Origin of the sequence: Pseudoalteromonas sp. 5Ae-yellow, from assembly GCF_014077565.1 — a bacterium.
GTDB lineage: Bacteria > Pseudomonadota > Gammaproteobacteria > Enterobacterales > Alteromonadaceae > Pseudoalteromonas.
In genome coordinates this window covers 1-57671 of record NZ_JACGWD010000003.1, presented here as the reverse complement: position 1 = coordinate 57671, position 57671 = coordinate 1, and the positions used below count along the sequence as shown (strand labels likewise).

Annotated in this window: 53 protein-coding genes (1 of these 53 running past the window's edge); 31 read left to right on the top strand and 22 right to left on the bottom strand. The window is 40.0% G+C overall.

What is annotated here, in order from left to right; genetic code table 11:
* From lpdA to pdhR, 4 genes are all read right to left on the bottom strand, one after another.
* A protein-coding gene (gene lpdA / locus H4J63_RS01405) for a dihydrolipoyl dehydrogenase (protein WP_182193963.1) crosses the window boundary here: on the bottom strand, positions 1–1192 show its 5' portion. It extends 233 nt beyond the left edge of the window; 1192 of the gene's 1425 nt are visible here — the first part of the coding sequence; the start codon lies at positions 1190–1192; the stop codon falls past the left edge of the window.
* 205 nt (positions 1193–1397) lie between these two features.
* On the bottom strand, positions 1398–3317 hold the full coding sequence (aceF, locus tag H4J63_RS01400; RefSeq protein WP_182193960.1) for a pyruvate dehydrogenase complex dihydrolipoyllysine-residue acetyltransferase: 1920 nt from the start codon (positions 3315–3317) through the stop codon (positions 1398–1400).
* A 10-nt stretch (positions 3318–3327) separates the two neighbouring features.
* On the bottom strand, positions 3328–5994 hold the full coding sequence (aceE, locus tag H4J63_RS01395) for a pyruvate dehydrogenase (acetyl-transferring), homodimeric type (protein ID WP_024600130.1): 2667 nt from the start codon (positions 5992–5994) through the stop codon (positions 3328–3330).
* A 90-nt stretch (positions 5995–6084) separates the two neighbouring features.
* Complete coding sequence (gene pdhR, locus H4J63_RS01390) at positions 6085–6834, bottom strand: pyruvate dehydrogenase complex transcriptional repressor PdhR (protein ID WP_008170672.1); 750 nt, start codon at positions 6832–6834, stop codon at positions 6085–6087.
* Between the two features lie 771 nt (positions 6835–7605).
* Here pdhR and H4J63_RS01385 point away from each other — a divergent pair.
* The gene (locus H4J63_RS01385; RefSeq protein ID WP_182193957.1) at positions 7606–8058 is read left to right on the top strand and encodes an REP-associated tyrosine transposase; all 453 of its coding nucleotides are present in this window, start codon (positions 7606–7608) and stop codon (positions 8056–8058) included.
* 253 nt (positions 8059–8311) lie between these two features.
* Here the strand turns inward: H4J63_RS01385 and ampE are convergent, their stop codons facing one another.
* Positions 8312–9163 (bottom strand): beta-lactamase regulator AmpE, encoded by an 852-nt coding sequence (gene ampE, locus H4J63_RS01380; RefSeq protein WP_182193954.1) that lies wholly within the window; start codon positions 9161–9163, stop codon positions 8312–8314.
* 13 nt (positions 9164–9176) lie between these two features.
* A complete protein-coding gene (gene ampD, locus H4J63_RS01375; RefSeq protein WP_182193952.1) occupies positions 9177–9731 on the bottom strand; it encodes a 1,6-anhydro-N-acetylmuramyl-L-alanine amidase AmpD in 555 nt (184 codons plus the stop codon).
* A gap of 326 nt (positions 9732–10057) precedes the next feature.
* Here ampD and nadC point away from each other — a divergent pair, with 326 nt between their 5' ends.
* The 7 genes from nadC (at position 10058) to yacG (ending at position 17118) form a co-directional block, all read left to right on the top strand.
* A complete protein-coding gene (gene nadC, locus H4J63_RS01370; protein ID WP_182193949.1) occupies positions 10058–10909 on the top strand; it encodes a carboxylating nicotinate-nucleotide diphosphorylase in 852 nt (283 codons plus the stop codon).
* A 483-nt stretch (positions 10910–11392) separates the two neighbouring features.
* Positions 11393–11821 carry a pilin gene (locus H4J63_RS01365; RefSeq protein WP_220467108.1) on the top strand — a complete coding sequence of 143 codons (429 nt, stop codon included), beginning with the start codon at positions 11393–11395 and terminating at the stop codon, positions 11819–11821.
* A gap of 74 nt (positions 11822–11895) precedes the next feature.
* Positions 11896–13125, top strand: coding sequence for a type II secretion system F family protein (locus H4J63_RS01360; RefSeq protein ID WP_182193947.1), 1230 nt, complete (start codon positions 11896–11898; stop codon positions 13123–13125).
* 308 nt (positions 13126–13433) lie between these two features.
* Entirely contained in the window at positions 13434–14327 is an 894-nt protein-coding gene (locus H4J63_RS01355; RefSeq protein ID WP_182193944.1) for an A24 family peptidase, read from the top strand.
* 1 nt (position 14328) lies between these two features.
* Positions 14329–14970, top strand: coding sequence for a dephospho-CoA kinase (gene coaE / locus H4J63_RS01350; RefSeq protein ID WP_182193941.1), 642 nt, complete (start codon positions 14329–14331; stop codon positions 14968–14970).
* A 126-nt stretch (positions 14971–15096) separates the two neighbouring features.
* Positions 15097–16773, top strand: coding sequence for a type IV-A pilus assembly ATPase PilB (pilB, locus tag H4J63_RS01345; protein WP_182193939.1), 1677 nt, complete (start codon positions 15097–15099; stop codon positions 16771–16773).
* A gap of 114 nt (positions 16774–16887) precedes the next feature.
* Positions 16888–17118, top strand: coding sequence for a DNA gyrase inhibitor YacG (gene yacG, locus H4J63_RS01340; RefSeq protein WP_182193936.1), 231 nt, complete (start codon positions 16888–16890; stop codon positions 17116–17118).
* A 74-nt stretch (positions 17119–17192) separates the two neighbouring features.
* Here yacG and H4J63_RS01335 read toward each other — a convergent pair whose 3' ends face one another.
* Positions 17193–17681, bottom strand: a complete 489-nt coding sequence (locus H4J63_RS01335; protein ID WP_182193933.1) for a periplasmic heavy metal sensor — start codon at positions 17679–17681, stop codon at positions 17193–17195.
* A 428-nt stretch (positions 17682–18109) separates the two neighbouring features.
* Between H4J63_RS01335 and H4J63_RS01330 the strand changes: the two genes are divergently transcribed.
* From H4J63_RS01330 to H4J63_RS01320, 3 genes are read left to right on the top strand one after another with little or no spacing between them, the layout of a single operon-like run.
* On the top strand, positions 18110–18799 hold the full coding sequence (locus tag H4J63_RS01330; protein ID WP_002957776.1) for a response regulator: 690 nt from the start codon (positions 18110–18112) through the stop codon (positions 18797–18799).
* A complete protein-coding gene (locus H4J63_RS01325) occupies positions 18777–20192 on the top strand; it encodes an ATP-binding protein (protein WP_182193930.1) in 1416 nt (471 codons plus the stop codon). Before H4J63_RS01330 ends, H4J63_RS01325 begins: the two co-directional genes overlap by 23 nt.
* A gap of 3 nt (positions 20193–20195) precedes the next feature.
* On the top strand, positions 20196–21143 hold the full coding sequence (locus H4J63_RS01320) for an alpha/beta fold hydrolase (protein ID WP_182193927.1): 948 nt from the start codon (positions 20196–20198) through the stop codon (positions 21141–21143).
* Here the strand turns inward: H4J63_RS01320 and H4J63_RS01315 are convergent.
* Positions 21106–21969 carry a cation diffusion facilitator family transporter gene (locus H4J63_RS01315; RefSeq protein WP_182194048.1) on the bottom strand — a complete coding sequence of 288 codons (864 nt, stop codon included), beginning with the start codon at positions 21967–21969 and terminating at the stop codon, positions 21106–21108. The genes H4J63_RS01320 and H4J63_RS01315 overlap by 38 nt on opposite strands.
* 160 nt (positions 21970–22129) lie before the next feature.
* Between H4J63_RS01315 and trmL the strand changes: the two genes are divergently transcribed.
* Entirely contained in the window at positions 22130–22594 is a 465-nt protein-coding gene (trmL, locus tag H4J63_RS01310; protein WP_101217074.1) for a tRNA (uridine(34)/cytosine(34)/5-carboxymethylaminomethyluridine(34)-2'-O)-methyltransferase TrmL, read from the top strand.
* Between the two features lie 68 nt (positions 22595–22662).
* Here trmL and gpsA read toward each other — a convergent pair whose 3' ends face one another.
* The 4 genes from gpsA to H4J63_RS01290 are packed head-to-tail and all read right to left on the bottom strand — an operon-like array spanning position 22663 to position 24914.
* Positions 22663–23670, bottom strand: coding sequence for an NAD(P)H-dependent glycerol-3-phosphate dehydrogenase (gpsA, locus tag H4J63_RS01305; RefSeq protein WP_182193925.1), 1008 nt, complete (start codon positions 23668–23670; stop codon positions 22663–22665).
* A gap of 3 nt (positions 23671–23673) precedes the next feature.
* Positions 23674–24159: a protein-export chaperone SecB gene (gene secB / locus H4J63_RS01300; protein ID WP_182193923.1), complete on the bottom strand. Its 486-nt coding sequence runs from the start codon at positions 24157–24159 to the stop codon at positions 23674–23676.
* A gap of 34 nt (positions 24160–24193) precedes the next feature.
* Positions 24194–24451: a glutaredoxin 3 gene (gene grxC / locus H4J63_RS01295; RefSeq protein ID WP_002957783.1), complete on the bottom strand. Its 258-nt coding sequence runs from the start codon at positions 24449–24451 to the stop codon at positions 24194–24196.
* Between the two features lie 31 nt (positions 24452–24482).
* Positions 24483–24914: a rhodanese-like domain-containing protein gene (locus H4J63_RS01290; protein WP_002957784.1), complete on the bottom strand. Its 432-nt coding sequence runs from the start codon at positions 24912–24914 to the stop codon at positions 24483–24485.
* Positions 24915–25562: 648 nt separating this feature from the next.
* On the opposite strand from H4J63_RS01290, the gene gpmM reads away from it, so the two are divergent.
* The 4 genes from gpmM to H4J63_RS01270 are packed head-to-tail and all read left to right on the top strand — an operon-like array spanning position 25563 to position 30361.
* Positions 25563–27107 (top strand): 2,3-bisphosphoglycerate-independent phosphoglycerate mutase, encoded by a 1545-nt coding sequence (gene gpmM, locus H4J63_RS01285; protein ID WP_002957786.1) that lies wholly within the window; start codon positions 25563–25565, stop codon positions 27105–27107.
* A 3-nt stretch (positions 27108–27110) separates the two neighbouring features.
* Positions 27111–28250, top strand: coding sequence for a murein hydrolase activator EnvC (locus H4J63_RS01280; protein ID WP_182193920.1), 1140 nt, complete (start codon positions 27111–27113; stop codon positions 28248–28250).
* A 34-nt stretch (positions 28251–28284) separates the two neighbouring features.
* Positions 28285–29550: a S41 family peptidase gene (locus tag H4J63_RS01275; protein ID WP_182193918.1), complete on the top strand. Its 1266-nt coding sequence runs from the start codon at positions 28285–28287 to the stop codon at positions 29548–29550.
* A gap of 49 nt (positions 29551–29599) precedes the next feature.
* The gene (locus H4J63_RS01270; protein WP_024603729.1) at positions 29600–30361 is read left to right on the top strand and encodes a divergent polysaccharide deacetylase family protein; all 762 of its coding nucleotides are present in this window, start codon (positions 29600–29602) and stop codon (positions 30359–30361) included.
* A 343-nt stretch (positions 30362–30704) separates the two neighbouring features.
* Here the strand turns inward: H4J63_RS01270 and rpoH are convergent, their stop codons facing one another.
* The 4 genes from rpoH to ftsY all read right to left on the bottom strand — a co-directional run bounded on the left by rpoH (position 30705) and on the right by ftsY (position 35790).
* On the bottom strand, positions 30705–31568 hold the full coding sequence (rpoH, locus tag H4J63_RS01265) for an RNA polymerase sigma factor RpoH (protein WP_002957791.1): 864 nt from the start codon (positions 31566–31568) through the stop codon (positions 30705–30707).
* Positions 31569–31882: 314 nt separating this feature from the next.
* Entirely contained in the window at positions 31883–32869 is a 987-nt protein-coding gene (gene ftsX / locus H4J63_RS01260; protein WP_002957792.1) for a permease-like cell division protein FtsX, read from the bottom strand.
* Positions 32866–33543 (bottom strand): cell division ATP-binding protein FtsE, encoded by a 678-nt coding sequence (gene ftsE, locus H4J63_RS01255; protein ID WP_002957793.1) that lies wholly within the window; start codon positions 33541–33543, stop codon positions 32866–32868. Before ftsE ends, ftsX begins: the two co-directional genes overlap by 4 nt.
* Positions 33544–33630: 87 nt before the next feature.
* A complete protein-coding gene (ftsY, locus tag H4J63_RS01250) occupies positions 33631–35790 on the bottom strand; it encodes a signal recognition particle-docking protein FtsY (protein ID WP_182193915.1) in 2160 nt (719 codons plus the stop codon).
* A gap of 207 nt (positions 35791–35997) precedes the next feature.
* On the opposite strand from ftsY, the gene rsmD reads away from it, so the two are divergent.
* The 14 genes from rsmD to H4J63_RS01180 all read left to right on the top strand — a co-directional run bounded on the left by rsmD (position 35998) and on the right by H4J63_RS01180 (position 51967).
* Positions 35998–36603: a 16S rRNA (guanine(966)-N(2))-methyltransferase RsmD gene (rsmD, locus tag H4J63_RS01245; protein WP_182193912.1), complete on the top strand. Its 606-nt coding sequence runs from the start codon at positions 35998–36000 to the stop codon at positions 36601–36603.
* A gap of 145 nt (positions 36604–36748) precedes the next feature.
* Positions 36749–36964: a 30S ribosomal protein S21 gene (gene rpsU, locus H4J63_RS01240; RefSeq protein WP_002957797.1), complete on the top strand. Its 216-nt coding sequence runs from the start codon at positions 36749–36751 to the stop codon at positions 36962–36964.
* A gap of 19 nt (positions 36965–36983) precedes the next feature.
* Positions 36984–37430: a GatB/YqeY domain-containing protein gene (locus tag H4J63_RS01235; protein WP_182193910.1), complete on the top strand. Its 447-nt coding sequence runs from the start codon at positions 36984–36986 to the stop codon at positions 37428–37430.
* Between the two features lie 244 nt (positions 37431–37674).
* A complete protein-coding gene (dnaG, locus tag H4J63_RS01230; RefSeq protein ID WP_182193908.1) occupies positions 37675–39426 on the top strand; it encodes a DNA primase in 1752 nt (583 codons plus the stop codon).
* Between the two features lie 390 nt (positions 39427–39816).
* The gene (gene rpoD, locus H4J63_RS01225) at positions 39817–41664 is read left to right on the top strand and encodes an RNA polymerase sigma factor RpoD (RefSeq protein WP_007586533.1); all 1848 of its coding nucleotides are present in this window, start codon (positions 39817–39819) and stop codon (positions 41662–41664) included.
* A 68-nt stretch (positions 41665–41732) separates the two neighbouring features.
* Positions 41733–42614: a 50S ribosomal protein L11 methyltransferase gene (prmA, locus tag H4J63_RS01220; protein WP_182193906.1), complete on the top strand. Its 882-nt coding sequence runs from the start codon at positions 41733–41735 to the stop codon at positions 42612–42614.
* Positions 42615–42895: 281 nt separating this feature from the next.
* On the top strand, positions 42896–43867 hold the full coding sequence (gene dusB, locus H4J63_RS01215; protein WP_010553368.1) for a tRNA dihydrouridine synthase DusB: 972 nt from the start codon (positions 42896–42898) through the stop codon (positions 43865–43867).
* Positions 43868–43886: 19 nt separating this feature from the next.
* Entirely contained in the window at positions 43887–44177 is a 291-nt protein-coding gene (gene fis / locus H4J63_RS01210; RefSeq protein ID WP_002957804.1) for a DNA-binding transcriptional regulator Fis, read from the top strand.
* Between the two features lie 191 nt (positions 44178–44368).
* Positions 44369–45955 (top strand): bifunctional phosphoribosylaminoimidazolecarboxamide formyltransferase/IMP cyclohydrolase, encoded by a 1587-nt coding sequence (purH, locus tag H4J63_RS01205; RefSeq protein ID WP_182193904.1) that lies wholly within the window; start codon positions 44369–44371, stop codon positions 45953–45955.
* Between the two features lie 106 nt (positions 45956–46061).
* Positions 46062–46883 carry a class I SAM-dependent methyltransferase gene (locus tag H4J63_RS01200; RefSeq protein WP_024600158.1) on the top strand — a complete coding sequence of 274 codons (822 nt, stop codon included), beginning with the start codon at positions 46062–46064 and terminating at the stop codon, positions 46881–46883.
* 15 nt (positions 46884–46898) lie between these two features.
* Positions 46899–48182 carry a phosphoribosylamine--glycine ligase gene (gene purD, locus H4J63_RS01195; protein WP_182193902.1) on the top strand — a complete coding sequence of 428 codons (1284 nt, stop codon included), beginning with the start codon at positions 46899–46901 and terminating at the stop codon, positions 48180–48182.
* Between the two features lie 112 nt (positions 48183–48294).
* Positions 48295–50835 (top strand): EAL domain-containing protein, encoded by a 2541-nt coding sequence (locus H4J63_RS01190; RefSeq protein ID WP_182193900.1) that lies wholly within the window; start codon positions 48295–48297, stop codon positions 50833–50835.
* Between the two features lie 22 nt (positions 50836–50857).
* Positions 50858–51667: a DUF2797 domain-containing protein gene (locus H4J63_RS01185; protein WP_182193898.1), complete on the top strand. Its 810-nt coding sequence runs from the start codon at positions 50858–50860 to the stop codon at positions 51665–51667.
* A 6-nt stretch (positions 51668–51673) separates the two neighbouring features.
* On the top strand, positions 51674–51967 hold the full coding sequence (locus H4J63_RS01180) for a hypothetical protein (RefSeq protein ID WP_024600161.1): 294 nt from the start codon (positions 51674–51676) through the stop codon (positions 51965–51967).
* Between the two features lie 13 nt (positions 51968–51980).
* On the opposite strand, the gene H4J63_RS01175 is transcribed toward H4J63_RS01180, so the two are convergent.
* From H4J63_RS01175 to H4J63_RS01150, 6 genes are all read right to left on the bottom strand, one after another.
* Positions 51981–52898: a histone deacetylase family protein gene (locus H4J63_RS01175; protein WP_024600162.1), complete on the bottom strand. Its 918-nt coding sequence runs from the start codon at positions 52896–52898 to the stop codon at positions 51981–51983.
* Between the two features lie 103 nt (positions 52899–53001).
* Entirely contained in the window at positions 53002–54543 is a 1542-nt protein-coding gene (locus H4J63_RS01170; RefSeq protein WP_121953768.1) for a serine hydrolase, read from the bottom strand.
* Between the two features lie 7 nt (positions 54544–54550).
* Positions 54551–55054 (bottom strand): gamma-glutamylcyclotransferase family protein, encoded by a 504-nt coding sequence (locus H4J63_RS01165; RefSeq protein ID WP_121953767.1) that lies wholly within the window; start codon positions 55052–55054, stop codon positions 54551–54553.
* Positions 55055–55080: 26 nt separating this feature from the next.
* Positions 55081–55707, bottom strand: a complete 627-nt coding sequence (locus H4J63_RS01160; RefSeq protein ID WP_182193896.1) for a LysE family translocator — start codon at positions 55705–55707, stop codon at positions 55081–55083.
* 11 nt (positions 55708–55718) lie between these two features.
* On the bottom strand, positions 55719–56492 hold the full coding sequence (locus tag H4J63_RS01155; protein WP_007586497.1) for a hypothetical protein: 774 nt from the start codon (positions 56490–56492) through the stop codon (positions 55719–55721).
* 35 nt (positions 56493–56527) lie between these two features.
* Positions 56528–57013, bottom strand: a complete 486-nt coding sequence (locus tag H4J63_RS01150) for a CreA family protein (RefSeq protein WP_076925008.1) — start codon at positions 57011–57013, stop codon at positions 56528–56530.
* 207 nt (positions 57014–57220) lie between these two features.
* Between H4J63_RS01150 and H4J63_RS01145 the strand changes: the two genes are divergently transcribed.
* A complete protein-coding gene (locus tag H4J63_RS01145; RefSeq protein ID WP_024590599.1) occupies positions 57221–57550 on the top strand; it encodes a 5-carboxymethyl-2-hydroxymuconate Delta-isomerase in 330 nt (109 codons plus the stop codon).
* Positions 57551–57671 lie beyond the last annotated feature (121 nt).

The window sequence follows — 57671 nt, the reverse complement described above, 5'->3', positions numbered from 1 at the left end:
GTTTAGTAGAACCTTCAGTACGAGCAGATGCAATTGCACGACCAGATGCTGCCCACGGGAATACCGCAGTTTCAACTTTTAAGCCTTGCTCTTTTGCTTCTTTCTCAGTAACACCTACCCAAGCGATTTCTGGGTCTGTGTACGCTATTGAAGGAATACATTTAGGGTCGAAGAAATGCTTCTGACCAGAAATAACTTCTGCAGCAACATGACCTTCATGAACCGCTTTATGCGCAAGCATAGGCTGTCCAACTAAGTCACCAATTGCAAAAATATGGCTTACGTTAGTACGTAATTGCTTATCAACATTAATAAAGCCACGCTCATCAACGTTTACGCCCGCTTTTTCAGCATCAAGTAAGTTACCGTTTGGAGTACGGCCAACTGCAACAAGTACTTTGTCGTAACGTACTGGTTCTGCTGGTGCGTTTTTACCTTCAAACGTTACGTATAAGCCATCTTTTTTAGCTTCAACACCAACAACTTTAGTTGAAAGCATTACGTTGAATTTTTTGCTTACGTATTTTTGGTAAATTTTGATAATGTCTTTATCAGCTGCTGGTACTAATTGATCAGCAAATTCTACAACATCAATTGCAGAACCTAGCGCACGGTAAACCGTACCCATTTCAAGACCGATAATACCACCACCAAGTACAAGTAGCTTTTCTGGTACGTCTTTAAGTTCTAGTGCGCCAGTTGAATCAATTACACGGTCATCTTCTGGGATGAAAGGTAAGTTAACTGGTTTAGAACCTGCTGCAATAATCGCGTTATCAAACGTGATAGTTGTAGCGCCGTCTGCGCCTTCAACTACTAAAGTATTGCTGCCAGTGAATTTGCCGTATCCAGATACAACTTTCACTTTACGCATTTTGGCCATGCCTTCTAGTCCACCAGTTAACTGGCCAACTACAGAATCTTTCCAAGTACGAACTTGGTCAAGATCGATTTTTGGTGCGCCAAAAGTAACACCGTGAGATGACATTTCTGCTGCGTCATCAATCACTTTAGCTACGTGTAAAAGTGCTTTAGAAGGAATACAACCAACATTAAGACATACGCCACCTAATGTTTCGCGAGATTCTACTAATGTAACTTCTAAGCCCAAGTCAGCAGCACGGAAAGCCGCAGAATAACCACCAGGACCACCGCCTAGTACAACAACTTGAGTTTTTAATTCGTTGCTCATGCTTTTACCTTAATTGTTTGAACGGGACACTGCCCTAAAATTTAACTGCCATGTTTCTGCAAGGCAGAAAGAGTGAGCAGCGCACAAAGTGATGCAATTCGTACAAAGATTGTATCATTGCAAATGGTAAAAATCCCAGCTAAAAACAACTGGCTGGGATTTGATTCTATTTATTTTATTGCGTATACCAATTTTACTAAACTGGTTACATCACCAACTGGCGAATATCGCTCATGTAACTTGCAAGAGTCACAGTAAAGCGTGCAGCTAAGGCTCCGTCAATAACCCTATGGTCGTATGACATAGACAGCGGAACCATTAGTTTTGGTTCAAACTCTTTGCCATTCCATTTAGGTTTCATTTCAGATTTAGACACACCTAAAATAGCCACTTCTGGTGCATTAACAATCGGCGTAAATGCCGTACCGCCAATACCGCCAAGGCTAGAAATAGTAAAACAACCACCTTGCATATCAGACGATGTAAGCTTGCCGTCACGTGCTTTAACAGATACTTCCATTAATTCGCGTGATAGTTCAATAATGCCTTTTTTATCAACATCTTTAAACACTGGTACAACTAAACCGTTTGGCGTATCAACTGCAACACCAATGTTAATGTACTTTTTAAGGATTAAGCTTTCGCCGTCTGCAGAAAGCGATGAGTTGAATTTTGGAAATTCAGCAAGTGCTTTTGCAGCTGCTTTCATTACAAACACAAGTGGCGTAATTTTAACACCCAGCTTTTTCTTCTCGCTAAGCACATTTTGCTCTTTGCGGAATACTTCAAGGCTTGTGATATCAGCTTCGTCAAACTGTGTAACATGTGGGATTTGCACCCAGTTACGGTGTAAGTTTTTGCCTGATAGCTTTTGAATACGAGACAGCTTTTGCTCTTCAATTTCGCCAAACTTAGCAAAATCTACTTTAGGCCATGGAATAAGACCAAGCTCGCTGCCACCAGCATTACTACCTGCTGACAATTGACCCGACTCAACTTGCTTAACTAAGTTTTTAACATAGTTTTGCACGTCTTCTTTAACTATACGGGCTTTGCGACCAGTGCCTTTAACATTAGCTAGGTTAATACCAAACTCACGCGCTAAACGGCGAACAACAGGTGATGCATGAGCATACGCGCTGTTTTCTGTGAAGCTTTCATTACTTGCTTTTGCTGGTGCCGCTTGAGCCGGTGCCGACTCAGTTTTAGCCGCAGCTGCAGGTGCTGATTTTTCAGCTGGTGCAGGTGCTGCTACTGGCGCGCTGCCTGCAACTTCAAATACAAAAATTAATGAGCCTGTCGATACTTTATCGCCAGCGGCTACTTTAATTTCTTTAACTGTACCTGCAAATGGAGCTGGTACTTCCATTGCAGCTTTGTCGCCTTCAACGTTTAAGATTGATTGATCTTCTTCAACCGTATCGCCAACTGCAACCATAATTTCAGTTACTTCAACTTCATCGCCACCAATATCAGGTACATTCACTTCTTTAGTACTTGGTGCTGCGTTTGCTGTTGAGCTAGCTGCTGGCGCTTCTACAGGAGCCGACTCTTTAGCCGGTGCTGCAGATTCACTTCCTGCTACTTCAAAAACAAACACTAATGAGCCAGTTTTAACTGTATCGCCAGCGGCTACTTTAATTTCTTTAACTGTACCGGCAAATGGAGCAGGTACTTCCATTGCAGCTTTGTCGCCTTCAACGTTTAAGATAGATTGCTCTTCTTCAACGGTGTCGCCAACAGCAACCATGATTTCAGTTACTTCAACTTCATCATCGCCAATATCTGGTACGGTTACTTCTTTAGTTGAAGAACCTGTAGAAGCAGCAGGTGCTGCCTCTTCAGATTTAGCTGGAGCAGCGGCTGATGTATCTTCTTCATCAGTGCTTTCACTCTCGCCTTCAAACAAAAATACTAAAGAGCCTGTTGTAACGGTGTCGCCAACGTTTACTTTAATCTCTTTCACTGTACCCGCTTGCGAAGCAGGTATTTCCATTGATGCTTTGTCGCCTTCAACATTTAATAATGATTGATCAACATCTACTTTGTCGCCAACGCTTACTAATATTTCGGTTACTTCTACTTCGTCGTCACCAATATCAGGTACTTTAATTTCAATACTCATTGCAAACCTCTTATGCGTACAGTGGGTTAAGTTTGTTAGTGTCGATGTTGAACTTTTTAAGTGCTTCAACAACTACTGACTTCTCAACTTCACCGCGTTTAGCAAGTTCAGATAACGTAGCAACAACAACGTAGCCCGCGTTAACTTCAAAGTGACGACGTAGGTTTTCACGGCTATCAGAACGGCCGTAACCATCTGTGCCTAACACTTTGTAGTTGCTGCTTGGAATGAATGAACGCGCTTGTTCTGCGTAGTTTTTCATGTAATCCGTTGCTGCAACAGTCACAGAGTCGTTTAACACGCTTGTGATGAATGCTGTTTTTTGCTCGCCTTCAGGGTTAAGCATGTTGAAACGTTCAACATCTTGACCTTCACGCGTTAATTCGTTGAAAGACGTTACAGAGAACACGTCAGACGCAATGCCATACTCTTCACTTAGAATCGCAGCTGCTTTACGTACTTCAGTCATAATAGTACCTGAGCTTAATAGCTGTACGTTGGCTTTTTTACCTTCGTAACTTTCAAGCTTGTAAATACCTTTACGAATACCTTCTTCAGCGCCTTCTGGCATAGCTGGCTGATGGTAGTTCTCGTTCATAAGCGTTAGGTAGTAGTAAATATTTTCTTGGTCATCACCGTACATACGACGAATACCGTCTTGTACAATAACCGCTACTTCAAACGCGTAAGTTGGGTCATATGAAATACAGTTAGGAACGGTATTAGCAAGAATATGACTGTGACCATCTTCATGTTGTAAGCCTTCACCATTTAGCGTTGTACGACCCGCAGTAGCACCTAATAAGAAACCACGTGCTTGTTGATCGCCCGCCATCCATGCCATGTCACCAACGCGTTGGAAACCAAACATAGAGTAGTAAATGTAGAATGGGATCATTGGTAAATCGTTAGTGCTGTATGAAGTTGCAGCAGCAACCCAAGACGACATTGCACCTAACTCATTAATACCTTCTTGGAGCACTTGCCCTGATACAGTTTCTTTATAGTAAGAAACAATATCACGATCCTGTGGCGTATAGTTTTGGCCATGCGGATTGTAAATACCGATTTGACGGAATAAACCTTCCATACCAAATGTACGCGCTTCATCGGCAATAATTGGTACGATGTTTTTACCAATGCCTTTATCTTTTAATAAGATATTAAGTGCACGAACAAAGCCCATAGTGGTAGAAATATCACGTTTTTGCTCTTCAAGTAGCGGCTTAAATGCCTCTACTTCTGGCAACGCTAATTTTTCACTAAAACGTGGTATACGCTTAGGTGTATAACCTTTAAGTTCATCACGACGAGCATGTAGGTATTTATACTCAGGTGAACCTTCTTCAAGCTCTAGGTAAGGAAGTTCTTTTAACTGTTCTTCAGATACTAAATCGTCAAGACCAAGGCGTGAACGTAAATGTGCAACATGCGACATGTCCATTTTTTTCACTTGGTGCGCAATATTTTTACCTTCAGCTGCTTCACCCATGCCGTAACCTTTTACAGTTTTAGCTAGAATTACAGTTGGACGGCCTTTAGTGTCTTCTGCTTTTTTAAATGCAGCAAATAGTTTTGATGACTCATGACCACCACGCTTAAGCGCGAAAATTTCATCATCTGTCATGTCAGCAACAAGTGCTGCTGTTTCAGGGTAACGACCAAAGAAGTTTTCACGTACGTACGCGCCATCTTTAGCTTTATATGTTTGGTAATCGCCATCAACAGTTTCGTTCATTAACTGTAGTAACTTACCCGTTGTGTCTTTAGCTAGAAGAATATCCCAACCGCTGCCCCACACTAGTTTAATTACGTTCCAGCCAGCGCCTTTAAACAAGCCTTCTAGCTCTTGAATAATTTTACCGTTACCCATAACTGGGCCGTCTAAACGCTGTAAGTTACAGTTAACTAAGTAACAAAGGTTATCTAGTTTTTCACGTGCAGCAAAAGAGATTGCACCACGTGATTCTGGCTCATCCATTTCACCGTCACCTAAAAACGCATATACACGTTGGTTTTTAGTGTCTTTTAAGCCACGACCATCTAAGTATTTTAAGAAGCGTGCTTGATAAATTGATGAAATAGGACCTAAGCCCATTGATACCGTAGGGAACTGCCAAAATTCAGGCATTAACTTAGGATGTGGGTACGATGGTAAGCCTTCACCATCAACTTCTTGGCGGAAGTTATCTAGCTGTGCAGCCGATAAACGACCTTCAACAAACGCACGTGCATAAATACCAGGAGAAATATGACCTTGGTAATAAACTAAGTCACCACCGTCTACATCATTTGGCGCTTTAAAGAAGTGGTTAAAACACACTTCATAAAATGCAGCAGATGATTGGTAAGACGCCATATGGCCGCCTAAGTCGAGATCTTTTTTAGATGCACGTAGAACGATCATAATCGCGTTCCAACGTATAATTGAACGAATACGACGCTCAAGATTTACATCACCCGGGTAAGCAGGTTCTTGATCTACAGGAATAGTATTAACGTAGTTCGTGGTAATACCCGTTGGCATATCAACGCCATCTAAACGGGCTTGCTCTAATACTTGCTCAAGTAAAAACTGAGCTCGTTCAACACCTTCTTCGCGCACAACTGATTCAAGAGCTTGTAACCACTCTTGTGTTTCTAGCGCGTCTACGTCAATTTTATTGACTTCAGACATATGGAGGTTTCCTTATGTTTAAAATACGAATATTGTTAATTTAATATCACAGCTACTTAATTTGTGTGTTCAAAGTAGTTATGTACTAACTTAATTTTGTTTAGTGCGTCTTAAACTACGTTCAATTCGCGAATGTTCTTTGCCTGCTTCAAGTAGTGCTTCTTCAATAAACGCTAAGTGCGCATTACTTGCTAAACGGGCTTGTTCTGGATTACCGTCAATAACGGCATCCATTAATAAACGCCTGTGCTCGGCTAACTGACTGCTAATATCTGACTTTTTTAATAAAACAGTTAAATTTTGCAATACATTTTGCTCAAGCAGCGCTTTCATGCCTCTTACTAAATGCAGTAAAACCACATTATGCGAGGCTTCTGCCACGCTAAAGTGAAATGCATTAATTGCTTTTGCTTTTTGCTGTAAATCATCATTAACGAGGGCAATTTTATCAAAGCTTTCTTTCACTTTACTAAAATCGTTGCTGGTTCCGCGTAGTGCCGCGTAGTAAGCAGCAATCCCTTCTAATGCATGACGAAATTCAAGTAAATCAAACTGCGACTCAGGGTGTTTACTAATCAAATCAAAAAGTGGATCAGTAAGCCCTTCTTCGAGCTGATTTTTTACAAACGTGCCGCCACCTTGGCGACGCGTAACTAAACCTTTCGCTTCTAATTTTTGAATTGCCTCACGCAGTGACGGGCGAGACACTTCAAATTGCTTTGCTAGTTCACGCTCTGGTGGCAACTTTTCACCTGGTGCTAACGAGCCTTCAAGAATCATATTCTCGAGTTGCTGTAAAATAACATCAGATAACTTTGCTGCTTTGATCTTTAAAGACATGAATCAACGTCCGCGTTGTATAAATACCAAGAGCCCATAAAGCGGGGCTTTGAGTAGTATGATTTACCCAAAAGGTAAATTGGTCATACCAAAAATTTTCAATACGGTATCAAAAACCTTATTAGCTGTCAATTTACAGGTAATTTGAGCAATTAAAGTAGCGTAACGCATTTTGAACGAAGATTAAACAATGCGCAATTTACAAAAACTGTTATAACGTTAATAGGATGAAAACAATTGGTCTGACCAGAAAAATAGAGTGTTAACTCTAGTTGAATTTATTAAAAAAATTAACAACAGGATAAAAGTAAACCACAATGCGCGATATAAAACTGCGACTACGCAATATCGTAGCAGCGGGTTTACCCCGCGACCATTAGCCTAGCAATCAACTAAACGTAAAACACAATGCGCGATGTAAAATCGCGACTACGCAATATCGTAGCAGCGGGTTTACACCGCGACTATTGTGCAAGCAATTACCTAAACGTAAAACACAATGCGCGATGTAAAATCGCGACTACGCAATATCGTAGCAGCGGGTTTGCCCCGCGACATTTAGCAACTAATCTCCCAACCGAGAAACACAATGCGCCATATAAAATCGCGACTACACAATATCGTAGCAGCGGGTTTATCCCGCGACATTTAGCAACTAATCTCCCAACCGAGAAACACAATGCGCCATATAAAATCGCGACTACGCAAATTTATAAAAATTGCATATGCTTTAAATTCGTGGGTCTGTGATTGCTAAAATACAGGTATGTTATGCATCGTTCATATTTATTACGAAAGGGAAGAGTATCAAAAGCAAACCACTATTATGCTATAACACTGGTTTGTCATGAGCGAAATAACCTACTAACAAGCTTAATAATTAATAGAGCTATTATCAATGAAATGAGGAAATTAGAAAGAGAGCAACAGATTAAATCAAATACTTTCGTGATAATGCCAAACCATATTCATTGGTTACTACAATTATCCGATAGCGCAACATTAAGCGAGGTAATTAGAAGCTTCAAAGGACGCTCAGCCACGGTGTATAGACAATTTGGCAGACAAAAGCTTTGGCAAAAAGGGTTTTATGATCACTTAATAAGAAATACCGAAGACTTAAATAGATGCGCTAGATACATAGTCGCAAACCCTTTGCGTGCAAATTTAATAGAAAATATTGCAGACTACCCATATTGGGATAGTATTTATCTAAACTCGTAGCAGCGGGTTTATCCCGCGACATTTAGCAACTAATCTCCTAACTAAAAAAAACACAATGCGCGATGTAAAATCGCGACTACACAATATCGTAGCAGCGGGTTTACCCCGCGACATTTGGCAACTAATCTCCTAACCAAAAAACACGATGCGCGATATAAAATCGCGACTACGCAATCGTAGCAATGGGTTTACCCCGCGACATTTGGCAACTAATCGCCCAACCGAAAACACAATGCGCGATATAAAATCGCGACTACGATAGTCCGCCAAATAATGTAAGTAGCGCTATAAGTACTAAATAAAATAATACATTGCGCTTAACAAGCTTAATCATACAAGTGGCTTCGTAGGTACAGCCGTAATAACGCTTTTCAACTTGCTCTGCAGCCAGCGCAGTACATGTTACTACTTCTCGGTTTGGAGATTTAAAGTTAAGTACGTAACGTAACCAACAGCTCGTGCCTTTATTAAAGTTACCTATTACTAAATAACCAAAGCTTGTAATACGTGCAGGTAACCAGTCGAGCCAAAACAATAGTTTATGTATAAGTTTAAAACGCTTAGCAAATATTACTTTATGATCTTCTCGTACTAAATCAGCTAAAGTACGTACCAGTGCATATAAAACCGCACCTGGAGCACCTAAAACAACAAACCAAAAAATAACCGCACAGTAAAATCTAAAGTTAACCCAAGCCAATGTTTGCCCAAAGGTTTCACCACCATCGATGTCATCAGTACGCTTTTGACCTATTTGCAACGCATATAAAGATGCAGCAGTACCGTCATCTCGCGTTAACGCATTTAAGTACGACTTATATAAAGCACGCTGCTTAGCACAACCAAAGCAAACCAAAAGCACCGCGATATTAATGCCCAGCTGCCACAATACAAAATCTGACAAACAATAAATTAGTGCCACCGCAATCACTGGGAGTAAAAGCCAAATTAAAAAGCCCGGTGCTGAGCTAAATAAGCCCTTATCACCAAGTAATTTATTAGAGCGATTTAAATAACCATTTGTGTAATAGCTTATCTGCCAGTAATTAGACCGAGCCCCTAAACGCTCCAGAATTAATGCAATTATTATAGAAACTAAAATCATGGGAATAACTCTCTTAACTTAGTTGTTCAAGCATATTAAAAAACAATGGCCAATTAAAGCTACTGCCAGGATCGGTTTTACGTCCCGGGGCAATATCGCAATGCCCAACAATACGCGAAGGGGTAATTTTTGGATAGCGTTGTATTATAGATTTACTAAGTGTAGCTAATACTTCGTATTGCGCTAAAGAGTATGGCGTGGTGTCGGTACCTTCAAGCTCAATGCCAATGCTAAAGTTATTACAAGCAGATACGCCCTCAAACTCAGATTGCCCGGCATGCCAAGCACGTTTTTCAAAAGGCACGTATTGTATAACCTCACCGGTGCGCTTTATAAAGCAATGGGCCGACACACGTAAATTTTTTAAGTCACTAAAACTCGAGTGAGCATTGCAGTCAATGCTACCCATAAATAACTCATCAACGAAAGGTGTACCAAACTGCCCTGCTGGCAATGATATATTGTGAATCACCAATAAAGAAATATCAGCCTCATCAGGGCGCTCATCAAAATGCGAACAAGGCCGCTGCGCTACCGTACTTAAAACACCGTTTAAATCTATTTTCATGATACGTTTATTATATAAATATCAAGATATACATAGCACTGATGCTAAAGGATTTATTAAAACAATGATAGTGACAAACAGGTATAAAACCCTACCTGCAAATAATTCAAACCCACACGTAGGTACTAATTTACGTCTGCTCATGTAACGTAAATTTTGAAATTAAAAGCGAGGTATAAAACCTCATCTACAGATAATACAAATCCACACGTAGATACGAATTTACTTCAAGCGCTTATCTTTATATTGGCGAAAAGGCAATCGCTTCTCTTTCTTTTATAAACATAGTAAAATTTGCTTAATTTATTAACGCTTATGAGCATTCCATGTCTATTTCGCACACTCTTATTACTCAGCTTGTTACTCTTGCACTTGACGAAGATTTAAATTATCAAACAGCACAAGAAGGCGATATTACCGCGCAATTGATCCCTCAAAATGAGCAAGCAAACGCCAAAGTAATCACCCGCGAAGACTGTATTTTTTGCGGAAAAGACATCATCCTTGAAGTATTTAAACAAGTAGACCCAAGCGTTAAGGTTAATGTACTTATTAATGATGGCGACGCAGTTAAAGCAAACAGCACATTATTTACAGCCACTGGTTCAGCGCGTTCAATATTAACTGCCGAGCGTACTGCACTTAACTTTGTACAAACGTTATCGGGTACAGCCACTACTACAGCACATTATGTAAAAGAACTAAGCGGCACAACAACGCAACTACTCGATACACGCAAAACCATACCAGGCCTTAGAGCACTTCAAAAATACGCAGTAAAATGTGGCGGCGGTGCAAATCATCGTATTGGTTTATTTGACGCATTTTTAATTAAAGAAAATCATATAGCGGCTTGTGGCACAATAAACAAAGCCGTTGCTCAAGCTAAACAAAATCACCCAAACAAACCTGTCGAAGTAGAAGTAGAGTCCCTCCCAGAACTTAAGCAAGCAATTGAAGCTGGCGCCGACATAATTATGCTAGACAACTTTAGCGTAGAGCAAATTAAGCAAGCTGTAATTTTAACCAATAAGCGCGCAAAACTAGAGGTTTCAGGCAATATGACCCTAGAAACGCTCAAAACTTATTCACAAGCAGGTGTCGATTTTATATCAAGCGGGGCATTAACAAAAAACTTACAATCAATCGATTTATCGATGCGTTTTGAACAATTTTAAAGCAATAATGGGTAATTAATACCGCTAATTAATTGACAAGTTAAGTAAAAAAGCATTAAATAGCCCAAAAGGCTTACTTTGTAACAAATTGTTAAATAAAATCGCTTTTTTATAAGAAGATACGTGCTAAATACTAAAATAAAATGGTAGACTAATTCTGTTGTACTATTTTATTTAAAAAGGTAGTCATAAATAACTAGTACCTTTAGTTTTTAAAGACATAATTAAAAACTAAAGCAACTAAACTACTTACTTTATGCCTATACTATTTGTTGCTACAACATGTAGTGCATTTAGTAAACTTTTATAATTAGTACTAAACATAATGAATTCACATTCGGCTTTTGTGTTTCATACTCTAAAGCTAAAGTGTAATAAAATTAATTTTAAGTAAAACTGTAAAGTAAATCAGTTAAATTAAGTGAGGCATTTTGCCGCTTAAGTGATTTAAGTTACAAAAATCTATCCTTTAGGAGAGGAAACATGAAAACAATGACTCAAAAACAACAGGGTTTCACCCTAATCGAATTAATGATTGTTGTAGCAATCATCGGTATTCTTGCAGCGGTAGCATTGCCTGCTTACCAAGATTACACGAAACGCGCACATGTGAGTGAAGGCATGAGCTTAGCCGCAGGAGCTAAAGCAGCAGTAACTGAGACTTACGCTTCAACAGGAACGTTTCCAGCTGATAACGCAGCTGCAGGAATTGATGCTGCTACTAGTATAAAAGGTAATGCTGTAGACTCGGTTACGATTGCTGCAGGTGTAATTACAGTTGATTTTGATGATATAAAGGTCGGCGCTGGTACTCTTATATTAACACCAAAAGATGCTGGTGGTTCAGTAACATGGGCATGTACTGGTGGTGCAAGCATAGAAGCTAAGCTTTTACCTGCCAACTGCAGATAATCAATTGCTAAAATACTAAAGGCTAAGTAGTTTTTACTTGGCCTTTTACTTATTATCAGCTACGAGCTTACTCAATGGAACATAAAAAAAATGAAAAAGGATTAGATACGTTTATATGGGTTGGAGTTAGCGCTAGGGGAAAACGCTTAGAAGGCGAATTAACCGGCTCGAGTATTGCTTTAGTTAAAGCTCAACTTAGAAAACAAGGTATTACCCCTTCTAAAGTGAAACGTAAGCCAAAACCTCTATTTGGTATTCAAAACGTTCAAAAAATTACCCCCAAAGATATCGCTTTAGTCACAAGACAAATAGCGACCATGCTTATGGCGGGTGTGCCACTTATTCAAGCGATCGAAATGATTGGCTCAGGCTCCACCAACAAAAGTGTTGCTAAGCTAATGGGGGATATTGGCGATGAAGTTAAAGCAGGTCAGCCGCTTAACCAAGCACTAAGAAAACACCCTCGTTATTTTGATGATTTGTATTGTGATTTAGTGGCATCGGGTGAGCAGTCGGGTGCGCTTGATAAAATTTTCGACCGTGTTGCCCTTTATAAAGAAAAGTCTGAAGCCTTAAAAGCAAAAATTAAAAAAGCCATGTTTTACCCTATCGCGGTTTTAGTTGTGGCTCTTATAGTTACCTCAATATTGTTAATATTTGTGGTGCCACAGTTTCAAGATATTTTTAATGGCTTTGGTGCACAACTACCTGCCTTTACCTTATTTGTTATTGGTATATCTGAATTTATGCAAGAATATTGGTGGGTGATTTTAATAGCCATTGTCGGTTTTGGTTATGCTTTTAAAGAAGCCAAACTCAGAAGTTTAAAGCTCAGAGATGCAACAGATAGAGCCACATTAAAACTTCCTGTAATTGGAATGATTTTAAATAAAGCTGCTGTTGCACGATATGCTCGTACGCTTTCGACCACTTTTGCTGCTGGTGTGCCGCTGGTTGATGCGCTTGACTCTGCCGCTGGGGCTTCAGGTAATGCTGTTTATCGTTATGCCATTTTAGACATAAAAGCCGAGGTTAGCTCTGGTAATCAGATGAACTGGGCAATGCGTAACTCAAAAATATTCCCTGATATGGTAATACAAATGGTCGCTATTGGTGAAGAATCTGGCTCACTAGACGGCATGCTCGCAAAAGTAGCGACTATTTACGAGCAAGAAGTTGATGATGCTGTTGATGGCCTTTCAAGCCTACTTGAGCCACTTATTATGGCCGTACTAGGTGTACTTGTTGGTGGCTTGATTGTTGCGATGTACTTACCTATTTTCCAATTGGGTTCAGTTATTTAATACCTTTAAAAATATAAACACCTATTTAAAAACACACGTAGTCGCGATTTTACATCGCGCAATAATTGTAACAATCACGCAGTAATAGCAACCGTCGCGGGGTAAACACGCGGCTAAGCTACCTTGGTATAAACCGCGTAGTCGCGATTTTATATCGCGTTTTTAATTACGATTTTACATCGCGCAATAATGGTAACAGTCGCGGGGTAAACCCGCTGCTACGGTGCCGTGGTATAAACCGCGTAGTCGCGATTTTACATCGCGCTGTTAATTGGTATTATTAAAAAATTTTAGTTTTAGGTAAACAAATGCAAAGTATTATTGAAGTAATGCAAAGCCAATTGTGGTTTTATTTAACCACTATTGGCTTAATTAGTTTATGTATTGGTAGTTTTTTAAATGTGGTTATTTATCGCTTACCACTGATGATGCAACGTGAGTGGCAAAGCGAATGCCGTATATTGCTAGATGATGAGCTTACAGCCAATAAATCTAAACAAGCCAATATCAACGAGCCTTTTAACTTAGTAAAACCCAATTCTACCTGCCCTAAATGTAAAACAGCCATAAAGCCTTGGCAGAATATCCCTATAATTAGTTGGTTAATACTTAAAGGTAAATGCGCGAGTTGCAGTAACCCTATTTCTGCTCGCTACCCTGCTGTAGAGCTAATTACTGCCCTATTAAGTTTAATTGTTGCCTATAGCTTTGGTGCGACCGAGCAAGCCCTTTTATATATTTTTGTAACGTGGATTTTAGTCGCACTGACCTTTATTGATATTGACCATATGTTACTGCCAGATCAACTTACACTTCCGCTTGTATGGCTTGCACTTATTGCCTCGGTAATGGGTTACACAATTACACCAACCGATGCCATTATTGGCGCAGCTTGCGGTTATTTAAGCTTATGGAGTGTGTTTTGGTTATTTAAGTTACTAACCGGAAAAGAAGGCATGGGCTATGGCGATTTTAAATTGCTCGCTGTATTTGGTGCTTTGCTTGGCTGGCAGTCATTACTTACAATTATTCTGCTTTCGAGCGTAGTAGGTGCCATAATAGGTATTGCACTGTTGAGTATTCAAGGTAAAGACAAAGCGACTCCTATCCCTTTTGGGCCTTATTTAGCGATAGCTGGCTGGATTGCAATGCTTTGGGGCAACCAAATTCAAGGCACTTATTTTAATTTAATTGGTTATTAAAATGAGTGAGCAAATTACTAAAGTAAACAGCTGGGTATTAGGTTTAACAGGCGGTATTGGCTGTGGTAAAACGGCCATCAGTAACATGTTTGAAGAGCTTGGTATTACAATAGTTGATGCCGATATAATTGCGCGTGAAGTAGTACTCCCAAATAGCAAAGGGCTAAAAGCGATTACAGCCCACTTTGGCAAAGATATTTTATTGCCTGATGGCACATTAAATAGAACAGAGCTTCGCGCAAAAATATTTACTAACAACAATGACAAAGAATGGCTTAATGCGTTGCTGCACCCTCTTATTCGGATAAAAATACTAAACGATTTAAATAGTGCAACTAGCCCTTATGTTGTTTTAGTAGCGCCTTTATTATTTGAAAACAACCTTGATAAATATTGCGACCATACCTTACTTATTGACGTACCAAGCTGTGTACAAATAGCGCGTACAGCAAAACGTGACAACACAAGTCGTGAGCAAGTTAAAAGTATTATTGCCTCGCAAATGTCACGTGCCGATAAACAGCAAAAAGCAGATGATATTTTAAATAACGACCGAAGTTTAAACCTAGTGCATATAGAACTTGTTTATCTTCATAAAAAGTACCTACAATATGCATTACAGAACAAAACTAACTCACATTAACACTGTCCTAACTCACACAAACTCGTATTTTAGTTAGTAAAATCACAACAAAGAATGAAAGGTGATGTAATCACCTTCTTTTTTCTGATAAATTGCTTACTATTGAAGGAATAAAACAGGTGCGCAATGAATATTAACTCACCGTTATTGAGAAAATTTATAACCCTTGGCCGCATTGATGCCGACACGGTTAAAAACAAACAAAATGAATTTGCCTCAACAGCTGAGCTTATTTCTAAATGTGGAAAAATCGATAGTAAAGATTTAGCTGAACAATGTATTGATTTGTTTCGCGTACCTTATTTTGATTTAAAAGATTTTGATCCTACAAAAATCCCGGCCGATCTTGTAAAAGAAAAGCTTATTCGCAAGCATCACATTTTGCCGCTTGTTCAAAAAGATCGAAAAGTTTATATAGCAGCATCAGACCCAACAGATTATGGCGCATTCGAAAACTTTGAGTTTAGTACCGGTCTTTCATGCGAAATTGTTGTTGTTGATTATATTCAACTCGATGCCAAAATCGAGCAATTACTAGATGCCACTGGCAGCCTAAATTTAACCGATGACGAGTTTCAGAAATTTGCTGATTTAGACTCAGAAAGCCAAAGAGATACAGCACCACAAGATGACGATAAAGATGATGCGCCTATCATCGTTTACATTAATAAAATTTTAATGGATGCCATTAAAAAAGGCGCCTCTGATTTACACTTTGAACCGTATGAACACAAGTACCGTATTCGCTTTCGTATTGATGGCATTTTGCATGAAGTGGCAAGTCCACCTAATACATTAGCAACCAAGCTTTCTGCGCGTATTAAGGTTATGTCGCGACTCGATATTGCCGAAAAACGCAAACCACAAGATGGTCGTATAAAACTAAAAATTACTGAACGCAAAAGTATCGACTTTCGTGTAAGTACCATGCCTACCTTGTGGGGCGAAAAAATAGTAATGCGTATCCTTGATTCATCAAGCGCTATGTTAGGTATTGATGTATTAGGCTATGAGCCTGAGCAGAAAAAGCTCTATATGGATGCACTTGCCCAGCCTCAAGGGATGATATTGGTAACAGGGCCAACGGGTTCTGGTAAAACCGTATCGCTATACACAGGTTTAAATATATTAAACCAGCCAGAGCGTAATATTAGTACTGCGGAAGATCCGGTTGAGATTAACCTTGAAGGTGTAAACCAGGTACAAATTAATATTAAAGCCGATATGACTTTTGCCAACGCACTGCGTGCATTTTTACGTCAAGATCCTGATGTAGTTATGGTAGGTGAAATACGTGACCTTGAGACTGCTGAAATATCAATAAAAGCAGCGCAAACAGGTCACTTAGTTTTATCAACACTCCATACAAACTCAGCGCCGGAAACAATCACCCGTTTATTAAATATGGGTGTGCCAGCTTATAACGTAGCAAGTTCGATCAGCTTAATTATAGCCCAGCGTTTAGCACGTCGTTTGTGCCCCAAGTGTAAAACGCCGGAACAACTTCCGAGTGAAGAACTGACTCGCCAGGGGTTTAGTGCCGATCAAATTGAAGAAATGACATTATATACGCCTAAAGGGTGTGATAGCTGTACCGATGGTTATAAAGGCCGAGTGGGTATTTACGAAGTAATGCAAATTACTCCTGAAATAGCCCAAATTATTATGCGCGGTGGTAACTCGCTTGAAATAGCTGACGTTTCACTTAAAGCCGGATTTAATAATTTACGTTTATCGGGTTTACGCAAAGCAGCCGATGGTCTTACATCCCTTGGTGAAATTAACCGCGTGACTAATTTTTAAAGGTCCATAGTAAAAGTGACAAGGTTCTGAACACTAAATTCAGAGCCTTACTTATACCTAGAGACTCATATCTAAGTAATGTAAAATGCAGAAAAAGATTGTAAAGAGTAAATTATGCCTACTATTGTAAACTGCCCAACCTGTAAAACTAAAGTTGAATGGTCAGAGCAAAGCCCATTTCGTCCTTTTTGCTCAAAACGCTGTCAGCTAATTGATTTAGGTGAATGGTCGTTTGAAAATAATAAAATTTCTGCACCAATCACGTCCGCAGAAGAGTTTAGCCAAGACATGATTGAAGATATTGAAGCTATGCTGGCTAAAAATGAAGATGACTTTTTTAAGTAAACGCTGAATTTTTCATTTAAAAGCACAAAAGCCAGCGCGATGCTGGCTTTTTAGTGTTCAATATAATTGAACGATTAGTCTTTTTGCTTACGATGCTTTTTATTCATACGCTTTTGCATTTTAGCAAACTTCTCTTTTTGCTCAGCGTTAAGAACTTGCATTACTTGGTGCTGCGTTTTTAGTTTAATTAAACCAAATTGCTCACCTTTTTCGCGGCGTTCGTTTAATAGCTCTTTAGCTGCATTTTCGTCAAATGTTGCCGCCGAAAGTAACGCATCCATTTTTGTTTTGTGCGCTTCACGCATTGCTTTACGGGCTTCTTTATCGTCGCCACGCAGTGCTTTCATTTGTGTTTTTTGCGCTTCAAAAATAGCCTTTAGCTTAGTTTGCTGCTCATCTGTTAGGTTTAATTTTTCAACGCCGCGCTCAGAAAGTAAAAAACGAGCTTGAGAATGGCCTTGCTTATGTCCGTCGCCTTTAGCTAACACGCTACCAGCACCAAGCGTTGCTGTTGCTAAGCCACAGATAAGTACTAATTTTGAAAGTGTGTTTACTTTAGTCATAATCATTACCTTAATATTGGGTTGGTTGTGGCTAACATACCCAATCAACCGCAAGAAACGAGTTTCAGTTGGAATTAAAAACTATTTAGGCAAGGCATTGATTGTAACCAATGGTTGCTCCCTTGTTAAAATCTATAACGCAGAATAAATCGTTTTAAAACCAACCCTTTGGGCGTTTCACAGCAACTAGCTCTCGGTGTTGTGACTTTTTAAAAGGGAATGCCATTCTTGCAAAGTCACGCCTTGATAGCCAGCTGCTGTGAAACGCTGAATTCTGTATCTTGAGGCTGACTGGGTATACGCCAGTGAGTTAACTATACCTAACTCAACGCAAAGTAACGCAAAGCAGTGTAAAGGTTGTGTAAAGATTCACCTTTGCACTATTTAGCGGGTAAAATAACGCTATAAACAACTCTAAGGGTTTGTAAATGAAACTATTAATGATTGATGACGATACGGGCCTTTGTGAGCTATTAAGTGAATATTTAACTGCTCAAGGCTTTGAAATACAAAGCGTACACGACGGTGAGCAAGGCCTTAAACTAGCACAAGCAAACGACTACGCACTTATACTGCTTGATGTAATGCTACCAACGCTTGATGGTTTTGAAGTACTCAAACAGCTTAGGCAAACAAAGCTCACCCCTGTAATAATGCTTACTGCAAAAGGTGAAGACTTTGACCGTATTTTTGGTTTAGAGCTAGGCGCTGACGATTATATTCCAAAGCCTTTTAATCATCGTGAATTACTTGCCCGCGTAAAAGCGATAACTCGCCGTATAGAGCACATTAATAGCTTAAATGTAGCTACAACGAGTAAGTTACTCGTTAATGGCATTACTGTTAACCTTGCTGCGCGCGAGGCTTCAATAGACGGCTCTACACTAACGCTTACTGGTACAGAGTACGAAATACTCACGCTATTGTGTAAAAATGCAGGTGAAGTGGTTAGTAAAGAGCAAATTAGTGAAGAAGTACTAGGTAGGCGTTTAGCTTCTTTCGATCGCTCTATCGATATGCATGTAAGTAATATCCGCAAAAAAATAGCAGAGCATATTCCAGGTGAGCGAATTAAAACAATGAGAGGTACGGGTTATGTCTTTATCCAAGGCGAATAAAAGCACTTACTTTGCTTGGTTAAAACACCCTGGGCACTACCTGTTTTTTAAAATATTTATTTGGTTTTGGTTAACTATAATCGGCACCGTTGCAGCGCTTATATTTTTAAGTAACATTACCGCTATTAACGCGGTAACTAACAAGCCGCTTTATGGCCCTATGAAAAAAAACTTAATATATACCGCCAAAAGTATTGAGCGCACTGTTATTAAACATAAGCGCAGCCTAAGCGATGTATTAGTACACCCTCGCCTATCAAAGCGTAAACTTTTATACTTAAGCGCAGCTCAAAGCGAAGACTCCCTTAGTAGTAAAGAGGTGCCAGAGAGCATCGACTTAAGTTTATTAAACTTTACTCAAAATATGTCACCACAAATTATTTTTACTGAAAAATATCAAGCCTTCGGCCCTGTTAACATAAACGTGCCTGAAGGGAGTTTTTATCTTTATGAAATAGATATTAACCATCAACCGCCGCTATTAATGCGCTTTAAGCTTATGCCTAATTGGATGAAAATAGTCATCGCAATTGTTGCCTCTCTTATTTTAAGCTTTGTATTTAGCCGTAACTTAATAGCCCCTATAAATAGTCTTAAAAAAGCAGCTATTAAACTATCAGCGGGCAACCTAAGCGCAAGAGCCGACATTTCTGTAAACCGAAAAGATGAGCTGGGAATACTTGGGCGAGACTTTAACAGCATGGCCAATCAGCTAGAGCTTTTAATTAGTTCACAAAAACGCTTATTAGCCGACATATCACATGAGTTACGCTCGCCCCTTACGCGTTTAAAAATGGCTACCGGTCTTGCGCAAATGCAAGCTAACGACGCTAGCCAATCCTATTTATTACGCATAGAAAAAGAAGCAAACCAACTTGATAAGATGATTGCCGACGTGCTGCAAGTTTCTCGCTTAGAAGCAAAAAGCCAAGCGCTTTCACTGCAAAAACAATCATTACAAATAATTGTAGATCACGTTATTAACGATGCGCAGTTTGAAGCAAAACAAAATAATAAGCAGCTAAATATAGTGGGCACTGTAGACGTAAATATTAATTGCGACGAAGGCCTTATTGCCAGCGCACTTGAAAACCTATTACGCAACGCTATTAAATACGCAAATAAGACTATTAGCATTACTCTAAAGCACACAGATGCCATTTATATAGAAATATGTGATGATGGCTCTGGTGTGCCCGATGACCAACTGGGCAAGCTTTGTGAGCCCTTTTTTAGGCAATCAGATGCGCGGGATCGCGTAAGTGGTGGTACGGGTTTAGGGCTGGCGATTGCTAAAAATGCTATTACTGCGCATGGTGGCAGTCTAGTATTATCAAATAAAGAACTAGGTGGCTTGTGTGCTAATATAACCTTGCCATTAATAAAAGAGTAAAGCATGTTTTATAGTTCAGAAGCCCAGCTTGAGAGCAATCAAGAGGCCATTAATGTTTTTTATACTTCAAATTTAATTAAAAGCTACTTAGATACGCCATCAGGAAAGCTATTTTACGCATACGCAATCCCTAAAAACGCGACAACCGCAATAGTAGTAAGTACAGGGCGTATTGAAGGCCTAGAAAAATATAAAGAACTACTCTGGGAGCTGTATTGTAATAATTTTGCTGTGTTTATTATGGATCATCAAGGTCAGGGCCGCTCTTACAGGCACCTTAAAAATAAACATAAAGGCTTTGTAAAACATTATAATAACTACAGCAGTGACCTAAATAACTTTGATCAGCAAATAGTTTCAAAACATTGGCAAGGTAAAAAAGTCATGCTGGCTCACTCAATGGGTGGCGCCATTGCTATTGATTATTTAGCAAAATTTGAAAATAGCTATAAAGGCGTGTTTTTGTCTGCTCCTATGTTTGATATTTTTACAAAAGACGTACCAAAAATACCAACGAAGTTTATTGTTAAATTAGCCACTTTACTTGGTTTACACTCTTGCTATGCATTTGGACAAGGCAACTACAACCCGATCCCATTTACCGAAAACGTACTTACTAGCAGCGAGAAGCGTTACACCTACTTTAGGCAAACCTATAATTTAGAACCTAACATACAATTAGGTGGCGTTACGTTTGGCTGGCTAGCAGCTACGATATCGTTTTTAAAGTCTGTTGATAACCTAAACGTACCAATCCCTTTGTTTATAGCAAGTGCAGCTAGCGATACAGTGGTAAACAACGAAGCACAGTACGGTCTTGCAAAAAGGCATGCTCATGCAACGATTGAGAGTTTTGAAGGCGCTAAACACGAGCTACTTTTTGAACGTGACGAAATTCGAAAGCCGCTATTAACTAACTTTTATCAATTTTGTGATTCGGTGACGGCTTAACAAGTACTGACAAAGGGTCGAGGTGGATCAGTATATCTACCTCCGACTCAAAACGTTCTTTGAGCATTGCCTCTACTTCATCAGCCACATTGTGCGCGCGAATCAAACTCAAATGATCATCAAGCTCTAAGTGCATTTGAATAAACTTAACTTTACCGCCTTGGCGAGTACGAATGTCATGCACGCCATGCACATCAGCATGGGCTCTGGCTATGTCAAATATGCTTTGTTTTTCGTCATCCGGGAGCTCTTTATCCATTAAGTGATCGGCACTATCGCGAGCTATATCCCAACTGTTATAAAGTAAGTAACCCGCTACACCTATTGCAAAAATAGGATCTGCATACAACACGCCATAATAAGCTAACAAAATAGCTAACAGCACCGCAGCGTTTAATATTAAATCGCCTTTGTAATGTACTGAGTCGGCTTTTATAGCAATTGAATCGGTATACTTAACCACTTTGTTTTGTACAAATACAATGACAAGCGTACACGCAATAGCAAAAATACTTACCCACACACCTAATAAAGAATGGCTTAACTGTATAGGGTTAAATAATCGCTCAATACCATGAAAAGCAAGTAGGCAACCTGAGCCTGCAATAAATGCGGCTTGGCCTAGTCCTGCAAGTGCTTCAGCTTTTCCGTGTCCAAATCTATGATCATCATCCGCTGGGCGCAGTGCGTAACCCAACACTAAAAAGCTCATTGCGGTGGCAGTAATATCCATTAACGAATCAGTTAACGAGCCAAGCATTGAAGCTGAGCCAGAAGCCAGCCAGGCCCATGTTTTTGCGCCGATCATTAAGCTAACCATGACCATGGTAACAATGCTGGAAGTTTTAACCCAAAATTCGTAGCTACGGTTATGCACGCGTGTATCCATTAATCACTGTATTGAATGTGTTGAGTATATCATTTTTTTAAAAGGTTTCGTGTATACTGCCCTTCGTCAAACTACAGATTATTTTATAAGGCTCATTATGCTGGATATTGTTTTATACCAACCTGAAATACCGCCTAACACAGGTAATATTATTCGCCTATGTGCCAATACTGGCTATGCATTACATTTAATTGAGCCATTAGGTTTTGAATGGGACGATAAACGCGTGAAACGTGCGGGCCTTGATTACCATGAATTTAGCCATGTTCAACGCCATGCCTCATTTGAGGACTACCTTGAGAAATGCAAACCTAAAAAAGTGTATGCCTGTACAACTAAAGGCAGTCAATTTCATCATGAAGCAAGTTACGAAGCTGGCGACTGTTTAGTGTTTGGACCTGAAACCCGCGGTCTACCTGATGATATGATCCAAGCACTGCCAAAAGAGCAACGTGTACGCATTCCTATGCAAGCCAATAGCCGCAGCATGAACTTATCAAACGCAGTAGCCGTGTTTGTTTACGAGTCGTGGCGCCAGTTGGGCTTTCCTAACGCACAATAAACACCTTGTACCAAACAACAAAAAACCGACGTAACGTCGGTTTTTTAGTTTTATAAACGCTTATAAAGTTATTCAGAACGTTGCTCTCGACCTAACAGCGCCATTGCAGCTTCTTTCATATCTTTATTTTCATAAAGCACTTTATAAATTTGCTCGGTAATCGGCATTTCAACACCGCTACGTTGCGCTAATAAATACACTTCTTTGGTGTTTCTAAAGCCTTCAACTACTTGACCAATTGACTCAATAGCAGCATCGACGCTTTCGCCTTTACCTAGTGCTAAACCAAATCGACGATTACGTGATTGGTTATCTGTACACGTTAGTATTAAATCGCCAAGGCCTGCCATTCCCATAAAGGTTTCTGGCTTAGCACCAAGAGCGCAACCTAAACGAGTAAGCTCTGCAAGGCCTCGGGTTATAAGCGCGGTACGCGCATTAGCGCCAAAACCAACACCGTCCGAAATACCGGCACCAATGGCAATTACATTCTTAACCGCACCACCGAGCTGTATACCAATAAAATCATCATTGTTATACACACGGAATGAGCGACCACAATGAAGTAAATCAGCGAGCTGCTGAGCAAATTCAGGCGACGTAGAAGACACTGAAATAGCTGTAGGTGAACCCATCGCCATTTCTTTTGCAAACGTAGGACCCGACAGTACCGCAAGTGGAATATCATCACCCAATTCTTGCAAAGCCACTTCTTGTAACAAACGTCCAGTATTAGGCTCAAGCCCTTTAGTTGCCCACGCTACTTTAGCACCCTCTTGCAATGCAGGTTTGATCTGCGCAAGTGTGTCGCCAAAAGCATGGCTTGGCACAACAACAAGTACAATAGCGCTGCTAGCAACGGCATGTTGTAAGTTAGCTTCAAGAGTAAGAGTATCTGGAAAAGGAGCATCAGGTAAGTAACGTTGATTTTTCCGCTCAGCTGCAAGCGTGGCAACGTCGTCGCTATTTCTTCCCCAAAGTGTCACGTGGTGACCATTTCGGGCTAAACAAATAGCAAGGGCGGTGCCGTAAGACCCCGCCCCTAATACAGTAACAGCTGTAGTTGCTGTACTCATAAGTTATGCGTCTGCTGAAGCCTGGTCAGCTTGCGCAGTACGTTGTTGCATGTATTGTGCAAATAACGCATCAAAATTAACTGGCGCAAGGTTAAGCTGTGGGAAAGTACCACGGTTAACAAGGTTTGAAACAGCTTCACGTGCATATGGGAACAACACGTTAGGACAAAATGCACCTAGCATGTGCGCAAGTTGCACTTCTTCAACTTCAGCAATAGTAAAAATACCTGCTTGTTGAATTTCACATAAGAACGCAGTTTCTTCACCAAGAGAAGCGGTTACAGTTAGCGCTAAAACAACTTCAAATACACCTTCGTCTAGTTTGTTAGAGCGTGTATCTAGGTCTAGCTTAACTTCTGGCGTCCATTCTTTTTGAAAAATGGCCGGAGAATTTGGCGTTTCAAACGATACATCTTTAGTGTAAATACGTTGAATAGTAAATTGTGCGCCGTCTTGTGCAGCGGCCGCGTTTTGATTTTCTTCGTTCATTGTTATTCCTAACTTGTTCGTTATTATAATTAAATTAAGCGTTTAACTTAGCGTCAAGTTTACCTTGCGCTTCAATAGCCATCATGTCGTCGCAGCCACCGATATGTTCATCATTAATAAAAATTTGCGGTACTGTGCTTGCGCCACCTGCTTTGGCAATCATTTCATCGCGTAGTTCAGGCTGTACACCAATATCATAATTAGTGTATTCAACGCCTTTGCTATTTAAAAGCGAAAGAGCACGCTGACAAAATGGACAATACGCCTTGGTGTATAAAACAACATTACTCATAATAAATCCTCTATCGGCCTAGCTAAATTGATTAGCGACCTGTTGTAGTTGGTAAGCTGGCAGATTGCCACGCACCCATGCCACCTGCTAATAAGTAAACTCGTTCAAAACCAGCTTTACTCATAGCGGCTGCAGTACCTTGGGCAGTCATACCTGTAGTACATACAACTATAATGGGTTTAGTCTTGTACTTTTCAAGGCTTGAAAAGTCAGATTTTTTCGCATTCTCTGGGCTCAAATGCTCAGCACCAGAAATACGCCCTGCATTAAACTCTTTTTGCGCACGTATATCGATTACTTGACCGTCATCACGGTTAATAAGTAACGTAAGCTGCTGAGGATTTATTTGACGAACAGCCGAAAGCTTACTCTTTATCCAGCCACTAACAATAAGGAAAACAATACCAACCCAAGCAAGGCTTAAAATGGGATGATTTGTAATAAATTCAATATATTGATCCATTCTACTTCCACTATGAAATTATGTTTTAAACCTAGGGCGTGTTGGCCTTTGTGGATTGAATTTGTTCAATCTAGGGCGATTAAATCGCGGCGCAAGATTTGTAACCTAGTGGGCTAAGTAAAAACCGAGCAAAGCTTCCGCGTCCTGCTCACGCCCCTTACCTACATCCATGTAGGCAACAAAGAGGTAATAGTCCCTAGAAAGAACCCAACGGGCAGCGTATGTTTGGTATTTATGCTACGTTATCGCCTATTTATGGGGAGTAACCACACTTCATAGGCTCTGCCTTGCCTAAAAACCAAACATACTGCAGCAAATTCAACCACCAAAGTGCAACACGCCCTAATATTTTAAGGATTTTGTACTTTAGCCACGCAAGTATACCCAAACCAACCTAAAATGCGAGTTTAGGAGCACTTAGAGACGTTTAAAAAACGATAAAGCCCCCCATATATAGTTAACAGAACTCTGGATAATAAATCTATCTCAAGCAGAGTTCATGTTAGTCAATAAGGTATAAGTAAAAATATTTAATATCTTGTTTTCAATGCTGATCCTAGCTTAAAAACACGGTATGCTAAAACCACGCTAATAAACCTTTTTAGGTGCACTGTATCCATCAACAGATACTAATTTTCAGGAGCTATTATGACAGAGCATAAAAAACCACTGGTATTAATGATTTTAGACGGTTGGGGACACCGCGAAGATACGCAAAGTAATGCTATTCTTGCAGCTAACACACCTGTATTAGACAACTTATGGGCCACCCGCCCACACACATTAATATCTGCTTCGGGTTTAGATGTTGGTCTTCCTGATGGTCAAATGGGCAACTCAGAAGTTGGCCATGTAAACTTAGGTGCAGGGCGCATTGTGTATCAAGATTTTACCCGTATCACCAAAGCAATTAACGATGGCGAGTTTGATTCAACCCCAGCCTTAGTTGAAAACATAGACAAAGCAGTAAGTGCTGGTAAAGCGGTTCACATAATGGGTCTTTTAAGCCCAGGTGGTGTGCATAGCCATGAAGATCATATAGTTGCAAGTATCGAACTGGCGGCAAAACGTGGTGCTAAAGAAGTCTATTTCCATGCATTTTTAGATGGCCGTGACACACCTCCACGTAGCGCAAAAGCATCAATCGAACGAATTGAAGCGTTATTTAGTAAACTTAAGTGCGGACGTTTAGCATCACTTATTGGCCGTTACTACGCAATGGACAGAGACAACCGTTGGAACCGTGTAGAAAAAGCTTACAATGTAATGACGCTCGCCGAAGGCGACTTTAATTTTGATAATGGTGTTGAAGCACTTAATGCAGCGTACGAGCGCGACGAAAACGACGAGTTTGTAGCAGCTACGACCATTACGCCGACAGGTGCCACTCCGGCTTCAATAAACGATGGTGACACCGTTATTTTTGCTAACTTTAGAGCAGATAGAGCCCGCGAAATTACCCGCGCTTTTGTTGAGCCTGAATTTGATGGTTTTACTAAAAAAAGAACGCCAGAGCTTAGCGCATTTGTAATGATGACAGAGTATGCAGCCGATATAGACGCACCTGTTGCATTTGGACCTACACCACTAATAAACGTACTCGGTGAATGGTTTGAAAAAAATAATAAAACACAGCTTCGTATTTCAGAAACCGAAAAATACGCACACGTTACATTTTTCTTTAGTGGCGGACGTGAAAGCGAATTTAAAGGTGAAACACGCGAGCTAATTCCTTCGCCGCAAGTAGCAACCTACGACCTACAACCTGAAATGAACTCAGAAATGCTAACCGACAAACTGGTAGAAGCAATTAAAAGCGGTAAATACGATGCTATTATTTGTAACTACCCTAATGGCGATATGGTTGGTCACTCAGGTGTATTTGAAGCCGCGGTTAAAGCTTGTGAAGCTGTAGATAGCTGTATCGGACGTGTTGTTGATGCACTAGAAGAGTTTGGTGGTGAAGCACTAATTACAGCCGATCATGGTAATGCTGAGCAAATGGCTGATCTCAAAACAGGCCAAGCACATACTGCCCACACTAGCGAACCGGTGCATTTTATTTATGTTGGTCGCGATGCAGAGCCAATGCAAGGTAAAGCCTTGAGTGATGTAGCCCCAACAATGCTTCACTTAATGGGTATGGAGCAACCAAAAGAAATGACTGGTACGCCTATCATGATGTTGAAATAACACATGAACAAACGTATTAACCGGTTAATTAAGTGCGGTTTGATACTAACTTCATTAGTGGCTGCATCTGCAGTTGCTAATGAAGATCGTACTAAAAAAGACTTATCAGAGGTTCAAAATGCACTTGAGCAAAGCCAAGCTGAATATAATGCCCAAAGAAAAAAAATAGCGTCCCTACAAAAAAATCTAAAAAGCCATGAACTCGATATAGCTAAAAATGCTAAAGCACTTAACATGGCAGAGCAATCCGTCAAAGAGACTAAAACACAGCAAAAAGAGTTACAAAGTAAAGCCGATGAGCTTGATAAAAAGCACACTCAGTTTCAGAAAATTTTAGCCGCGCAACTCAAAAGTGCCTATATGGCCGGTGGCGACGACTATTCTAAAATGCTGTTGAATCAAGAAGACACAGCCAAGTTTGAGCGCACACTTAGCTATTACAACTACTTAAATAAAGCCCGTATTGAACAAATCGAAGATCTAAAAGATCTTCAACAGCAAATAGTACAAAACCAAGAAGAGCTCGTTAAAACGCAAGAAAAACTAGAGCTTTTATTTGATGAACAAAAAAGGCGCCAAACTGCATTACTTAATGCACAAAGTGAACGCCAAGCTAATCTTAAAAACTTACAAGCTCAGCTCAACAGCACTAAAAGCTCAATAAATTATTTAAAAGAAAACCAACAAACTTTAGTAACAACGATTAAAGAGCTCGAAAAAGAAAAAACACAAAAAATAGAATTACTTGGCCTAAATAAGAGCAAGGGCAAATTAGACTGGCCGAGCAAAGGCAAGTTAGAGCACACATTCGGCCAACGTAAGCATGGTGGTATTGATTGGAAAGGCGTGTTAATTGGTGCAAAAGAAGGCACTAATATTAATAGCGTACATAATGGTCAAGTTGTATTTGCCGATTGGCTAAAAGGCTATGGTTGGGTAATTGTTGTAGATCATGGTGAGGGCTTTATGAGCCTATATGGCCACGCTCAAACATTGCTAAGAGATGTAGGCGACATGGTACGCGAAGGTGAAACACTTGCTTTAGTTGGCCAAAGCGGCGGACAAGCTAGTTCTGGTCTATACTTTGAAATACGCCACAAAGGACGCGCAGTAAATCCTATCAAATGGTGCAAACGCATTTAATTAAATTAATCGCTGCACCGCTCTGGAGCAGCTGATGACAACTAAAAAAACTGTAGTAACTACCATTGTTCAAAAAAATACAGGCTTTTATATAAGTCTGTATTTACTCGTATTACTAACCTTAATTGCCTTTACTAGTAATGTACTAGCAAGCTCGATTAAAGATCTTAAAAGACAACAAATAGACGAAATACTCTTTAACATTCATGCCTACTACGTTGAAGATCTCACCTTACAAAATAGCCACCACATTAAATATAATAACCAGCAATTTGAGCGTTTATATTCAAAGCTCGACTCTTACTCTAAGTACTTAAATGAGCACGAACTAACCTCATTATTTGATAACACAAATGGCCGCTACACAGGTATTGGTATTGAGGTTAAAAATATCGACGAGAATATGACTATTGTTAATGTGGTTAATAACTCTCCCGCAAAAGCGGCGGGGATTTTACCAGACGATATTATTGTAAGTGTAAACAACCACGCAGCTCAAAACCGTACTATCGACGAAGTAGCAACACTAATAAGAGACAGTGAATTTTCGAATATAGATATAATTGTAAATCGCGATAACAATAAAAACCCACTCACTTTTCATGTCACACGTCGCCAAATAAACCTCGAAAGTGTAACAAGCGAACTTTTAGATTTTGGAACTGGTTACATAGCTATCAATAACTTCTCTAACCACACATTACATGAAGTTGCACTACAAGTTGCCGCCCTGCAAAGCCATTTTGGCTACCCACTTAAAGGCTTAGTAATTGATTTACGTGATAACCCAGGGGGGACATTACAAAGCGCAGTGGCTGTATCAGACCTATTTTTACAAAGTGGCACTATAGTGACGACTAAAGGACGTTTTTACGATGCTAACCAAGCATTTTATGCAAAGCGTGGAGACATTCTAAAAAATGCGCCCATAGTTGTGCTTATAAACGAAAATTCTGCCTCTGCAGCCGAAATACTTGCAGCAGCACTTAAAGATAATAACCGAGCAACCATTGTTGGCAGCCAATCTTTTGGGAAAGGCTCTGTACAATCACTCATTCCACTCGGTGATGGCAATACCGCATTAAAGCTCACCACAGCGAAATACTTCACACCGTTAGGTAAATCGATTGATGGAATAGGAATAACCCCAGATGTGGCGGTTAATCAAACAAACCTTTCACAAAGTAATAAAGCCGTTATAATAAAAAATGAACACACTAACAATAATGCGCAATTACTTACTGGTAATCTAACCGATTTACAGTTGGTTAAAGCAAAACAATTACTCAGCATGCAGTAGCTTGTATAAGCTGTTAAACAAAGCTAAAAAGATAATAAAAACTATAAACGTGAAAATAATAAAATGGCTAACATTAGTTATTTGTTTTAGCTCTGCAACAATTAGCGCCAAGCAAATAGCAATAGTGATAGACGATATAGGCTATCATCAACGGGACTTAGAGTTCCTTTCCTTACCTGGGCAATTGTCGTATTCAATTTTGCCCCATACCCCTTATTCGCAAATTTTTGCAACACTTGCCAGTCAATCAAATAAAGAGTTATTACTTCATGTACCTATGCAAGCACTTAACGGTAAAGAACTAGGGCCTGGTGCGCTTACTTTAAATATGAATAAAGAGCAGCTTCAGCAAACTCTTGGAACAGCTCTCGCTAGTTTACCGCAAGTTAAAGGCGTTAATAACCACATGGGCTCAGCGCTTACGCAAAAAAGCCAAGCTATGAAGTGGGCAATGGAAGTACTTAAAAAGCGTCATTTATATTTTTTAGATAGTCGCACAACCGATTTGAGTCAGGCACAAAATGCCGCTAACTTTTTGGGTGTTGCTAATATTAGTCGCCAAGTGTTTTTAGACAACATAACTACACCAGAACAACTGCAGCTAAGGCTTGAAGAGTTAAAACAACTAGCCATTTCCCATAGCTTTGCCATTGCAATTGCTCACCCCTACCCTGAAACCATCGAGTTTTTACGCCATGCCTTACCAGAGCTAACTAAGCAAGGTTTTGAACTCGTACCTGTTTCGCAATTAGTTGAACGTAAGTACATTCAGTTAGCGCATGCTGAGGGAAAGGGAGTGAGTGCTAGGTAATATAAGCTTTAAATAATGCTATATCCAAATAATAAACTAATACCAATTCGCTTAATTAAGTGGTCTATTTTGAGGGCGGAAAAACGTGTTGATAGCTAGGCAAAAAATTCACTATTCAGTTGTTCTAAATGAGACTTTTTAACGCAGGTAGCGACACGTTTAGCCCCGCAAAATGATTAAGTATTATTGCGGATTGGTATAACCATTCAATAATGCAGAATATCGGTATTACTTGATTAGATATTTTATCGTTGGGTTTCGCTTCGCTCAAACCAACCTACTCAAAAGCAAAAAGCCCCGCATTTTCATGCAGGGCTTTTTAAATTTTTCTGCTTGAGCAATATTAGCTCATAGCGCTTTGTAACTTTTTCATCGCTGTTTTTTCAAGCTGACGAACACGCTCAGCAGATACACTGTACTTTTGTGCAAGCTCCTGAAGGGTTGCTTTATCATCAGACAACCAACGCGCGCTAACAATATCTTGTGAACGTTCATCTAGTGTTTTAAGTGCGCTAAATAAACGGGTATGCGCTTGCTCTTTCCACTGCTCTTGTTCAACGTCGTCAGCTAAGTCAGCTGCGCCATCTGTTAAATACTGTACTGGAGAGTATGTACTTGTTGGTGCATCGTCGTTATCGTCACCAGTTAGGTCAAAGCCCATGTCTTGGCCGCTCATGCGAGATTCCATTTCACGTACTTCTTTTTCACTCACACCTAGCTCGCTAGCAACAGTGCTAACCTCAGCTTGGTTGAACCAGCCTAAACGCTTTTTGTTTTTACGAAGATTAAAAAACAATTTACGTTGCGCTTTAGTGGTTGCAACTTTAACTATGCGCCAGTTTTTAAGAACAAACTCGTGAATTTCGGCTTTAATCCAATGCACTGCAAACGACACTAAACGTACACCCACTGTAGGGTCAAAACGCTTAACCGCTTTCATCAGGCCTATATTACCTTCTTGAATAAGGTCAGCTTGTGGTAAGCCGTATCCCGAGTAGCTTTTAGCAATATGTGCTACAAAGCGTAAATGCGACATAATGAGTTGCTTGGCAGCACTAAGATCCCCTTCTTCCTGAAGTCTTTTAGCAAGTTCTTGCTCTTGTTCAACTTTAAGCATAGGAATAGTGCTTACCGCTTGAAGGTAACCGTCCATGCTTGCGCTTTGTTGTCCGACTGTAAGTGCCATTGCGTATAAATCTTTACTCATTTTTCACCTCGGTGATAAACATTTGAAACTATCTTAGCACTCTTTCTCTAAGAGTGCTAACCCCAATTTAAAACTTTTTAAAAGTATAAATCAAGCAGTTTTTAGTATGTGTTTAGTCTACTACAAGCGACTGAATAAGTGATGAATTGAGGGATTGCAGCCAATTAACCTAACCGCATCACCTTATTTACAACTCATTACTTTATGGGAGGATAGTACACAAATATGACAGTTTTAATAACGGGAGGTACAACCCAGTCCGATACGTTACGCATATCAAGCTGGGTTGGTTCACTTATAGTTTGCAGGGGTTTTTATACTTTATCGGGTTCTATTTCTTTAATATATCGATTTACAGAAAGGTACGATCCTACAAATCCTAAGCTTGTTGCTAGTAACACTAAAAAGCCGAGTTCATTAAGCGATAATCCTATTAACGAAAAACTTGTTTGATACACCCCCGCCACACTGCTCACTGCGCTTGAAAGCCACCACATCATCAAACCTACGCATATAAAGGCAAACAAACCACCTATTACACCATACCAAATACCGGTCCACAAAAATGGGGCATGTATAAAGGTGTTCGTTGCGCCTACTAGCTTCATTACTTGTATTTCTTCTTTTTTATCCATGATCGACAAACGAATGGTGTTACCAATAATAAGTGTCACTGAGGTAAGTAGTAATAATGCGATGGTTATTACACTTTCTTTAAGTAAATCTAGTAATGCATTTAAACGCTCTAACCAGGCTATATCGAGCTTACCAAAATCAACTTCACGTTCACTTTCTAATTTAGTTAGCAGTACTTTAGCGGCATTTGGGTGTCTGTGACGTTTTGTTGGAGTAACGAGCACCACATCCGGTAATGGATTTTTATCTAAATACTCCAAAGCTTGCCCAAAGCCAGATACGTCTTTAAATTCAGTTAATGCCTGTTGTTTTGAAATAAACTCAACACTTTCCACTTCTGGGTAAAGTGCTAAACGCTTTACTAATGTTTGCGTTTCTTGCTCGTTCATACTTTCTTTAACGAACAACGATATTTCACTCGCCTCTTCAAAGCCACTACTCACTTGCTGTACGTTTTTAACGACTAAGTAAAGTGTTGCAGGTAACGTTAGGCTCAAACCAAGTACAGCGATAGTCATCATCGACGCAAGCGGCGTGCGCCACATCTCACCTAAGCTATGCACACCTTGGCGAAAAATATTAATAATAAAAAAGTAACCGCCAGCTAATACTGATTTTTTTTGCTTGTCATTACTATTTTGGCGACCTTTAAAAAGTAAACTCATAGTGCCCCCTCAGCAAGCGGGTCTTGAAGCATACGGCCATCTTTTAAGGTTAAGCTACGGTACTTCATACGTGCAACCAAACCCAAATCATGCGTTGCGATAAGAACAGTGGTACCGTGTTTATTAAAGTCTTCAAACAACTTGAGTATTTCCATTGAAAGCTCTGGGTCAAGATTACCTGTTGGTTCATCAGCTAGTAAAATTGGTGGGGAGTTTACAATAGCTCTGGCAATACCAACACGTTGTTGCTCGCCTCCAGATAGCATTGAAGGATGACATTTCACTTTGTCAATTAGGCCTACCTTGTCAAGCGCGCCATGGACCCGTTTAGCTATTTGCTTATGGTGAGTCCCCTCAATAATGAGAGGTAATGCCACGTTATCAAAAATAGTATAGCGCTCTAATAACCTATGATTTTGAAAAATAATACCTATATCACGACGAGCATAAGGAATTTGACGCGAGTTTACTTTGTTTAAATCAACACCGTTGATAAATACACTACCTGCTGAAGGACGTTCCATTAAGCTAATTAACTTAAGCAACGTACTTTTACCCGCACCACTGTGGCCAGTTAAAAAGGCAAGTTCACCCGGTTTAATATGAAAATTAACTTTTTCGAGGGCGCGGTGCCCTCCAGGATAGGTCTTACTTACTTGCTGAAAATTTATCATCTTTTTATTATGCCAACTCCATTAACACATTAATGAAATTAGTATTCCTCGCAATTAAAAAGGGAGCTAGCTCCCTTTTTTGGTAAATTAAACGTCGTCCTCATCTTGGCTAAATAACGCATCAATAAAGTCATCGCTTTTAAAAGCGCGTAAATCATCAATACCTTCACCAACACCAATGTAACGAATTGGAATATTAAACTTATCTGCAACCGCAAAAATTACACCACCCTTTGCAGTTCCATCAAGTTTTGAAAGCGTAATACCAGTTAAACCAACACATTGATTAAACAGGTTTACTTGGCTAATTGCATTTTGCCCTGTGCCTGCATCGATAGTTAGCATCACCTCGTGCGGCGCATCAGGATCAATCTTTTTCATTACACGAGCTATTTTTTCAAGCTCTTGCATTAAGTTATCTTTATTTTGCAAGCGCCCAGCTGTATCAGCAATTAACACGTCTATATTACGTGCTTTAGCCGCTTGGAATGCATCAAACACAACTGATGCACTATCTGCACCTGTATGCTGTGCAATAACAGGAATGCTGTTACGTTCACCCCAAACCTGAAGCTGCTCAACAGCTGCCGCTCTAAACGTATCACCAGCAGCCAGCATAACCGACTTACCTTCGTTTTGAAATTGCTTAGCCATTTTACCAATAGTCGTTGTTTTACCAACACCATTTACGCCTACCATTAAAATGACAAACGGCTTTTTATCTTCGCTTATGACTAAAGGCTGTTCTGCCGTTTTAAGCATCGCAGCCATTTCTTGTTTCATCAACTCATAAAGCGCATCACCATCTTTTAACTGTTTACGGTTCGCTGCATCAGTTAAACGATCAATCAACTTCATGGTGGTATCAACACCTAAATCGGCGGTGAGTAATTGAGTTTCAAGATCTTCAAATAATTCGTCGTCTATTTTTTTTCCACTAAAAATAGACGCAAAACCAGAACCTATATTAACGCGAGTCTTTAACAAGCCTTTTTTAAGACGAGAGAAAAACCCTTCTTTTTTTGGCTTTTCGGCTTTTTTAGCTTCTTCAATTGCAAGTTCTGCTGTGATACGTTCTTGTTCTAAACGCTCATTTTCTGCTTCTTCAGCTGTAAGGCGTTCTTGCTCTAAGCGTTCTTGCTCTAAGCGTTCATTCTCTGCTTTTTCAGCTGCAAGGCGTTCTTGTTCTAAACGCTCATTTTCTACTTCTTCAGCTGCAATACGTTCTTGCTCTAAACGCTCATTTTCTGCTTGTTCAGCTGCAAGGCGTTCTTGCTCTAATCGTTCATTCTCTGCTTGTTCAGCTGCAAGGCGTTCTTGCTCTAAACGTTCATTTTCTGCTTTTTCAGCTGCAAGGCGTTCTTGCTCTAAACGTTCATTTTCTGCTTTTTCTAAAGCAATGCGCTCTTGCTCTAAACGTTCATTTTCTGCTTTTTCTAAAGCAATGCGCTCTTGCTCTAAACGTTCATTTTCTGCTTTTTCAGCAGTAATGCGTTCTTGTTCCAAACGTTCATTTTCAACTTTTTCAGCAGCAATGCGCTCTTGCTCTAAACGCATTTGCGCTTCTTGTTCTGCTAAACGTTTTGCTTGTTCTTGTCTTTGTACTTCAGCATCTGCCTGTTCTTTTGCTAGTAACTCAGCATTCGCTTGCTCTATTGCAAGCTTTTCAGCCTTTACAGCTTCATCCTTTTTTTCAAGGCGTATTTGCTCTAGTCGCTCAGCCTCTACTTTTTCTGCAGCCAATCGCTCTTGCTCTAACAGCATCTGCGTTTCTTGATCGGCTAAACGTTGTGCATATTCTTGTCTTTGCGCTTCTGCATCAGCTTGTTGTTTTGCAAGTAATTCAGCATTGGCCTGCTCAATTGCAATCTTTTCTGCGTTTTCAGCACGCTCTTGCTCTAAACGTTTTGCTTCAATTTGTTCAGAAGCAATACGCTCCTGATCTAAGCGCTCTGTTACGGCCTCTGCCTTTAAACGTTCAGCTTGCTCCTGTGCTAGCTTTTCTTGCTCTAGACGTTTCGCTTCAATTTGTTCAGCAGCAATACGCTCCTGCTCTAAGCGCTCTGTTTCGGCTTCTGCTTGTAAACGTTCAGTTTCAGCCTGTTGTGCAAGCTTTTCTTGCTCTAGCTTCTGCGCTTCTTCTTGCGCTAATGCTTGTTGTTTATCAGCGGCTGCTTTTTGCTCTGCTTCTTTTTTATCTGACTTGCCAAAACCGAGCCACGACATGAATTTACTTTTTTTTGTCATACTTGCTAATAACCACTTATAAAAATCTGATAAACTAAAATTTGAAATAGCTTGGCAATGCCCAGCAATAGTTGCTAATAAATACAACCATTCAAAACGTAAGTGTTCAATAGTAACACTTTTAATACGGTTGAAAAATGAAGCTACGCGTAATCACCCATAATATTATCTGAGCTAGATACCATATACCATTTTTTAGTGAGCTAAATGAGAAAAAAAACAACGCAAAATAAAGCTACTAACAAGCCCTGCGATGGCTTTATTAGAGTGATTAGTGGCCAATTTCGAGGCCGAAAACTCCCTGTTAAAAATGTAGAAGGCTTAAGACCTACTACCGATCGAATTAAAGAAACTGTATTTAATTGGCTAATGCAAGATACGCGTGACACAAATGTACTTGATTGTTTTGCAGGTTCTGGTGGGTTAGGATTTGAAGCGCTATCTCGATTTGCCAAAAACGCCACATTTATCGAGCTCGACTCGTCAGCTGCCAAGCAATTAGAACAAAACATTAGCACTTTAAAGCTCGACAACGCATACGTTAAACATACTAATTCACTCTCCTTTTTAGAGCAAAAAAACACAAACGAAGCGTTTAATCTTGTATTTGTTGACCCACCATTTCGTAAAGATTTAGCGCAAACAACCTGTGATTTATTAGAAAAAAACCAATGGTTAAGCGATGATGCATTAATTTATGTTGAAGTCGAAACAGAGTTAACCACCTTTGACAACCCAAGCAACTGGTTGTTAATTAAAGAAAAAAAGGCAGGCCAAGTGTTTTGCAAACTCTACCAGCGCCAAGTAAATTAATACTGTTTTACATGATGCGTTTCTGTTAATATTGTCCTTTACATGTGGTGTTGCTTCGGATTACAATACCGCACCATTTTTGAACCACTTGATCAATGTTTGATCAACTTGAGCAACGCTCATAATTTAGGTAGGTGAATTTTTAATGCCAGTAATTAAAGTAAGAGAGAACGAACCGTTTGACGTAGCACTTCGTCGCTTCAAGCGTTCATGTGAAAAAGCAGGAATCCTTTCAGAAGTTCGTCGTCGCGAGCACTATGAAAAACCAACAGCTGAGCGTAAGCGTAAAAAAGCTGCTGCAGTAAAACGTCACATGAAAAAACTTTCTCGTGATAACGCACGTCGCGTTAAATTATACTAATATATTAGGTCTTGTATAAATGAGCCTTTTAATAACGCTAAAAGATGCGCAAAAAGATGCGATGAGAGCTAAAGACAAACAACGTCTTAACCCTATTCGTATGGTACTTGCTGCAATCAAGCAACGTGAAATTGACGAGCGCATAGAACTAGACGACGCAGGTATTACCTCCGTTATAGTGAAGCTTGTTAAACAACGTCGTGACTCTTACACTCAGTACAAAGATGCTGGGCGTGATGATTTAGCTGATATTGAAGCCAATGAAATAGTAGCACTTGAAGCTTTCTTACCTCAAAAATTGAGTGAAGAAGAAATCATTGCTCTCATTGATGCGGCTATTGCTGATACTAACGCAGCAGGTATGCAAGACATGGGTAAAGTAATGGGTATAATCAAAAGCAAAGCCGAAGGTCGTGCCGATATGGGCATAATCTCTGGTTTAATTAAGCAACGATTAACTGCCTAATACTCCCACATACATTAAAGTATGATTGAAGTGAACCGAGCCTTGCGCTCGGTTTCTTTGTTTTTAACTTTAATAAAAAGTACACCTATTAGGTTACTTTAAAATGAAATTTTTTATAGCTTCCCTATTTATTTTGCTATCATTTTGGTAAATTAAAGCACGCTATATTTTGCATCAAGCAAGTATAAAAAAGTAAATTTCATATTCGTTATTCTTCTTATTATTTCAGGACTGTATTTTACTAATGGCTGGAAAGATCCCACGTAACTTTATAGACGATTTACTTGCCAGAACCGATATTGTCGACCTGATAGACTCAAAAGTAGGTCTAAAAAAAGCAGGTAAGGATTATCAAGCTTGCTGCCCATTTCATAACGAAAAATCGCCCTCATTTACCGTATCGCAAGACAAACAGTTTTATCATTGCTTTGGTTGTGGCGCTAATGGTAATGCAATTTCGTTTGTAATGGAGTATGAAAAGCTTGAGTTTGTAGATGCTATTGAAGAAATAGCAAGCATGCTTAACTTAGAAGTACCTCGAGAACAAGGCACAAACTCAGCACCAGAACGTACTGCTGCACAGAAGCGCTCTGATTACGATTTAATGCTTCATACTGCGCGCTTTTATCAACACCAATTAAAACACCACAGTAATTCTGCTGCCGTTATTGAATATGTAAAAGGCCGTGGTTTAAGTGGTGAAACAGTTAAAAAGTTTATGATTGGCTACGCTCCCAGCGAGTGGGATGGATTATGCCTTCAGCTTGGGCGTAATAAAGAACAAAAAGAGCAGTTGGTTGAATTAAAGCTAGCTTCAGAAAAAACACCAGGCAGACAATTTGATTTTTTCCGCGATCGCCTAATGTTCCCTATTCGCGATAAACGCGGACGCGTTATTGCATTTGGTGGGCGTGTAATGCAAGCCGACCAAGGGCCAAAATATCTAAACTCGCCAGAAACCCGAATTTTCCATAAAGGCTTTGAGCTTTATGGGCTTTACGAAGCAAAGCAAGCCCATAAAAAACTTGATCATGTAATGATTGTTGAAGGTTATATGGATGTTGTTGCCTTAGCTGAACAAGGGATTGAATATGCAGTTGCATCACTGGGGACAGCAACAACAAGCGAGCACATGCACACTTTATTTAGAACTACTGATAAAGTAATCTGTTGTTACGATGGCGACAGGGCTGGCCGTGACGCTGCTTGGCGGGCACTTGAAAATGCACTCCCTTATTTAAACGATGGTAAAGCACTACAATTTGCATTTTTACCAGATGGCGAAGACCCTGACTCGCTTGTACAAAAAGAAGGTAAGGAGCAATTCGAATTGCGCCTAAGCCAAGCAGATGACTTTACCAAAGTATTGTTTAATAAATTAAGCCAAGAGGTTGATTTAACACTCGATTCAGGAAAAGCTAAACTTCTTAGTGCAGCACTTCCACTAATTGAAAAAATTCCAAGTGAGTTTTATCAAGAAAACATTCTTGAACAATTAGGACGCTTAATTGGCAGAACGCGTGAGCAGTTGAATAGCCGTTTAAAAACGCCTAAACAACAACACTCTATTGAACGTAAATTTAAAATAACACCTATGCGCCAAGCTATCGGTATATTGATCCAGCACCCTAATTTAGCTAAAAGTGTGCCGTATTTACCTGAGCTTGCACAAATGAACATTGCTGGCATAGGGCTGTTATTACGATTACAAGAACAAGCTTTAGAAAAAGAAAATGTGACCACTGCGCAACTGCTCGAGTTTTTTCGAGGAACTGAAGATTACGAGCCATTAATCAAGCTTGCAACGTGGCAACATGAAATAAATGAAGAACGTTTAGAGACGGTTTTTAAAAATACTTTCAAGTTTATTGAAGATCAGTGTTTAAATTATCGACTCGAGACCCTATTAATAAAGGACAAGACACAAGGCCTTAGTAGCGATGAAAGGCTTGAGTGTCATTTGTTAATGACAGCGTTAAAAGCGACTAACAGCTAGGGTCTGTTTATCTTTCGAGGTTAAGTTTACAGCAGTGTGTTTGGTATTTAGGCAAGACAGAGCCTATGTAGTGTGGTTATTCCACATAAATAGGCGATAACGCAGCATAAATGCCAAACACGCGCTGCCCTTTGGGTTCGACCCAAGGGAGGTTTATTCTTTGTTGCTCGGTTTTTACTTAGCCCACTAGGTTACAAACCTCGCGCCGCGATTAAACCCCCCTTGGATAGAACAAACTTTAATCCTGAAAGACCAACAGACCCTAGTCAAAATTGATTTAAACTGTTATACTGTGCTATTCACTGCGTCACATTATTCTAGTTAGCTTTAATGCAAACTACATGATGGCGCCTGTTGTATCAACTTATCAGAGTGGAAGAAACAATCTCTATGGATCCAACTCCTCAGTCACAATTAAAACTTCTGATTCAGAAAGGTAAAGAGCAAGGCTACTTAACTTTTGCAGAAGTAAATGATCACCTTCCACAAGACATTATAGACTCAGATCAAGTAGAAGATATCATAAGCATGATTAATGATATGGGTATCAAGGTTAGCGAAAACGCGCCTGATGCTGATGAATTAATGATGCAAGAAACAACGACAGACGAAGACGCAGCTGAAGCTGCCGCTGCAGCCCTTGCGACTGTAGAAAAAGAAATCGGCCGTACAACGGATCCAGTTCGCATGTACATGCGCGAAATGGGTACTGTTGAACTTCTTACACGTGAAGGCGAAATTGTAATCGCTAAACGTATTGAAGAAGGCATTAATCAAGTACAGATTTCTGTTGCAGAGTACCCTGAAGCAATCACTTACCTGCTAGAGCAGTGGGATAAGTTTGAAGCTGAAGAAATGCGTTTAAGCGATATCATCGTTGGATTTATTGATCCTAATGAAGATACAGCGCCAATTTCAGCAACTAATATCGGTTCAGAATTAAGTGCTAAGCAACTTGATGACGATAAAGATGACAAAGATGATGCTGATAGCGATGACGAAGATGAAGAAGAAGTAGACACAGGGCCTGATCCTGAAGAAGCGCGCATTCATTTTGAAAATTTACGTGATTTATACAATAAAGCACGTGATACGTTTGAAGCTAAAGGTCGTTCGCATCCTGAATCACAAGCCGCCATTTTTGAAATTGGTGAGCTTTTCAGAACCTTTAAATTAATACCTAAACAGTTTGACCGCATGGTAAATAACATGCGTGAAATGATGGATCGTGTTCGCGTTCAAGAACGTCTAATCATGAAACAAGCTGTACAAATTGCTAAATTACCGAAGAAAACATTCGTTAAGCATTTTGCTAACAACGAAACTGACGCTTCATGGGTAGATTTAGAAATTTCAGGTAACGAAAAGTATTCAGCTAAACTTGAAGAAGTTAAGCCAGAAATCATTCGTAGCATTAATAAATTATCTGTTATTGAACAAACAACAGGTTTAAGCATTGAGCGTATTAAAGACATTAACCGTCGAATGAGCATTGGTGAAGCGAAAGCACGCCGTGCGAAAAAAGAAATGGTTGAAGCTAACTTACGTCTTGTAATCTCAATTGCTAAAAAATACACAAACCGTGGCTTACAATTCTTGGATTTAATTCAAGAAGGTAACATTGGTCTGATGAAAGCGGTTGATAAATTTGAATATCGCCGTGGTTATAAGTTCTCTACTTATGCTACGTGGTGGATACGTCAAGCAATCACTCGCTCTATTGCTGACCAAGCAAGAACAATCCGTATTCCAGTACATATGATTGAAACGATTAATAAACTTAACCGTATTTCTCGTCAAATGTTACAAGAAATGGGTCGTGAGCCAAATCCAGAAGAATTAGCAGAACGCATGATGATGCCTGAGGATAAAATCCGTAAGGTACTTAAGATTGCTAAAGAGCCAATTTCAATGGAAACACCAATCGGTGATGATGAAGATTCTCACTTAGGTGACTTTATCGAAGATACAACTATTGATTCGCCAATTGATTCGGCAACAATGGAGTCTCTTCGTGGTGCAACTAACGATGTACTTGCAGGCCTAACAGCCCGAGAAGCTAAAGTACTACGTATGCGTTTTGGTATTGATATGAATACCGACCACACCTTAGAAGAAGTAGGTAAACAGTTTGACGTAACACGTGAACGTATTCGTCAAATAGAAGCGAAAGCGCTGCGTAAATTACGCCACCCTTCTCGCTCAGATTTACTGAAAAGCTTTTTAGACGCTAAATAATTTTAGCGCTACTATATAAACTAAAAAGGCCGCTATAGCGGCCTTTTTTCTATTTGAAGGAAATAACCATGGCTTGGATCCAAATTCGTATTAATGCCAATGCTGCAACAGCTGATGCCGTAAGCGATCTATTAATGGAAGCGGGTAGCGCTTCAGTAACCTTTATTGACGCAAAAGACACCCCTATCTACGAGCCTAAAATTGGCACCGTTGTGTTCTGGGCTGATACCACAGTTATTGGCCTGTTCGAAGCTAATCATGATATGAACGCAGTCGTTGCGTTATTGAAGCGCCATGATGAGCTAAAAGACAATTTAGTATACAAAATCGAGCAACTTGAAGATAAAGACTGGGAACGTGAATGGATGGATAACTTCCACCCTATTCAATTTGGCGAAAAACTATGGATTTGCCCAAGCTGGCGCGATATTCCTGACCCTGATGCTGTAAATGTATTGCTTGACCCTGGCCTTGCTTTTGGTACGGGCACACATGCAACAACGGCCTTGTGCCTTAAGTGGTTAGAAAGCCAAGACCTAACAGGTAAAACGGTTGTTGATTTTGGTTGTGGCTCAGGCATTTTAGGTATTGCAGCTATAAAACTAGGCGCTGAGCGCATGATTGGGATTGATATCGATCCTCAAGCGCTAGAGGCAAGCTTAGATAATGCTAACCGCAATGGCGTTGCTGACAAACTTGAAGTATATCTTCCAGAAAACCAACCTGAATTTACTGCCGATATAGTCGTTGCCAATATTTTAGCCCAGCCACTTCGCGAACTACACAGTGTAATTTTAGGCTTATTAAAGCCAGGTGGTAAAATTGCCATGTCGGGCATTTTAGAAGAGCAAGCGCAATCAGTTGCTGACATTTATGCACCGTTTATTGAACTAGATGACATTGCCGTTGAAGGTGATTGGACTCGAGTTAGTGGCACTAAAAAAGCGTAATAAACTGCACAATCAAATTTAGAGCATTAGCTCAAAACCTGCATGTAAAGCCTGTATTTAACAGGCTTTACTATTTTTTTACATATTAAAAGTTTTCTGATTATTGTGTAAAAAATAAAACTTGTATGATTTTCAAACAAATCAACCTACTTGTCATGTGGTTATCAAATGTCAATACGAAAAGGGCAAAAAAAAGTTACTTTTGTTCAATTTATAGCCTTTGATTTTTGTGAAAAAAACCGTAAACTTAGCGCCCCTTGAAAAGAGGCCTATTGAATATAGTGCGTATCGGTAAATACCAACTTGAGAATAATGTAATTGTCGCGCCAATGGCTGGCATTACAGACAGACCATTTAGACAACTTTGCCGTCGTTTAGGCGCAGGGCTAGCTGTTTCTGAAATGCTATCGTCTAATCCTAAGGTTTGGAAAACGGAAAAGTCGATGAACCGTATGGATCACAGCGGTGAATCGGGTATACGCGCGGTGCAAATTGCAGGAGCAGATCCTGAGCTTATGGCGCAGGCCGCACAATTCAATGTTGCTAACGGTGCACAGATCATAGATATCAATATGGGGTGCCCAGCAAAAAAAGTGAACAAGAAACTCGCAGGCTCTGCCTTATTACAGTTTCCTGAACTTGTGGAAGAGATTATTGATGCAGTCGTTAATGCTGTTGATATACCTGTGACACTTAAAATCCGTACAGGATGGGATCCGGATAACCGTAATGGTGTAGAGATTGCGAGAATAGCTGAACGTTATGGCATTGCATCACTTGCTGTACATGGGCGTACGCGCGCATGTATGTACAAAGGTGATGCTGAGTACGCCACGATTAGGGATATAAAACGTTCAGTGTCGATTCCTGTTGTTGCCAATGGTGATATTACATCACCAGAAAAAGCAAAACAGGTTTTAGACTATACGGGTGCAGATGCCATTATGATTGGCCGAGCCGCCCAAGGTCGCCCTTGGATATTTAGGGAGATAGACCACTATTTGCGAACTGGGGAACATTTACAGCCGCCTGCTATTGCAGAGGTGCGCAGTATTTTAATGGAGCATTTAACAAACCTCCATCTGTTTTACGGTGAGCCAATGGGAGCGCGAATTGCTCGCAAACATGTATCTTGGTATTTGCAAACCCATGACAGTGATGGTCAGTTTAGGCGAGTATTTAATGCGCTCGACAACCCACAGGCACAGGTCGTCGCATTAGAGCAATACTTTAAAACACTAGCAGCTAACTAAGAAAGAAAGAGACTTAATAATGTTCGAACAAAACGTGACTTCTCCATTTATCACTAACCCTCATGTTCAGTCACACGAGAAACCGCAGCCATTGCGTGATGCAGTAAAAAAAGCTGTTCACCACTATTTAAAGCAGCTTAACGGTCAAGATGTGCAAGACGTTTACGACCTTGTTCTTTCAGAGCTAGAAGCGCCATTACTTGAAGAAGTGATGACATATACACGTGGTAACCAAACTCGTGCAGCAATTTTACTAGGTATCAACCGTGGTACTTTACGTAAAAAGCTTAAAAAATACGGCATGAACTAATATGCTGGCTGTGATTTACCACAGCTAATTATTAAAAAAGCACCCTAGGGTGCTTTTTTTATGCCCGTAATTTAATAGCCGAGTTGCAAAATGCTCACCCTCATTAGCGCTTTATAAGTCGTTTTTTGAGTTGTAATCAGTTAAAATGCCCGCTTCTAAGCTAGCTCATTAACTGAGGAAATCAAACTACAATGGATACTCATCGTCCCATTCGTCGCGCACTATTAAGTGTGTCTGATAAAACCGGTATTGTTGAATTTGCCCGTGCACTTGAAGCGCAAGGCGTTGATATATTATCAACTGGCGGCACATGTAAACTACTTGCTGATAATGGCATAAAAGTGACTGAAGTATCAGATCACACAGGCCACCCTGAAATCATGGATGGTCGTGTAAAAACACTTCACCCAAAAATTCACGGCGGCATATTAGCCCGTCGCGGACAAGATGAAAGCGTAATGGCAGATAACAACATTTCTGCTATCGACATAGTTGTAGTTAACTTATACCCCTTTGCGAATACAGTCGCTCAAGAAAACTGCAGCCTTGAAGATGCCATTGAAAATATTGATATTGGCGGCCCTACAATGGTTCGTGCTGCCGCTAAAAACCACAAAGACGTAACAATCGTGGTAAACGCGAGCGACTACGACCGTGTTATTAGCGAAATGCAAAACAACAATGGTTCAACAACGTACAAAACACGTTTTGATTTAGCGATTGCCGCCTACGAGCACACTGCACAATACGATGGCATGATTGCTAACTACTTCGGTAAAATGGTGCCTGATTACACCGAGGAAGCTGCTGTAGAGACTAAATTCCCACGTACTATCAATATGCAGTTCACTAAAAAGCAAGATATGCGTTACGGTGAAAACTCACATCAAGATGCTGCTTTTTATGTTGAAAATGACATTGCTGAAGCATCAGTTGCAACAGCAACTCAATTGCAAGGTAAGGCCCTTTCGTTTAACAACATTGCAGATACCGATGCAGCACTTGAATGTGTTAAAGAATTTGACGTACCTGCGTGCGTAATTGTAAAACATGCTAATCCGTGTGGTGTTTCAATTGGGGACAATATTCTACAAGCATACGAGCGCGCTTTTAAAACAGACCCTACATCAGCATTTGGTGGCATTATTGCCTTTAACCGAGAGCTAGATGCAGCAACTGCACAAGCAATTGTTGACCGTCAGTTTGTTGAAGTAATTATTGCACCTAGTATTTCGAGCGACGCTGCAAAAATTGTTGAAGCTAAAAAGAACGTGCGCCTATTAGAGTGTGGACAGTGGACAGGTAAAGCCGCTGGCCAAGATATTAAACGCGTTAATGGCGGTATTTTAGTTCAAGACCGCGATTTAGGCATGGTAACGCAAGGCGACTTAAAAGTTGTTTCTAAACGTCAACCTACAGAGCAAGAACTTAAAGATTTACTATTTTGCTGGAAAGTAGCTAAGTTTGTTAAATCAAACGCGATTGTTTATGCCCGTGACGGTATGACCATTGGTGTAGGCGCAGGCCAAATGAGCCGCGTATACTCAGCTAAAATTGCAGGCATAAAAGCAGCAGATGAAAACCTTGAAGTTAAAGGTTCAGTTATGGCGTCTGATGCGTTCTTCCCATTCCGTGATGGAATTGACGCTGCAGCAGCCGCTGGCATTACTGCGGTAATTCAGCCTGGTGGCTCAATGCGTGATGAAGAAGTGATTGCAGCTGCTGATGAAGCTGGCATGGCAATGGTGCTTACTGGTATGCGCCATTTCCGCCACTAATCACACAAAGGGTTAAACGTTGGTTTAACCCTTTTTGTTTGCTATAAATTCACGTATTCTGATTATTCAATAACCTATTTAAAATTATAATGTGAAGGAACAAACAATGAAATTTGCGCTAAAATCGCTACTTGTAGCCACACTAACGATGACATCGACTATGGCGCTTAGCCATAACCACGAATCGAGCCTAGAGCATGCACTTCAATCAAGCGAACGTAGCGCTAAAAACAGCGTTCGTGACGAATATCGTCACCCGGCTCAAACACTAGCATTTTTTGGCTTTAAACCAACTATGACAGTTGTTGAAATTGCGCCAGGCGGTGGTTGGTATAGTGAAATTTTAGCGCCAGCACTAAAAGAGCAAGGCACTTATTATGCCGCGCATTTTCCTGCTGATTCATCAGTTGGCTACTACCAGCGCTCTCTTGCAGGCTTTGAACAAAAAGTAGCTGAAGATAAGCGCTTTAGTAGCGTTAAAATTACTGAGTTTGCACCTGTAACACATTTAGATATTGCGCCAGCTGGCAGTGCCGATATGGTTTTAACATTCCGTAATGTGCATAACTGGTACATGGGTAAAGATAAAAGCGGTGCATTAAGTGCATTCCAAGCTTTTTACAAAGCCCTTAAACCAGGTGGTACATTAGGTTTAGTTGAACACCGTTTAGCTGAAGAACGTGCTGACGAAGATCAAAAAACATCAGGTTATATGAAGCAGAGCTACGTAGTAGACCTTGCTAAACAAGCTGGGTTTGAATTAGTGGCAAGCAGTGAAATAAATGCAAATCCAAAAGATACAGCCGATCACCCTAAAGGTGTATGGACGCTACCACCAAGCTTAAGACTCGGCGAACAAGATGCTGACAAATACAAAGCCATTGGTGAAAGCGACCGCATGACGCTGAAATTTAAGAAACCGCTTTAAATAGGAATTTTCGCCATGAATGTTTTAGTCATTGGCAGCGGCGGCCGCGAACACGCACTTGCGTTTAAAGCCGCTCAAAACACCAAAGTAAATACTGTATTTGTAGCCCCTGGTAATGCAGGTACTGCACTTGAACCAAAACTTGAAAACGTAGCAATAAACGTTGACGACTTAGAGGGTTTACTAAGTTTTGCACAGCAAAATAAGGTAGAGCTTACTATTGTAGGTCCAGAAATACCGTTAGTACTGGGTGTTGTTGATAAGTTTCGTGAACATAACATGGCTATTTTTGGCCCAACGGCAGGCGCAGCCCAGCTTGAAGGCTCTAAATCGTTTACTAAAGATTTTTTAGCACGCCACAATATTCCATCAGGCGATTATCAAACGTTTGAACAGATTGACCCTGCCCTTGCTTATTTAAAAGAAAAAGGCGCGCCAATTGTTGTAAAAGCAGATGGTTTAGCTGCAGGTAAAGGCGTAATTGTAGCAATGACGGAAGCCGATGCCGAAGATGCTATTCGCGATATGCTTGCGGGTAATGCTTTTGGCGATGCGGGAAGTCGTGTTGTTATCGAAGAGTTTTTAGACGGTGAAGAAGCGTCTTTCATTGTAATGGTTGATGGCAAAAACGTATTACCATTTGCTACAAGTCAGGACCATAAACGCGCTTACAATGGCGATGCCGGTCCTAATACGGGTGGTATGGGTGCATACTCACCTGCGCCAGTTGTTACTGATGAAATCCACCAGCGTATTATGAACGAAGTGATCTACCCTACGGTAGAAGGCATGGCAAGCGAAGGCCATCCGTACACCGGCTTTTTATACGCAGGTTTGATGATTGACGAAACAGGTACCCCTAAAGTTATTGAGTACAATTGTCGCTTTGGCGATCCTGAGACTCAACCAATGATGCTACGTTTACAATCAGACCTAGTTGAATTGATTGAAGCTGCTAACCGTGTAGAACTTGATAAAACAACGATTAAGTTTGACCCACGCGCAGCCGTTGGTGTTGTACTTGCAGCTAAAGGTTACCCTGGTGATTACCCTAAAGGTGATGCAATTTCGGGGCTAAAAGTTGATTATCCTGCGGGTGAAAAAGTGTTTCATGCGGGTACTAAGCAAAGTGGCAATGACGTTGTAACCGCAGGCGGTCGCGTATTATGCGCAACAGCACTTGGTAATACCGTTACGCAAGCGCAGCAGCGCGCCTATGAGCTTGTTAAACAAATTAGCTGGGATGGTATGGAATATCGTACTGATATTGCTTACCGTGCTATTGCACGCGAGCAATAGCTTGTAATACCTATTCATTGGTATAACCAATTAATTTAACTAAAAAAGCGCAGTTTCCCTGCGCTTTTTTAGTGCTACACTAATTAAAAGGTTTTTTGAAAGTACACAAACGTTGGAACTAAGAACTTTACGTTATCATGCAATTGCTGTTGCCATACTGATCTTTATATTTTTTATAATCAGTACATTGGCATCAAACCTTGTCGTGCCTACACGATATACAATTGATAAAACGGCTCCAATGTACCTCGATTACGCCTACTACATTGACGAAACTAAAACTAAAACATTCGATACCATCATTAACCAACTTGAATTACTTACTCATCAACCATTTTCAGATGTTCCATGGAGTTTTAGCCAGCAAAACTATTGGTTGTTTCTTGATTTAGAAAATAAAAGCCTTAACAAGCAAAATGTTGTGGCACATTTTGATAACCCTATGGTCGATCACCTTACGGTTTATCGCCTCGACAAAAATAACAAACTAATTGAAACATACAAACTCGGCGATAAAGAAGAAGCCCTCTCTTTGTTTGAATACAGCGTACCGCATATTCGTTTTTTAGTAGAAAGAAAGTCGTCACAGCGCCTAGTAATGAAAATAGACACAATCGGCATAAGTAAAACACCTGTAAACTTATATCGTGATAAAGAGTTTATTGACTTAGTGCGCTCTCAAACTGGGATCTGGGGTATTTTTGTAGGCGTGCTATTGATGGCTGCGCTTTATAACTTGGTGCTTTATTTTGGCATAAAAGACCGTGTTTATTTAATTTATATTGGCTACATCGTCAGTGCTATTACGCTAATGGGGGCTGTATTAGGTTTTGGTTTTTATATATGGCCTAATCACTGGCAGCTCCTTATAAACGAACAAGTCGTATTTAGTAATTATGGTGTCGCTTTTTTCACCCTTTCTTTTTGCATCATGTTTTTGCGCTACCATAAGGATAAATGCTGGCGTTACAAAATGAGCATCGCCCTACTTTGGCTTATGTTTATTCTTGCTGTATGTAGCTTATTTATTCCCGAGAACATAGCGGCTCCTATATTTTTTGGTGTGATGGCACTACTTTATATTACCTGTATTATTTTAATATATAACAAGTTACGTAGTGGTTTTAGGTGGGCTAAGTTTTATGTTTTTTCATGGATACCACTAATAATTGGTGCGGTAATTCAACCTATGGAACTTACTGGAGTTTTACCGTATACCTTTACAACTCGCCATGCCTTTTTAGTTGCTATTTTGTGTGAAGTTATTTTAATGGCAATGGCATTAGCAGACCGAGTAAGGTATCAGCGAGAGCGTGCGCTTTACCATGCCACGCACACACAACAAACAAGGTTACTTAATAGCTCTAAGCTAAAACAAGCATTTATGGCACTACAAAGTCAAAACCGCTCAACAACTTTATGCCTAATAAAAATACGTCACTTTAATTCGCTCAATACTATTATTACCTCTTCTCAGGGCTACACACTCATAAAGCATGTAGCCAAAGAGCTTGAATTAGAACTAAGCCATGAACGCGAATTTACAAACCTCGAAACAGATTTAAACACCAGCCCACGCTTAGCCGATTTGAGTAGTGGCGTATTTGCCTGTATTTCTACTAAAACACAAAACCAAGAAATGCTAGAAACATTATTAACAAAAATAATTAGTAGCCTGCCAAAACAATATGAAATTAAAGGACTAAACCTGCAGCTTAGCTACAGCATAGGTATTAGTAGTGCAGGTAAAAGTAACGATTTTGAATATTGGTTAAAACGTGGTTATTTAGCGCTTAAAAAAGCAAAAAGTAGCGCTAATCAAGTTGGGTCATCGTCAAACACAAATAACCTGATGATGGATGTTGCTTTAGCTGCTAAGTTGCAAAAAGCCATCCAAACCAATCAACTAGCGCTTTACTATCAACCTCAAATTAATTTATTCAGTAACCAAGTAAGTGGCGCAGAAGCTTTATTACGTTGGCCCGATCCAACTTACAGCAACTTATCAATTGAAGAATTAATAATACTTGCTGAGCACACAGGTATTATTAACGAGCTAACACTGTGGGTAATAGAGCAAGCCTGTAAAGACATAGTCAAGCTTATAAAAAATGGTTATAACGAGCACACAATTAGCGTAAATTTAAGTGCTAAAAATCTAACTATAAATAACTTAGCCGAAAAAGTAGAAAACATTTTAATTAAATACCAAGTGCCGGCACAGTTACTTAAATTTGAACTTACCGAATCCGCATTCGTAGATAGCCAAGATGCGCTTATAAAGCTAGTTGATGAGTTAACAGCATTAGGCATTAAAGTGGTACTGGATGACTTTGGAACCGGCTACGCGTCACTTAGCTACTTAGTTAATTATCACTTTAGTGAACTTAAAATAGATAAGTCATTTGTTTTTGATTTACCTAATAACCCAACTCACCAAGTTATTGTACAAACAGCCATTGATATGGCGCATAACCTCAATTTATCAATAACAATTGAGGGGGTAGAAACCCAAGAAATTCATCACTTACTCAAAGATATGAACGCTGACTACGCCCAAGGTTATTTATATGCAAAAGCACTGCCTTACACCGACTATTTACACTTCTTAAAAAGCCAATATAGCTTAAAAATGTTAGACTCCTCTTTTTAACATCTTTAGGGGCCAAGTAAAGATGCAAGGCACACTGCGTAAACTAAAATCGAGCTTAACCGAACCAGTACAATATCACTTACCTGTCGGTGAGCACTTAGTAGACTTAAATGCATTCATAGGTAAGGAGCTTACGCTTACCTTTAGTGGCACTATTTTATGTTCTAACTGCGGTAAAAAAACCAAAAAAAGCTATTCTCAAGGTCACTGCTTTGTATGTATGCGCAAGCTTGCTAGTTGCGATATGTGTATTATGAAACCAGAAACCTGCCATTATGATAAAGGCACATGCAGAGAGCCACAGTGGGGCGAAGCAAATTGTATGACTCCACACTATGTATATCTCGCTAACACCTCTGGGTTAAAAGTAGGTATTACCCGCCACACACAAATACCGACTCGTTGGGTTGATCAAGGCGCGACTCAAGCATTGCCTATTTTTAAAGTGCAAACTCGCCTGCAATCAGGTTTAGTGGAAGTTGCATTGGCTGAATTTATTGCCGACAAAACTAATTGGCGCAATATGTTAAAAGGTCAAAACGAAGCAATTGACTTAAAAGCAGCTGCAGCCGAACTGATCCCACAAATTAGTGAGAAGCTAAATGAGCTAAGTGAATTATTTGGTGCAACAGCAATAGAACAACTTGATGAAGATGTGGTTGATTTAGACTTCCCAGTAACCGAGTATCCTACAAAAATCAGCTCATTTAACTTTGACAAAGACCCTGTAGTAAGTGGTATTTTACAAGGTATTAAAGGCCAATACTTAATTTTTGAAAAAGGCGTTATTAATATTCGTAAATTTACGTCTTATGAAGTAACCGTAGGCTAACGAGCTATGTTAAACAGCTACCCACAGTTATTGGTTATTTATAATGAGCTTGAGATAGCCCATAACCAACAAGAGCAACAAGAATGCTTACACAGCGTTACGCAAAGTGAGCTAAGCGATGTGCGAGTACTTAATAAGCAAGGTGACTTCCTTAATTTACAAGGCACTGCTTGCCCTAAATTGAATGGCGAGCAGCTAGCACAGCTTGTTACAGCTTACTTATTAAATGAAGGGCAATGCTGCCTTGGTAAAATCAAAACCCTAAGTGCAGCGCAGGCGTTTGATTTACTAGGGTTATAAACTCTCTTTTTATTTAAAGTTCAGTAAGTACTTTTATATGCGCTACAGCACTGCGACCTAAAGCTGATAGCGCATAGCCACCCTCTAAATACGAAATAACCCCTTTGCAACCGCCCTCTTTAGCAACACCACATAGTTGCTCGGTAAGCCAAATGTAGTCATCCTCAACAAACTTTAAGCTTGCCATATCATCTTCTAGGTGAGCATCAAACCCTGCGCTTATAAAAAGTAATTCAGGCTTAAACGCTTTTAATTTTGGTAACCATTGCCCAGTAAACACCTCTTTTAGGTCGTCGCCATTGCTAGCAATTGGCAGAGGTGAATTAACAATATGACTATTATTTTTAACCGCTGTATTAGGATAAAACGGATACTGAAATAACGAACAAAGCAGTACGTTTTCGTCATCAATAAAAATGTCTTGTGTGCCATTACCGTGGTGTACATCAAAGTCAGCAATCGCAATACGTTTAACTCCTTTGCTTTGGGCGTACTTAACAGCAATGGCTAAGTTATTAAATACACAAAATCCGGATGACGAATCTTTATTAGCATGATGCCCTGGCGGGCGCACAGAACAAAAAGCGGCATCGAGTTTATCAGCAAGTATTTCATCAACAGCTAAAACCCCCGCACCTACTGCACGCTCAATCGCTTTAAACGAATCTGGGCATAGCCAAGTATCGCCATCTAAATTAGCAAGCCCTTCGGTTGGTATTGTGGCTTCTACGTGTTTAACTAAAGATTCATCGTGAGCAAGTAAATAATGCTCACGCTCGGCTTTAGGGGCTTGAAGGTGGGTTAAGCCAACATCTACACCGCTGGCTAATAATCTGTCGGTAATTGCATCTAAGCGCTCAGGACACTCAGGATGGTCGTCTATCATTTTATGCTTACGGCAATGAGGATGAGAAATAACAGCGGTACGCATAAAAAGTCCCTTACAAGGTGTAAAAACTTAATATAACAAAGCCACCGACGGGTGGCTTTGCGACTTTGGTTTATATCAACATTTTAAATATCAAAGCTATTAGCTACTTTGCCTTTAAATGCAGGTTTCTAAAATCAAAGCTAAAGTCGGTAACCGCTGTTGATACTGCACGCATTTTAGCGCTATTTACACGGTTTTGTGAGCTCATTTCAAAACGAATAAACGCATCCGCTTCAAGCAGTTTTTCATCCCACTTAACTATAAATGTATTACCAGTGTAATGCTCAAGTGTGCCTTTTAAGCGCTTGGTATGCGTAAAATCAATATGCAATTTACTATCAAGCTGCTCAATAATCACATCGCCATACCAATCATCATGTAATGTACCGGTGTAATTAATGTTTGGTAATTGCGGTTGGTAGTCAGCCGGAGCTTCTGGTTTTGCATTAGCGTACGCGTGTTGTTTACCTTCAAAATGACTTTTAGCTAAATCTTCTACCCAGTCTTTATCTTCAAGCTCAAGCGCATCTTCAAGTACTTCATGGGTTACCGCCGAAAGCGCACCAAAAGCTTGTTGATTAGATAAAATAACAATACCAAGCTTTTTCTCAGGCAATAAAGTAACTTGCGATACCATCCCTAAAATACCACCACCGTGACCTAGCTTTTTAAAGCCGTGATAGTCTTCAATGCTCCAACCTAACCCATAACCTCTAAACTGCTGATGATACGATTCAAACGCGCTTTTAGACGCCATAGACGTAATATGTGGGTGCCACATTTGCGCTTGTTGCTTTTCGCTAAATAGCTGCTTGCCGTTTGGCATTTTACCGCCTGCTAATTGTGTACGAAGCCACTGGCTCATGTCGCTTACACTTGAAGCAATTGCACCTGCACCTCTAAAATCTTCTAGGTAGTTCACAAAAAATGGATGAAGCGTGCCATCCATAGGAATATGACCGGTTGCCCAGTTTTTATTACTTTCTGGAATACGCGAAAATCCCGCGCGCGAGTTGTCCATGTGTAGCGGCTGCAATATGTTTTTTTCGATATAATCATTCCAACTCATACCCGATACACGCGCAACTACTTCGCCAGCGGTAACAAACATTAAGTTGTTATAAGCATACTTACTACGAAAACTGCTCGCTGGTTTTAAATACTGTAATCCCGCTAAAATTTCATCAACTGACTTGTCGGTACTTGGCCAAATCATTAAATCGCCTTGCCCAAGTCCCAGCCCACTGCGGTGGCTTAATAAATCACGAATACGCATTTCGCGTGTTACGTATGAGTCGTATAATCTAAATTCTGGTAAATGATCAATGACGCGGTCATCCCAGCTTAATTTACCTTCATCAACCAACTTTGCCAGTGCCGCAGTAGTGAATGCTTTGGTGTTTGAAGCAATACCAAATAAAGTGTCTTTGTTTACTTTTTTGTTGGTATCGAGATTAGTTACACCAAAGCCTTTAGCAAATATCACTTTATCGTTTTCAACAATGGCGACTGCCATACCGGGTACGTCAAAACGTGCCATTGAGGCTTTAATAACATCGTCAATTTTGTTGGTATCAACTTGTGCCCAGCTACTAAACGTAGTGCCCGCTAATAGTGCAATTGCGGCAAGTTTGGTTAATTTCATATCAATCCTATTTTATTATTTTTTGATGAACTGCAAATTCAATTGCTGCGCGTTCTTGATTGGTATCGCTTTTTTGTGCGCGATTTAATATCGCATCACTGTATTCTTTTGGTACGCCCGCTTCAAGTGATCCGCGATGAACGTGTTTTATGTACCAATCGTATGGTAGTACGTCGCTGTCGTGGGTATTAGCTATATAACAATGTGCAGTTACAGTCTCACCCGTTAAAAGCGTTGGGGCTATATCTACGCAGTCGTAACCTACGCCCTCAATACTATCTAAAATAACTTTTTCATCTTCATTAAGCTCATAAATAACGCCGTAAACCAGCGCGTCTTCTTTATCACTTGGGCAAATACTGCACTTGCCTGAGCCATCTTTAAATAGCATATCAAAAGTTAGCTCATAACCTTTAAGTACCGCTGTTCCTACACGCTTTACATTCGGTAAGCGCGCTAGCAAACGATTAGATGACATATTAGAGCCAAACGAAAAATTATATAACGGCATTTTATCTCCTACACTTTTTAAATAAGTTAAATAACAACACGTACTGCAAGGGCAATTAAAATAACGCCAATTCCACGGTCAAACCAATAACCGCGTTGTTGGAAAAAACCCCTTACATTATTTCTAGAAAGTATCATTGAAAGCATTGAAAACCACGCCCACGTAGCCAATGCCATGTATACGCCGTAGCCTACCTGTATACTAGTAGGTGTTGTTGGACTAATCACGAGTGTAAATAACGACATAAAAAATAACGTGGCTTTTGGGTTTAATGCATTTGTGAAAAAGCCTCGCCTAAAAGCAAGCCAAAGAGGTTCTTCGACTACCGTTTTTATTTCTACATTGTCTTGATTACTTGTTGGTGGTTTTGCCGCTCTAAGCGCCTGCACACCTAAATAAGCTAAATAGGCACCAGCCACATATTTAAGCGCCATAAATAAGCTAGGTGACTGCGTTAAAATAAGCGCAACACCTAAAACACAATAGGCAACGTGTAATAAAATAGCAGCGCCAACACCGGCACTTGTCCAGAGTGCATTGCCCCTTCCTTGTTGCACACTTTGCTTAAGTACTACGGCAAAGTCAGGCCCTGGGCTTGCTACTGCAAAAAAATGAGCAATAACAATCAGTAAAAATTCATCTAAGTATTCCACGCAGATCCTTGCTAGTTTGGCGAATAAGCTAATAACAGCGGGTTAGCCGAGTTATTTACCAATGCTTTAATTTCTTTTTGCGCTTTTTTAAACTGACCACGTAAATGCGGCTTTAAGTGTTTTTTAGACACTTTATCGTTTTTAAAGTAACTAATCAGAGCATGCATAAATACCGTATGTGTTTCACTTAACTTAGCTTCACGGTTAGCGTATGGATTATAACAAGAGCCACAACCGCCTTTAAACTGATACACCGTGTTGCTCATCATCACACCAAACCCTAAAAAACAAGCAAGGGCATCTGCAGCTTGTGGTAAATACTCCCTACCACCTGGCGGTAGCACCCCAACGTGATGAATAAGTATGGTGGCCAATGTACCCGCATAACTTGCCACTAAATCTTGTGGCTGATTAATCTGATTAGGATTAAAAGAGATACTGACCTTATGGCTTGGCGGCACAATTAAATGACTGCCTTCGCCACGTATTTCATCACTAAATTCAAAGTGCGGAAAAACTTGCGGTTGTAACTGCTGCGGTGCAACTAGTTGAATAGGCCATGCATTCATACCCGCGTAATTAGTAACGCGGGTAAATACATTACTCGCCATTTCCTCAATGCTCGATACCGAATCGGGGAAAAAAGTGGCCGTTGGCAGTATTATTTGAGTGTGCTTTGTAAAAAACTCAGCATCAAAATTTTCTACAGCCCAAATAAATGTATCAATAAGCCATTGCTGCTCTTGATCTTCCAACAAAGGTGCCGATTTGAATAAAGCTAACATAAGGTGCTCTTTTAGATTTTAGTTTAGGTGCTAGTTTAGTTTTTTTGTGTAAGCGCCCAATCCCACGCTTGAGTATTGTATAGCGGCACTGTTGATAGTGCATGGTGGTGGCTACCACTGGATTCTTTAGTTGAATACGATAAATACAATAAGGTACGGTTTTCAGCATCGTAAATACGGCGCACTTTTAGTGATTTAAATAATATACTTTTAGATGATTTAAATATCACCTCACCTGATTTACTGCGGTCTATTTTTTGTAGTTGCTGCGCTGTAATAGGTCCTGTTTGACGACACGCTATAGACATATCTGACGGGTCAGAAAAGTCCAAATTAGCCTCTATATGACTAATATGACAAGTAACGCCTTCGAGGATTGGATCTTGCTGCGAATTAACTACAACATCTTTAGTTGTAAATAACCCAAGACTTACCGACGCAACATCATCAGAGCAAGCACTTAATGTAACAACAGCACCTGCAAGTAAAACTAAACGTTTAAATTTTTGTGGTAATTTCATACTTATCCTTAATTAATATATAAGTAACTTAGCACCTACGTTACTAAGCGAAGGTTCACCTGTATGTTTTTATACTAACATCAAAAATAAATACGACTAAATTAGTTTAAAGTAAAGATTTTAGATAGCTCAGGGTTTAGCGAACCCTGTTGTATTTGATACAATTAACTCTCGCTCATGCAGTAACTCATAATAGGAAACGCCTAAATGCCGCACATTATTATTGAACACTCAGAAGACCTCCCTGTATTACCACAAGTTCTCGTAGAAAAAATTCACAATACCGCCTTTGAAAGCGATTTATTTGAGTTAGAAACCATAAAAACGCGCGCTATTGCTTATCAGCAATATCAACTAGGCGCAGGAAAATCAGGGTTTATACATATTGCGGTACATATATTAGCTGGGCGCTCAATTGAACAAAAGCAAATGCTAAGCGAACTGCTACTTTCGTGCTTAAAAACATATTGCAGAGCATCAGACAGCCTAAGTGTAAATATTTACGATATTGAGCATGAAATATACCGTAAAAATTAGGGCGTGTTGATCTTTGTGGTATGAAAAACAAACAGCATGAAGATAAGGTATAATTGAATTCGCCAGAAAACTTTACACCGAACCTACATGCCAAGATTAATGTTAACAGACGGGACATGGA

What these genes read in the sequence shown, in the direction of transcription:
- aceF (WP_182193960.1), bottom strand. Translation starts at nt 3,317, where the DNA reads ATGAGTATTGAAATTAAAGTACCTGATATTGGTGACGACGAAGTAGAA.
- aceE (WP_024600130.1), bottom strand. Translation starts at nt 5,994, where the DNA reads ATGTCTGAAGTCAATAAAATTGACGTAGACGCGCTAGAAACACAAGAG.
- pdhR (WP_008170672.1), bottom strand. Translation starts at nt 6,834, where the DNA reads ATGTCTTTAAAGATCAAAGCAGCAAAGTTATCTGATGTTATTTTACAG.
- H4J63_RS01385 (WP_182193957.1), top strand. Translation starts at nt 7,606, where the DNA reads ATGCATCGTTCATATTTATTACGAAAGGGAAGAGTATCAAAAGCAAAC.
- ampE (WP_182193954.1), bottom strand. Translation starts at nt 9,163, where the DNA reads ATGATTTTAGTTTCTATAATAATTGCATTAATTCTGGAGCGTTTAGGG.
- ampD (WP_182193952.1), bottom strand. Translation starts at nt 9,731, where the DNA reads ATGAAAATAGATTTAAACGGTGTTTTAAGTACGGTAGCGCAGCGGCCT.
- nadC (WP_182193949.1), top strand. Translation starts at nt 10,058, where the DNA reads ATGTCTATTTCGCACACTCTTATTACTCAGCTTGTTACTCTTGCACTT.
- H4J63_RS01365 (WP_220467108.1), top strand. Translation starts at nt 11,393, where the DNA reads ATGAAAACAATGACTCAAAAACAACAGGGTTTCACCCTAATCGAATTA.
- H4J63_RS01360 (WP_182193947.1), top strand. Translation starts at nt 11,896, where the DNA reads ATGGAACATAAAAAAAATGAAAAAGGATTAGATACGTTTATATGGGTT.
- H4J63_RS01355 (WP_182193944.1), top strand. Translation starts at nt 13,434, where the DNA reads ATGCAAAGTATTATTGAAGTAATGCAAAGCCAATTGTGGTTTTATTTA.
- coaE (WP_182193941.1), top strand. Translation starts at nt 14,329, where the DNA reads ATGAGTGAGCAAATTACTAAAGTAAACAGCTGGGTATTAGGTTTAACA.
- pilB (WP_182193939.1), top strand. Translation starts at nt 15,097, where the DNA reads ATGAATATTAACTCACCGTTATTGAGAAAATTTATAACCCTTGGCCGC.
- yacG (WP_182193936.1), top strand. Translation starts at nt 16,888, where the DNA reads ATGCCTACTATTGTAAACTGCCCAACCTGTAAAACTAAAGTTGAATGG.
- H4J63_RS01335 (WP_182193933.1), bottom strand. Translation starts at nt 17,681, where the DNA reads ATGACTAAAGTAAACACACTTTCAAAATTAGTACTTATCTGTGGCTTA.
- H4J63_RS01330 (WP_002957776.1), top strand. Translation starts at nt 18,110, where the DNA reads ATGAAACTATTAATGATTGATGACGATACGGGCCTTTGTGAGCTATTA.
- H4J63_RS01325 (WP_182193930.1), top strand. Translation starts at nt 18,777, where the DNA reads ATGTCTTTATCCAAGGCGAATAAAAGCACTTACTTTGCTTGGTTAAAA.
- H4J63_RS01320 (WP_182193927.1), top strand. Translation starts at nt 20,196, where the DNA reads ATGTTTTATAGTTCAGAAGCCCAGCTTGAGAGCAATCAAGAGGCCATT.
- H4J63_RS01315 (WP_182194048.1), bottom strand. Translation starts at nt 21,969, where the DNA reads ATGGTCATGGTTAGCTTAATGATCGGCGCAAAAACATGGGCCTGGCTG.
- trmL (WP_101217074.1), top strand. Translation starts at nt 22,130, where the DNA reads ATGCTGGATATTGTTTTATACCAACCTGAAATACCGCCTAACACAGGT.
- gpsA (WP_182193925.1), bottom strand. Translation starts at nt 23,670, where the DNA reads ATGAGTACAGCAACTACAGCTGTTACTGTATTAGGGGCGGGGTCTTAC.
- secB (WP_182193923.1), bottom strand. Translation starts at nt 24,159, where the DNA reads ATGAACGAAGAAAATCAAAACGCGGCCGCTGCACAAGACGGCGCACAA.
- grxC (WP_002957783.1), bottom strand. Translation starts at nt 24,451, where the DNA reads ATGAGTAATGTTGTTTTATACACCAAGGCGTATTGTCCATTTTGTCAG.
- H4J63_RS01290 (WP_002957784.1), bottom strand. Translation starts at nt 24,914, where the DNA reads ATGGATCAATATATTGAATTTATTACAAATCATCCCATTTTAAGCCTT.
- gpmM (WP_002957786.1), top strand. Translation starts at nt 25,563, where the DNA reads ATGACAGAGCATAAAAAACCACTGGTATTAATGATTTTAGACGGTTGG.
- H4J63_RS01280 (WP_182193920.1), top strand. Translation starts at nt 27,111, where the DNA reads ATGAACAAACGTATTAACCGGTTAATTAAGTGCGGTTTGATACTAACT.
- H4J63_RS01275 (WP_182193918.1), top strand. Translation starts at nt 28,285, where the DNA reads ATGACAACTAAAAAAACTGTAGTAACTACCATTGTTCAAAAAAATACA.
- rpoH (WP_002957791.1), bottom strand. Translation starts at nt 31,568, where the DNA reads ATGAGTAAAGATTTATACGCAATGGCACTTACAGTCGGACAACAAAGC.
- ftsX (WP_002957792.1), bottom strand. Translation starts at nt 32,869, where the DNA reads ATGAGTTTACTTTTTAAAGGTCGCCAAAATAGTAATGACAAGCAAAAA.
- ftsE (WP_002957793.1), bottom strand. Translation starts at nt 33,543, where the DNA reads ATGATAAATTTTCAGCAAGTAAGTAAGACCTATCCTGGAGGGCACCGC.
- ftsY (WP_182193915.1), bottom strand. Translation starts at nt 35,790, where the DNA reads ATGACAAAAAAAAGTAAATTCATGTCGTGGCTCGGTTTTGGCAAGTCA.
- rsmD (WP_182193912.1), top strand. Translation starts at nt 35,998, where the DNA reads ATGAGAAAAAAAACAACGCAAAATAAAGCTACTAACAAGCCCTGCGAT.
- rpsU (WP_002957797.1), top strand. Translation starts at nt 36,749, where the DNA reads ATGCCAGTAATTAAAGTAAGAGAGAACGAACCGTTTGACGTAGCACTT.
- H4J63_RS01235 (WP_182193910.1), top strand. Translation starts at nt 36,984, where the DNA reads ATGAGCCTTTTAATAACGCTAAAAGATGCGCAAAAAGATGCGATGAGA.
- dnaG (WP_182193908.1), top strand. Translation starts at nt 37,675, where the DNA reads ATGGCTGGAAAGATCCCACGTAACTTTATAGACGATTTACTTGCCAGA.
- rpoD (WP_007586533.1), top strand. Translation starts at nt 39,817, where the DNA reads ATGGATCCAACTCCTCAGTCACAATTAAAACTTCTGATTCAGAAAGGT.
- prmA (WP_182193906.1), top strand. Translation starts at nt 41,733, where the DNA reads ATGGCTTGGATCCAAATTCGTATTAATGCCAATGCTGCAACAGCTGAT.
- fis (WP_002957804.1), top strand. Translation starts at nt 43,887, where the DNA reads ATGTTCGAACAAAACGTGACTTCTCCATTTATCACTAACCCTCATGTT.
- purH (WP_182193904.1), top strand. Translation starts at nt 44,369, where the DNA reads ATGGATACTCATCGTCCCATTCGTCGCGCACTATTAAGTGTGTCTGAT.
- H4J63_RS01200 (WP_024600158.1), top strand. Translation starts at nt 46,062, where the DNA reads ATGAAATTTGCGCTAAAATCGCTACTTGTAGCCACACTAACGATGACA.
- purD (WP_182193902.1), top strand. Translation starts at nt 46,899, where the DNA reads ATGAATGTTTTAGTCATTGGCAGCGGCGGCCGCGAACACGCACTTGCG.
- H4J63_RS01185 (WP_182193898.1), top strand. Translation starts at nt 50,858, where the DNA reads ATGCAAGGCACACTGCGTAAACTAAAATCGAGCTTAACCGAACCAGTA.
- H4J63_RS01180 (WP_024600161.1), top strand. Translation starts at nt 51,674, where the DNA reads ATGTTAAACAGCTACCCACAGTTATTGGTTATTTATAATGAGCTTGAG.
- H4J63_RS01175 (WP_024600162.1), bottom strand. Translation starts at nt 52,898, where the DNA reads ATGCGTACCGCTGTTATTTCTCATCCTCATTGCCGTAAGCATAAAATG.
- H4J63_RS01170 (WP_121953768.1), bottom strand. Translation starts at nt 54,543, where the DNA reads ATGAAATTAACCAAACTTGCCGCAATTGCACTATTAGCGGGCACTACG.
- H4J63_RS01165 (WP_121953767.1), bottom strand. Translation starts at nt 55,054, where the DNA reads ATGCCGTTATATAATTTTTCGTTTGGCTCTAATATGTCATCTAATCGT.
- H4J63_RS01155 (WP_007586497.1), bottom strand. Translation starts at nt 56,492, where the DNA reads ATGTTAGCTTTATTCAAATCGGCACCTTTGTTGGAAGATCAAGAGCAG.
- H4J63_RS01150 (WP_076925008.1), bottom strand. Translation starts at nt 57,013, where the DNA reads ATGAAATTACCACAAAAATTTAAACGTTTAGTTTTACTTGCAGGTGCT.
- H4J63_RS01145 (WP_024590599.1), top strand. Translation starts at nt 57,221, where the DNA reads ATGCCGCACATTATTATTGAACACTCAGAAGACCTCCCTGTATTACCA.